53 protein-coding genes, 1 tRNA gene and 2 riboswitches (1 of these 56 running past the window's edge) are annotated in these 56,188 nt (G+C 65.3%); of the genes, 26 read left to right on the forward strand and 28 right to left on the reverse strand.

Annotated elements, in window-relative coordinates; genetic code table 11:
• Nucleotides 1-49 precede the first annotated feature (49 nt).
• Nucleotides 50-607: a phasin family protein gene (locus FHW64_RS16555; RefSeq protein WP_184528139.1), complete on the forward strand. Its 558-nt coding sequence runs from the start codon at nt 50-52 to the stop codon at nt 605-607.
• A 165-nt stretch (nt 608-772) separates the two neighbouring features.
• Complete coding sequence (locus FHW64_RS16560) at nt 773-1,531, forward strand: 3-hydroxyacyl-CoA dehydrogenase (RefSeq protein WP_184528141.1); 759 nt, start codon at nt 773-775, stop codon at nt 1,529-1,531.
• Here the strand turns inward: FHW64_RS16560 and FHW64_RS16565 are convergent.
• Complete coding sequence (locus FHW64_RS16565) at nt 1,479-2,441, reverse strand: YihY/virulence factor BrkB family protein (protein ID WP_184528143.1); 963 nt, start codon at nt 2,439-2,441, stop codon at nt 1,479-1,481. The genes FHW64_RS16560 and FHW64_RS16565 overlap by 53 nt on opposite strands.
• An 81-nt stretch (nt 2,442-2,522) precedes the next feature.
• Between FHW64_RS16565 and dnaG the strand changes: the two genes are divergently transcribed.
• The 4 genes from dnaG to FHW64_RS16585 all read left to right on the forward strand — a co-directional run bounded on the left by dnaG (nt 2,523) and on the right by FHW64_RS16585 (nt 9,528).
• Entirely contained in the window at nt 2,523-4,457 is a 1,935-nt protein-coding gene (gene dnaG, locus FHW64_RS16570; protein ID WP_184528145.1) for a DNA primase, read from the forward strand.
• 297 nt (nt 4,458-4,754) lie between these two features.
• Nucleotides 4,755-7,073: an RNA polymerase sigma factor RpoD gene (rpoD, locus tag FHW64_RS16575; RefSeq protein WP_184528147.1), complete on the forward strand. Its 2,319-nt coding sequence runs from the start codon at nt 4,755-4,757 to the stop codon at nt 7,071-7,073.
• A 75-nt stretch (nt 7,074-7,148) separates the two neighbouring features.
• Complete coding sequence (locus FHW64_RS16580) at nt 7,149-8,387, forward strand: multidrug effflux MFS transporter (RefSeq protein ID WP_184528149.1); 1,239 nt, start codon at nt 7,149-7,151, stop codon at nt 8,385-8,387.
• A gap of 10 nt (nt 8,388-8,397) precedes the next feature.
• Nucleotides 8,398-9,528: an HPP family protein gene (locus FHW64_RS16585; RefSeq protein WP_184528151.1), complete on the forward strand. Its 1,131-nt coding sequence runs from the start codon at nt 8,398-8,400 to the stop codon at nt 9,526-9,528.
• Here FHW64_RS16585 and FHW64_RS16590 read toward each other — a convergent pair.
• Nucleotides 9,473-10,423, reverse strand: a complete 951-nt coding sequence (locus FHW64_RS16590; protein ID WP_184528153.1) for a LysR family transcriptional regulator — start codon at nt 10,421-10,423, stop codon at nt 9,473-9,475. The two genes, FHW64_RS16585 and FHW64_RS16590, sit on opposite strands and share 56 nt — an antisense overlap.
• A 78-nt stretch (nt 10,424-10,501) precedes the next feature.
• Between FHW64_RS16590 and FHW64_RS16595 the strand changes: the two genes are divergently transcribed.
• Together FHW64_RS16595 and FHW64_RS16600 are read left to right on the forward strand one after the other, a co-directional pair.
• Complete coding sequence (locus FHW64_RS16595) at nt 10,502-11,173, forward strand: DsbA family protein (protein WP_184528156.1); 672 nt, start codon at nt 10,502-10,504, stop codon at nt 11,171-11,173.
• A 51-nt stretch (nt 11,174-11,224) separates the two neighbouring features.
• On the forward strand, nt 11,225-11,839 hold the full coding sequence (locus FHW64_RS16600; protein ID WP_184528158.1) for an NAD(P)-dependent oxidoreductase: 615 nt from the start codon (nt 11,225-11,227) through the stop codon (nt 11,837-11,839).
• Between the two features lie 106 nt (nt 11,840-11,945).
• Here FHW64_RS16600 and FHW64_RS16605 read toward each other — a convergent pair whose 3' ends face one another.
• The 7 genes from FHW64_RS16605 to FHW64_RS16635 all read right to left on the reverse strand — a co-directional run bounded on the left by FHW64_RS16605 (nt 11,946) and on the right by FHW64_RS16635 (nt 17,876).
• Complete coding sequence (locus FHW64_RS16605; protein WP_184528160.1) at nt 11,946-12,344, reverse strand: SRPBCC family protein; 399 nt, start codon at nt 12,342-12,344, stop codon at nt 11,946-11,948.
• Nucleotides 12,345-12,406: 62 nt separating this feature from the next.
• Entirely contained in the window at nt 12,407-13,111 is a 705-nt protein-coding gene (locus FHW64_RS16610; RefSeq protein WP_184528162.1) for an ABC transporter ATP-binding protein, read from the reverse strand.
• Nucleotides 13,104-13,862, reverse strand: coding sequence for an ABC transporter ATP-binding protein (locus FHW64_RS16615; RefSeq protein WP_311733335.1), 759 nt, complete (start codon nt 13,860-13,862; stop codon nt 13,104-13,106). Before FHW64_RS16615 ends, FHW64_RS16610 begins: the two co-directional genes overlap by 8 nt.
• A 20-nt stretch (nt 13,863-13,882) precedes the next feature.
• The gene (locus FHW64_RS16620; RefSeq protein WP_184528164.1) at nt 13,883-14,863 is read right to left on the reverse strand and encodes a branched-chain amino acid ABC transporter permease; all 981 of its coding nucleotides are present in this window, start codon (nt 14,861-14,863) and stop codon (nt 13,883-13,885) included.
• Entirely contained in the window at nt 14,863-15,735 is an 873-nt protein-coding gene (locus FHW64_RS16625; protein WP_184528166.1) for a branched-chain amino acid ABC transporter permease, read from the reverse strand. The genes FHW64_RS16620 and FHW64_RS16625 overlap by 1 nt, the downstream gene beginning before the upstream one ends.
• A 25-nt stretch (nt 15,736-15,760) precedes the next feature.
• Nucleotides 15,761-16,930 carry an ABC transporter substrate-binding protein gene (locus FHW64_RS16630; RefSeq protein ID WP_184528167.1) on the reverse strand — a complete coding sequence of 390 codons (1,170 nt, stop codon included), beginning with the start codon at nt 16,928-16,930 and terminating at the stop codon, nt 15,761-15,763.
• 181 nt (nt 16,931-17,111) lie between these two features.
• Nucleotides 17,112-17,876 carry a GntR family transcriptional regulator gene (locus tag FHW64_RS16635; RefSeq protein WP_311733317.1) on the reverse strand — a complete coding sequence of 255 codons (765 nt, stop codon included), beginning with the start codon at nt 17,874-17,876 and terminating at the stop codon, nt 17,112-17,114.
• Between the two features lie 148 nt (nt 17,877-18,024).
• On the opposite strand from FHW64_RS16635, the gene FHW64_RS16640 reads away from it, so the two are divergent.
• The 4 genes from FHW64_RS16640 (at nt 18,025) to FHW64_RS16655 (ending at nt 22,019) form a co-directional block, all read left to right on the forward strand.
• Nucleotides 18,025-19,146 carry a 5-methyltetrahydropteroyltriglutamate--homocysteine S-methyltransferase gene (locus tag FHW64_RS16640; protein ID WP_184528169.1) on the forward strand — a complete coding sequence of 374 codons (1,122 nt, stop codon included), beginning with the start codon at nt 18,025-18,027 and terminating at the stop codon, nt 19,144-19,146.
• A gap of 73 nt (nt 19,147-19,219) precedes the next feature.
• Complete coding sequence (locus FHW64_RS16645; protein WP_184528171.1) at nt 19,220-19,891, forward strand: glutathione S-transferase family protein; 672 nt, start codon at nt 19,220-19,222, stop codon at nt 19,889-19,891.
• Nucleotides 19,888-21,267, forward strand: coding sequence for a phospholipase D-like domain-containing protein (locus tag FHW64_RS16650; protein WP_311733318.1), 1,380 nt, complete (start codon nt 19,888-19,890; stop codon nt 21,265-21,267). Before FHW64_RS16645 ends, FHW64_RS16650 begins: the two co-directional genes overlap by 4 nt.
• A gap of 62 nt (nt 21,268-21,329) precedes the next feature.
• On the forward strand, nt 21,330-22,019 hold the full coding sequence (locus tag FHW64_RS16655; RefSeq protein WP_184528173.1) for a dienelactone hydrolase family protein: 690 nt from the start codon (nt 21,330-21,332) through the stop codon (nt 22,017-22,019).
• A 1-nt stretch (nt 22,020) separates the two neighbouring features.
• Here the strand turns inward: FHW64_RS16655 and FHW64_RS16660 are convergent, their stop codons facing one another.
• Complete coding sequence (locus FHW64_RS16660; RefSeq protein WP_184528175.1) at nt 22,021-23,106, reverse strand: ROK family protein; 1,086 nt, start codon at nt 23,104-23,106, stop codon at nt 22,021-22,023.
• Nucleotides 23,107-23,127: 21 nt separating this feature from the next.
• Nucleotides 23,128-23,916, reverse strand: coding sequence for an alpha/beta fold hydrolase (locus tag FHW64_RS16665; protein WP_184528177.1), 789 nt, complete (start codon nt 23,914-23,916; stop codon nt 23,128-23,130).
• 127 nt (nt 23,917-24,043) lie between these two features.
• Between FHW64_RS16665 and FHW64_RS16670 the strand changes: the two genes are divergently transcribed.
• The 4 genes from FHW64_RS16670 (at nt 24,044) to gcvP (ending at nt 30,512) form a co-directional block, all read left to right on the forward strand.
• On the forward strand, nt 24,044-25,576 hold the full coding sequence (locus tag FHW64_RS16670) for a glycine betaine ABC transporter substrate-binding protein (RefSeq protein ID WP_184528179.1): 1,533 nt from the start codon (nt 24,044-24,046) through the stop codon (nt 25,574-25,576).
• Nucleotides 25,577-25,605: 29 nt separating this feature from the next.
• Nucleotides 25,606-25,692, forward strand: a riboswitch (glycine riboswitch).
• A gap of 17 nt (nt 25,693-25,709) precedes the next feature.
• A riboswitch (glycine riboswitch) is annotated at nt 25,710-25,820 on the forward strand.
• A 51-nt stretch (nt 25,821-25,871) separates the two neighbouring features.
• Nucleotides 25,872-27,035, forward strand: coding sequence for a glycine cleavage system aminomethyltransferase GcvT (gcvT, locus tag FHW64_RS16675; RefSeq protein ID WP_221210385.1), 1,164 nt, complete (start codon nt 25,872-25,874; stop codon nt 27,033-27,035).
• Between the two features lie 48 nt (nt 27,036-27,083).
• On the forward strand, nt 27,084-27,461 hold the full coding sequence (gene gcvH, locus FHW64_RS16680) for a glycine cleavage system protein GcvH (protein WP_184528181.1): 378 nt from the start codon (nt 27,084-27,086) through the stop codon (nt 27,459-27,461).
• 129 nt (nt 27,462-27,590) lie between these two features.
• Nucleotides 27,591-30,512, forward strand: a complete 2,922-nt coding sequence (gcvP, locus tag FHW64_RS16685) for an aminomethyl-transferring glycine dehydrogenase (RefSeq protein WP_184528183.1) — start codon at nt 27,591-27,593, stop codon at nt 30,510-30,512.
• Between the two features lie 20 nt (nt 30,513-30,532).
• Here the strand turns inward: gcvP and FHW64_RS16690 are convergent, their stop codons facing one another.
• Nucleotides 30,533-30,769: a glycine zipper domain-containing protein gene (locus FHW64_RS16690; RefSeq protein WP_184528185.1), complete on the reverse strand. Its 237-nt coding sequence runs from the start codon at nt 30,767-30,769 to the stop codon at nt 30,533-30,535.
• Between the two features lie 14 nt (nt 30,770-30,783).
• Entirely contained in the window at nt 30,784-31,164 is a 381-nt protein-coding gene (locus FHW64_RS16695; protein ID WP_184528186.1) for a hypothetical protein, read from the reverse strand.
• A 116-nt stretch (nt 31,165-31,280) separates the two neighbouring features.
• Between FHW64_RS16695 and FHW64_RS16700 the strand changes: the two genes are divergently transcribed.
• From FHW64_RS16700 to FHW64_RS16710, 3 genes are all read left to right on the forward strand, one after another.
• A complete protein-coding gene (locus FHW64_RS16700; RefSeq protein WP_221210384.1) occupies nt 31,281-31,853 on the forward strand; it encodes a DUF4124 domain-containing protein in 573 nt (190 codons plus the stop codon).
• Nucleotides 31,854-32,006: 153 nt separating this feature from the next.
• Nucleotides 32,007-32,432, forward strand: coding sequence for a YciI family protein (locus FHW64_RS16705; protein WP_184528188.1), 426 nt, complete (start codon nt 32,007-32,009; stop codon nt 32,430-32,432).
• Between the two features lie 21 nt (nt 32,433-32,453).
• The gene (locus FHW64_RS16710; RefSeq protein ID WP_184528190.1) at nt 32,454-33,743 is read left to right on the forward strand and encodes an RNA polymerase sigma factor; all 1,290 of its coding nucleotides are present in this window, start codon (nt 32,454-32,456) and stop codon (nt 33,741-33,743) included.
• A 10-nt stretch (nt 33,744-33,753) separates the two neighbouring features.
• Here the strand turns inward: FHW64_RS16710 and FHW64_RS16715 are convergent, their stop codons facing one another.
• The 6 genes from FHW64_RS16715 to FHW64_RS16740 form a co-directional block, all read right to left on the reverse strand.
• Nucleotides 33,754-34,935: an ABC transporter substrate-binding protein gene (locus FHW64_RS16715; protein WP_409350633.1), complete on the reverse strand. Its 1,182-nt coding sequence runs from the start codon at nt 34,933-34,935 to the stop codon at nt 33,754-33,756.
• 36 nt (nt 34,936-34,971) lie between these two features.
• Nucleotides 34,972-35,679 (reverse strand): ABC transporter ATP-binding protein, encoded by a 708-nt coding sequence (locus tag FHW64_RS16720; protein WP_184528193.1) that lies wholly within the window; start codon nt 35,677-35,679, stop codon nt 34,972-34,974.
• Nucleotides 35,666-36,430: an ABC transporter ATP-binding protein gene (locus FHW64_RS16725; RefSeq protein WP_184528195.1), complete on the reverse strand. Its 765-nt coding sequence runs from the start codon at nt 36,428-36,430 to the stop codon at nt 35,666-35,668. The genes FHW64_RS16720 and FHW64_RS16725 overlap by 14 nt, the downstream gene beginning before the upstream one ends.
• Nucleotides 36,423-37,424: a branched-chain amino acid ABC transporter permease gene (locus FHW64_RS16730; protein WP_184528197.1), complete on the reverse strand. Its 1,002-nt coding sequence runs from the start codon at nt 37,422-37,424 to the stop codon at nt 36,423-36,425. The genes FHW64_RS16725 and FHW64_RS16730 overlap by 8 nt, the downstream gene beginning before the upstream one ends.
• Entirely contained in the window at nt 37,424-38,290 is an 867-nt protein-coding gene (locus FHW64_RS16735; RefSeq protein ID WP_184528199.1) for a branched-chain amino acid ABC transporter permease, read from the reverse strand. The genes FHW64_RS16730 and FHW64_RS16735 overlap by 1 nt, the downstream gene beginning before the upstream one ends.
• Nucleotides 38,291-38,437: 147 nt before the next feature.
• The gene (locus tag FHW64_RS16740) at nt 38,438-39,328 is read right to left on the reverse strand and encodes a DUF3014 domain-containing protein (protein ID WP_184528201.1); all 891 of its coding nucleotides are present in this window, start codon (nt 39,326-39,328) and stop codon (nt 38,438-38,440) included.
• 36 nt (nt 39,329-39,364) lie between these two features.
• Here FHW64_RS16740 and FHW64_RS16745 point away from each other — a divergent pair, with 36 nt between their 5' ends.
• The 3 genes from FHW64_RS16745 to FHW64_RS16755 all read left to right on the forward strand — a co-directional run bounded on the left by FHW64_RS16745 (nt 39,365) and on the right by FHW64_RS16755 (nt 41,878).
• A complete protein-coding gene (locus FHW64_RS16745) occupies nt 39,365-39,994 on the forward strand; it encodes a flavin reductase family protein (protein ID WP_184528203.1) in 630 nt (209 codons plus the stop codon).
• A 145-nt stretch (nt 39,995-40,139) separates the two neighbouring features.
• The gene (locus tag FHW64_RS16750; protein ID WP_184528205.1) at nt 40,140-40,421 is read left to right on the forward strand and encodes a hypothetical protein; all 282 of its coding nucleotides are present in this window, start codon (nt 40,140-40,142) and stop codon (nt 40,419-40,421) included.
• A gap of 8 nt (nt 40,422-40,429) precedes the next feature.
• The gene (locus FHW64_RS16755; protein WP_184528207.1) at nt 40,430-41,878 is read left to right on the forward strand and encodes an NAD(P)/FAD-dependent oxidoreductase; all 1,449 of its coding nucleotides are present in this window, start codon (nt 40,430-40,432) and stop codon (nt 41,876-41,878) included.
• A gap of 45 nt (nt 41,879-41,923) precedes the next feature.
• On the opposite strand, the gene FHW64_RS16760 is transcribed toward FHW64_RS16755, so the two are convergent.
• A tRNA-Gly gene (locus FHW64_RS16760) sits at nt 41,924-41,999 on the reverse strand.
• A 73-nt stretch (nt 42,000-42,072) separates the two neighbouring features.
• Nucleotides 42,073-42,705, reverse strand: a complete 633-nt coding sequence (locus tag FHW64_RS16765) for an ABC transporter ATP-binding protein (protein WP_260305059.1) — start codon at nt 42,703-42,705, stop codon at nt 42,073-42,075.
• A gap of 90 nt (nt 42,706-42,795) precedes the next feature.
• On the opposite strand from FHW64_RS16765, the gene mnmH reads away from it, so the two are divergent.
• Entirely contained in the window at nt 42,796-43,863 is a 1,068-nt protein-coding gene (gene mnmH / locus FHW64_RS16770; RefSeq protein WP_184528209.1) for a tRNA 2-selenouridine(34) synthase MnmH, read from the forward strand.
• Here mnmH and FHW64_RS16775 read toward each other — a convergent pair.
• From FHW64_RS16775 to FHW64_RS16790, 4 genes are all read right to left on the reverse strand, one after another.
• Entirely contained in the window at nt 43,835-45,163 is a 1,329-nt protein-coding gene (locus FHW64_RS16775) for a nitrate/sulfonate/bicarbonate ABC transporter ATP-binding protein (RefSeq protein WP_184528211.1), read from the reverse strand. The genes mnmH and FHW64_RS16775 overlap by 29 nt on opposite strands.
• A gap of 14 nt (nt 45,164-45,177) precedes the next feature.
• Nucleotides 45,178-46,899 carry an ABC transporter permease subunit gene (locus FHW64_RS16780; protein WP_184528213.1) on the reverse strand — a complete coding sequence of 574 codons (1,722 nt, stop codon included), beginning with the start codon at nt 46,897-46,899 and terminating at the stop codon, nt 45,178-45,180.
• 96 nt (nt 46,900-46,995) lie between these two features.
• Complete coding sequence (locus FHW64_RS16785) at nt 46,996-47,589, reverse strand: carboxymuconolactone decarboxylase family protein (RefSeq protein WP_311733319.1); 594 nt, start codon at nt 47,587-47,589, stop codon at nt 46,996-46,998.
• Nucleotides 47,590-47,606: 17 nt separating this feature from the next.
• The gene (locus tag FHW64_RS16790) at nt 47,607-48,791 is read right to left on the reverse strand and encodes a YbfB/YjiJ family MFS transporter (RefSeq protein WP_184528217.1); all 1,185 of its coding nucleotides are present in this window, start codon (nt 48,789-48,791) and stop codon (nt 47,607-47,609) included.
• A gap of 66 nt (nt 48,792-48,857) precedes the next feature.
• On the opposite strand from FHW64_RS16790, the gene FHW64_RS16795 reads away from it, so the two are divergent.
• Nucleotides 48,858-49,748, forward strand: a complete 891-nt coding sequence (locus FHW64_RS16795) for a LysR family transcriptional regulator (RefSeq protein ID WP_184528218.1) — start codon at nt 48,858-48,860, stop codon at nt 49,746-49,748.
• Nucleotides 49,749-49,818: 70 nt separating this feature from the next.
• Here FHW64_RS16795 and FHW64_RS16800 read toward each other — a convergent pair whose 3' ends face one another.
• A complete protein-coding gene (locus tag FHW64_RS16800) occupies nt 49,819-50,220 on the reverse strand; it encodes a YadA-like family protein (protein ID WP_184528220.1) in 402 nt (133 codons plus the stop codon).
• 300 nt (nt 50,221-50,520) lie between these two features.
• Complete coding sequence (locus FHW64_RS16805; protein ID WP_184528222.1) at nt 50,521-52,209, reverse strand: long-chain fatty acid--CoA ligase; 1,689 nt, start codon at nt 52,207-52,209, stop codon at nt 50,521-50,523.
• 194 nt (nt 52,210-52,403) lie between these two features.
• On the opposite strand from FHW64_RS16805, the gene FHW64_RS16810 reads away from it, so the two are divergent.
• Complete coding sequence (locus FHW64_RS16810) at nt 52,404-52,844, forward strand: OsmC family protein (protein WP_184528223.1); 441 nt, start codon at nt 52,404-52,406, stop codon at nt 52,842-52,844.
• 162 nt (nt 52,845-53,006) lie between these two features.
• Entirely contained in the window at nt 53,007-55,085 is a 2,079-nt protein-coding gene (locus FHW64_RS16815; protein ID WP_184528225.1) for an AsmA family protein, read from the forward strand.
• On the opposite strand, the gene FHW64_RS16820 is transcribed toward FHW64_RS16815, so the two are convergent.
• A protein-coding gene (locus tag FHW64_RS16820) for a glycoside hydrolase family 28 protein (protein ID WP_184529174.1) crosses the window boundary here: on the reverse strand, nt 55,069-56,188 show its 3' portion. Its footprint extends 890 nt past the window's final position; only the last 1,120 of its 2,010 coding nucleotides appear in the window; its start codon lies off the right edge, out of view; its stop codon occupies nt 55,069-55,071. The genes FHW64_RS16815 and FHW64_RS16820 overlap by 17 nt on opposite strands.

Genomic DNA, 56,188 nt, shown 5'->3' on the forward strand with positions numbered 1-56,188 from the left:
GGGCAGCTTCAAAGTGCAAGTATTCGTCAACTCAAACTGGAGCTCCTAAATGGCCCTCACCGCTGACCAACTGATCGCCGCTCAAAAAGCCAACCTCGAAACCCTCTTCGGCCTGACCAACAAGGCTTTCGAAGGCGTTGAAAAGCTGGTCGAACTGAACGTGACCGCTTCCAAGGCCGCCCTTACCGAAGCCGCTGACGCCAGCCAAGCCCTCCTGAACGTCAAGGACGCTCAAGAGCTGCTCGCCCTGCAAGCCAGCCTGTTCCAGCCCCTGGCTGAAAAGACCGCTGCTTACAGCCGTCACCTGTACGACATCGCCCAAGGCACCGGCGCCGAATTCACCAAGGCTTTCGAAGTCAAGGCCGCTGAAGCCCAGCAAGCCTTCGTCGGCCTGGTCGACAGCGCTGCCAAGAACGCTCCCGCCGGTTCGGAAACCGCCGTCGCCGTGATGAAGAGCGCCGTTGCTGCTGCCAACAACGCCTTCGAATCGGTGCAAAAGGCTGTCAAGCAAGCTTCCGACGTCGCTGAAGCCAACTTCCAGGCTGTGTCGACCACCGCTGTGAACGCCGCCAAGAGCACCGCTCAAACGGCTTCGCGCAAGCGCTAAGCCAATCATCACCAACAACCGCCTGCCTTGAGCAGGCGCAGATTGTCTCCTTGGGTCCTTCGGGATCCAATTCCAGGGCCTCGTCTTCGGACGAGGCCTTTTTTTGTGCCTGCTTCGGCTCGGATAATCACCCGGTTGCACAAACGAGACACAGGAGAAAAGTTCATGCAAATCGCAGGCAAGGTTTTCATCGTCACCGGCGGCGCTTCGGGGCTCGGGGAGGGCACGGCGCGGATGCTGGCCGCAAATGGCGGCAAGGTGGTCATCGCCGACATGCAGGCCGACAAGGGCGAAGCGGTCGCCAAGGAGATCGGCGGCGTTTTCGTCAAATGTGACGTGAGCCAGGAAGCGGACGGACAGGCTGCGGTGGCCGCCGCCCTCAAGCTCGGCAAGCTCATGGGCCTCGTCAACTGCGCAGGCATCGCGCCCGCTGAAAAAACAGTCGGCAAGAACGGACCGCACGGTCTGGCGGTCTTCAGCAAGACGGTCATGGTCAACCTCGTGGGCAGCTTCAACATGATCCGGCTTGCAGCCGATGCGATGAGCAAGAACGAGCCCGAATCAACCGGCGAGCGCGGTGTGCTGATTTCCACCGCCTCGGTCGCGGCCTACGACGGCCAGATCGGCCAGGCCGCCTACAGCGCATCGAAGGGCGGCGTCGTCGGCATGACGCTTCCGATCGCCCGCGACCTGGCGCGCAGCGGCATCCGCAACATGACGATCGCTCCGGGCATCTTCGGCACCCCGATGCTTTTCGGCATGCCACAGGAAGTGCAGGACGCGCTCGCCGCGAGCGTGCCCTTCCCCTCGCGCCTCGGCACGCCCGAGGACTACGCGAAGCTCGCCCGCCACATCATCGAGAACGACATGCTCAACGGCGAGGTGATCCGACTCGACGGCGCGATCCGTTTGGCGCCGCGCTGACGCTCCCTAGGGCGCCTTCGGAATCGTCGGGCTGCTTCAGGCTGCCCGTACGTTCCAGGCGCTCGTATTGAGCGATCACCTGGGCACCGAACAGCACCAATGTTGCGGCGATCTCCAGGCTCAGAAGCACGACGATCGCCGTCGTCAGCGAGCCGTAGACCACGCTGACCTGCGACAGCGTCGCAAAGTACAGCACCAGCACCCGGCGGGTGACTTCCCAGAGCAGCGCCGCAGTCACGCCGCCCAGCAACGCATGGCGCAGCCTGAGATGCCCGACGGGCATCACCAGGTAGAGCGAGGTCAGCATGAAGATTTCCCCGGCCAGTCCGAGCAGATACAACAGCAACCCCGATACGCCAGAGAGCGACCAGCTGTGGCCGAGCAGCTCGACGCGCTCTTCCCCGATGACCTGCAGCGCGCCGGAAACGAGCGTGACCAGCATCAGCCCAAGGCACAGGCAGAAGATGTAGATGTACGGCATCACCGCCGACATCAGGAAGTGCCGCGAATGGTCTGCCTTGCGGTGGTGGAAGATCACCGCCATCGCGCTTTCCAGCACGGTGAACGCCAGCGAGCTGAAGAAGATCATCGTCACCAGCAACACCGGCCCGAGAACGTCAGCGTGGGTGAGGAAGTTCGACAATTCCGAGACCAGCGCGCGTGACTGCCCCGGCACGAGCCATTCGAGGTAGCGCCCGACCGCGCTCAGCAGCGCGGACTGGTCGATGAAGTGCGACATCGCCATCACGCTGACAATCAGGAGCGGCACGATCGACAGCAGCGCGTAATAGGCCACGGCGCCCGCAAGCAGCAACCCCTGGTTGGCTTTGAAGCTCTTGAGCGCCTCCCACATGAATCTCAGCGGGTGCTTCAGGAGCGGGACGGCGTGATGAATGGATCGGCGGATCATCGGTCGGTGTCGGGAAGACGAGTATGCCGCCGGCCGGCGTCCGTTTGATGGCTTGCGTATCATTTGCCGCTCTCCGCCTACATGACCATCCCCGCCTCTTTCATCCAGGAACTGATCGCACGCGCCGACGTCGTCGAGATCGTCGGCCGCTACGTCCAGCTCAGGAAGGCGGGTGCCAATTTCATGGGCCTCTGCCCATTCCATGGGGAGAAGTCACCCTCGTTCTCGGTCAGCCCGACCAAGCAGTTCTATCACTGCTTCGGCTGCGGCGCGCACGGCAACGCGATCGGCTTCCTGATGGAGCACGCTGGCATGGGCTTCGTCGAGGCGGTGCACGACCTCGCAGGGCAGTACGGCATGCAGGTGCCTGAGGACGACGCATCCCCCGAGGAACGCGCGCGCGCCGCAGGACAACGCCAGAAGCAGGCCACGCTGAACGAAGTGCTCACCAAGGCAGGCGATGCCTACCGCAAGCACCTGCGGCAGTCGAAAGGCGCGATCGCCTACCTCAAGGGCCGCGGCGTCTCGGGCGAGATCGCGCGCCATTTCGGCATCGGCTACGCGCCCGCCGGCTGGCGCACGCTGGCGAGCGTGTTTCCGGACTACGACGACCCGCTGCTGACTGAAAGCGGGCTCGTGATCGCCGCCGAAGCGGACGACAGCGGCGAAGGCAAGCGCTACGACCGGTTCCGCGACCGGGTCATGTTTCCCATCCGCAACGTCAAGGGCGAATGCATCGGATTCGGCGGTCGGGTGCTCGGTGACGAGAAGCCCAAGTACCTGAATTCGCCCGAAACGCCGGTCTTCAGCAAGGGGCGTGAGCTGTACGGGCTTTTCGAGGCCCGGGCGGCGTTCCGCGAGCGCGGCTATGCGTTGGTCACCGAGGGCTACATGGACGTGGTGGCGCTCGCCCAACTCGGTTTTCCGAACGCGGTCGCGACGCTCGGCACCGCCTGCACGCCTGAACACGTGCAGAAGCTGTTCCGCTTCACCGACGCCGTGGTCTTCAGCTTCGACGGCGACGCTGCCGGCCGGCGCGCCGCGCGCAAGGCGCTCGATGGCGCCCTGCCCTACGCCACGGACGTTCGCAGCATCAAGTTCCTCTTCCTGCCGACGGAACACGACCCCGACAGCTTCATCCGCGAATTCGGCGCGGATGCCTTCGCGCGCTTCGTCAACGAGGCCACGCCGCTCAGCCGCTTCATGATCGAAGCCGCGCGCGAGGGCTGTGACCTCGGGACGGCAGAGGGCCGCGCCCACATGGCGAGCAACGCCCGTCCGCTGTGGACGGCGCTGCCCGAAGGCGCACTGAAGCGTCAGTTGCTCGGAGAAATCGCGGCGCTGGTGCAATTGAGCGGCCAGGAGCTCGGCGAGCTGTGGGCGCCGGCAGCCGGCAAGGCGCCGCCGCCCGTATCTGCCGCGGCGAGCGACGGCGACTGGAGCGCCTGGGCCGACCGCGGCGAATGGGTCGAAGAAGCGCCCAGGTCCTTCCAGGACCGGCGGCGCTTCAAATCCGGCCGGCCGCAGTCGCCACCGCGCCCGCCGCCAGGTGGACGGAAGCTCCCGACGAGCCGTTCCGACGTGGCGGTGCGGCTGATCCTCTCGAACATGGCCGAATGGGAAGGCCTGTCGCACGAGCTGCACGCGATGCTTTGCGACCTGCCGGGCGATCACGGGCAGCTCTTCGCCTGGCTCGACAGCCAGCTCCACGAGCACGGCGTCCAGCCCTGGGCGGCGTTGCGCGAAGGACTGCGGGAGCAGTCATTCGAGGCGCTGGCCCTGCGCGTCATGACCGGACCCGAGGGCGGCCCGCTGGTGAGTGCAGAGGGCGAAGGGGCCACCGACGCCGTGGGCGAGCTGCGCAACGTGCTCGACTACATGCTGGACGACCTGCTCAAGGCCCAGCAGAGCGAGGCAATTTCCGCGGTCGGCAGCGATCCGCTGGCCCTGGAACGCTACAAAGCCCTGGAAATCCGACGTCTCGAGTTGCGCAAGCGCCTGAAACCGGCTACGTAAATCGGTTCTTGAAAAAGCTGTAACACGCTATAATCTAAGGCTTCGCCAGACGCTAGCCGTGTCTGGCAAAGGCAAGAGCGACAGCAGCACCTCCGGGCCGACCCCAAGCGCAATGCACTTCCCGACGGGAAACGGGTCAATACACCGCAAGGACTGCACACCAAATGATCGCCCGACATCTTGCCTGTTGAAGGCTTCGGGGACTCCGTCCTCCTGGCCTCAGTGTTTGTGCTCCTGCCTGCGCCGGGTTTGTGGCGCTTGTGATTCCGCTTGGTCCATCTTGTTCTACGAGGTTTTATGCCCAGTTCGAAGAAGCCTGCCGTGTCCGCCGCCAAAAAGCCTGCAGCAGCAGAAAAGCCGTTGAAGAAAGCCGCGCTGCCGGCAACCAAGACCGGCGCCGCCGCGTCCAAGGCGTCTGCAGCTACGAAAGTGAAAACCGTGCCCACCAAATCGACCACCACCGACGACGAAATCATGACGAAGCCTGCCGCCAAGAAGGTTGGCCGTCCTCCCAAGGCAGCCGGCACGACGACGACTGGCGCCAAGCGCGGCCGCAAGCCGAAGGCTGCAGCCAGTGCCGAGCCGTCGAGCGACATCGACCTGTCTGACATCGAAGACGATCTGGCCGGTGAAGAACCGTCGGCTGCGGCGACGGAAGAAAAGGTCAAGCCGCTTCGCATGAAGATCAGCAAGGCGAAGGAACGCGCCTTGATGAAGGAATTCGGCCTGGACGAGACCGTCCTCTCCGAAGAAGACCTGGCCAAGCGCCGTTCGCGCCTCAAGACCCTGATCACCCTGGGCAAGACCCGCGGCTACCTCACGCACGGCGAAATCTCCGACCACCTGCCCGACAAGCTGGTCGACGCCGAGACCATGGAAGTCGTGGTCACCATGCTCAACGACATGGGCGTGGCCGTCTACGAACAGACGCCGGATGCCGAAACCCTGCTGCTGAACAACACCGCGCCCACGGCCACCACGGTCGAAGAAGCGGAAGAAGAAGCCGAAGCGGCCCTGTCGACGGTGGACAGCGAATTCGGTCGCACCACCGACCCGGTCCGCATGTACATGCGCGAAATGGGTACGGTCGAACTGCTGACGCGCGAAGGCGAAATCGAAATCGCGAAGCGCATCGAAGGCGGCCTGATGTCGATGATGGAAGCCATCTCGGCTTCGCCCGCGACGATCGCCGAGATCCTGCGCCTCGCCGAAGACATCCGTGAAGGCAAGGTCGTCATCTCAACCATCGTCGACGGCTTCTCGAACCCGAACGAGGCCGACGACTACGTGGCCGAAGAAGACTTCGACGAGTTCGACGAGGAAGACGACGACGACGGCAAGGGCGGCTCCAAGGCGCTCACCAAGAAGCTCGAAGAGCTCAAGAACGAAGCCCTCACCCGCTTCGACCGCATCGCCGGCCTGTTCGAGAAGATCCACAAGATCTACGACAAGGAAGGCTACGGCACGCCGGGCTACCACAAGGCCCAGCACTCGCTGTCCGAAGAGCTGATGACCATCCGCTTCACGGCCCGCACCATCGAGAAGCTGTGCGACCTCGTGCGCACCCAGGTCGACGACGTCCGCAAGAAGGAACGCGAGCTGCGCCGCATCATCGTGGACAAGTGCGGCTTCCCGCAGGAAGACTTCATCCGCGACTTCAGCGGCTTCGACAAGAACGGCAACCGCGTCGCTTCGAACCTGCTCAACCTGAGCTGGGTCGAGAAGCAGGCCGCCGCCGGCAAGCCGTGGAGCGCCGTGCTCCAGCGCAACATTCCGCCGGTGCAGGAACTGCAGCAGCGCCTGGCCGACATCCAGGCCCGCGTGGTGGTGCCGCTTGCCGAGCTGAAGGACATCAACAAGCGCATGAACGAAGGCGAATCGTCTTCGCGTGACGCCAAGAAGGAAATGATCGAGGCCAACCTGCGTCTCGTGATCTCCATCGCCAAGAAGTACACCAACCGCGGTCTGCAGTTCCTCGACCTGATCCAGGAAGGCAACATCGGCCTGATGAAGGCGGTCGACAAGTTCGAATACCGCCGCGGCTACAAATTCTCGACGTACGCGACGTGGTGGATCCGCCAGGCGATCACCCGCTCGATCGCCGACCAGGCGCGCACCATCCGTATCCCGGTGCACATGATCGAGACCATCAACAAGATGAACCGCATCAGCCGCCAGCACTTGCAGGAGTTCGGCTTCGAGCCCGACGCTGGCATCCTGGCCGCGAAGATGGAGATCCCGGAAGACAAGATCCGCAAGATCATGAAGATCGCGAAGGAGCCGATCTCGATGGAAACCCCCATCGGCGACGACGACGATTCGCACCTGGGCGATTTCATCGAGGACAGCAGCAACACCGCGCCGATCGAGGCCGCGATGCAGGCGGGCCTCCGCGATGTGGTCAAGGACATCCTCGACAGCCTCACGCCGCGCGAAGCCAAGGTGCTGCGCATGCGCTTCGGTATCGAGATGTCGACCGATCACACGCTGGAAGAAGTCGGCAAGCAGTTCGACGTCACGCGTGAGCGCATCCGCCAGATCGAGGCGAAGGCGCTGCGCAAGCTGAAGCACCCGAGCCGTTCCGACAAGCTCCGCAGCTTTATTGATACCCTCTGATCTCCAGCGATCGGAATCTGAAGGCGCCTGAGGGCGCCTTCTTTTTGCTCAAAACAAGATGGAGACCCAAGACGGATGAACCCCGACGCGCACAAACTCTGGCGCGCGCCCCGCTGGGCGCTGGCGATCCTGCTGGCGGTGCTGGGCATGCTCGGTCCGTTCTCGATCGATACCTACATTCCCGCGTTCTCGGGCATTGCACACTCGATCGGCGCCTCGCCGGTGGAGATGCAGCAGACGCTCTCGGCGTACCTCTTCGGCTTCGCCTTCATGAACCTGTTCCACGGCGCGCTGTCGGACAGCTTCGGCCGCCGCCCGGTGGTGCTGTGGGGTCTGGTGGTGTTCACCGTCGCATCGCTCGGGTGCGCGCTGTCGCAGACCATTGGGTGGCTGGTGTTCTTCCGGGCGCTGCAAGGTTTGTCGACCGGCGCAGGCATCGTCGTTTCGCGCGCGGTGATCCGCGACATGTTTCCGCCGGCCGAGGCCCAGCGGGTGATGAGCCAAGTCACGATCTATTTCGGCATTGCGCCTGCGATCGCGCCGATCGTCGGCGGCTTCCTGTTCGTGCACCTGGGGTGGCACAGCATCTTCTGGTTCCTGGTCGCCGTGGGTGTGATCCTGTGGACTGCCAACTACAAGCTACTGCCTGAGACGCTGCACCAGGACCACCGCCAGCCCTTCGAGGTCCGGCACTTGCTTCGGGGCTACTGGAGCCTCTGCTCCGATCCGCGCTTCCTTCTGCTGGCGCTTGCGAGCGGCGTGCCGTTCAACGGCATGTTCCTGTACGTGCTGGCCGCGCCTGCGTTCCTCGGCGAACACCTGAGCCTCGCGCCGACGCAGTTCTTCTGGTTCTTCCTGCTGACCATCGGCGGCATCATGCTCGGCGCGTGGGCCAGCGGCCGCATGGCGGGCAAGGTGGCGCCGAAGCGGCAGATCCGCGATGGTTTCGTGATCATGCTGGCGACCTCGATCGTCAACGTGATTGCCAATGCGCTCTTCACGCCGCACGCGGCCTGGGCCCTGTGGCCGTTGGCGGTGTTCGCTTTCGGCTGGGCGCTGATGGTGCCGGTGGTCACGCTGCTGGTGCTCGACCTGCATCCCGAGCGCCGTGGCATGGCCTCCTCGTTGCAGGCCGTGATCGGCTCGACAGCCAACGGGATCGTCGCGGGCATGATCGCGCCGCTGGTGATGCACTCCACGCTGGCGCTGGCCAGCACCTCCATCCTGATGCTGGGAATCGGGCTCGTCGCCTGGGCCTGGTTGCACCAGCGCTGGCCGGAGATCGGGCGGCTGGCAGCCCGGGAAGCAAGCTGACGCTGAACCCATGCGCTTCGAGTCCCTCTCCACATTCGCGCGCGCCTGGATCCCGGGCCCCACGTCCGCCAACGCTCAGGAACGCCTGCGGGCAACCATAGGTGCCGGCGTCGGCCTCCTCTTCACCGCCCTGATCTGCCACTGGGTCGGCATTTCCTCGAGCGTCCCGTGGCTCATCGCGCCGATAGGCGCGAGCGCGGTGCTGGTCTTCGCGCTGCCGGGGAGCCCACTCGCCCAACCCTGGCCGGTGATCGGGGGCAACACCATTGCGGCGCTGGTCGGCATCGCCTGCGTGAACTGGCTGCCGGACGGCGTCTGGCTCGATGCCTTCGCAACCGCGCTGGCGATCGGCGTGATGTTCTCGCTGCGCTGCCTGCATCCGCCGGGCGGCGCGGCGGCGCTGCTCATCGTGCTGACCCACACCACGCAGTTCTCGTTCGCCTTCTTCCCGACCATGGTGAACTCGGTGCTGCTGGTACTCGCAGGCGTGATCTACAACAGCCTGACCGGCCGGCGCTACCCGCACGTCCAGATCGCGCCGAAGCCCTCTCCCGCCGACAGCCGGCTCAGCTCGATCGATATCGATGCGGTGCTTGCGCGCTACAACCAGGTACTCGACATCAGCCGAGACGATCTCGAATCGCTGATCCGCCAGACCGAGGTCGAGTCGTGGCACCGGCGGCTCGGAACGGTCCATTGCGCCGACCTCATGTCGCGCGACCTCGCCTCCGTTGAGTTCGGCACGCCGCTGCAGGAAGCCTGGGCGCTGATGCACGAGCGGCGCATCAAGGCGTTGCCGGTGGTCGACCGCAGCCGGCGTGTGGTCGGGATCATCACGCAGGCGGATTTCTTCCGGCACATCGACCTGCAGCACCATGAAGGCATCGGCGGGCGCTTGCGCGACTTCATCCGCGCCACCCGCACCGTGATGTCCAGCAAGCCCGAAGTGGTCGGCCAGATCATGACGCGACAGGTGCGCGTGGCGAGCGCCGACCGGCCGCTCGCCGAACTGGTGCCGCTCTTCTCGGAAGGCGGCCATCACCACATTCCGATCATCGACGCCGACAAGCGGCTGGTCGGGATGATCACGCAGTCCGATTTCGTGCGCGCGCTGTATCGGGCCGTGGGCCCGGAGGCCTGACCGGCCAGTAATCCGGGTCGGCAAAGCGCTCGGCCAGCAGGTCGAGCAGCAGGCGCAACGCGACCGGCATCTGGCGCCGCGATCCGTACAGGCCATAGACGCCAAGCGGCTGCGGCACCGCTTCCGGCAGCAGCGCCACGAGCCGCCCTTCCGCGACCAACTTCCTCGCCGAGTAGACGGGTTGCATGGTGATGCCCGCACCCTCGACTGCCGCCGCGAGCAGCACGTTCGACTCGTTGGCACTGAGGGTGCCGCTGACCGGCACTGCGAGCCGCTCTCCGGCCACGTCGAACTCCCACAGGCTTTTTCCGAAGTACGAATAGGTCAGGCAGTTGTGGGTCGCCAGATCCTGCACCCGACGCGGCCGCCCTTGCGCCGCCAGATAGGCCGGTGACGCGCAGATCAGCGAATCGCAGCGTCCCAAAGGCCGCGCAATCAGGTTCGGATCGAGATCATTGGTGATACGAACGGCAAGGTCGATCCGCTCCTCGACGAGGTTCACCGACCGCGGCCCAATCTGCAGGTCGATCGCGGCCAGCGGATAGCGGCGCAGAAATTCGGCCACCGTGGCAGCCAGCACGTCCTGCGCAAGCGACTGCGAGCAGGCCACGCGCAGCAACCCGCGCGGCACGTCGTCTTCATTGGTGGACGCGACGGCCATCTCCGCGGCCAGCTCCAGCATGCGGCGGCAGCGTGCGAGGGTCTCGCGGCCGGGCTCCGTCAAGCTCAAGCGGCGCGTGGTTCGGTGCAGCAGGCGGGCGCCGGCCCACTCCTCCATCTGCGCCAGATAGCGCGTGACCATCGCGCGCGACATGTCCAGCGCCTCGGCAGCGGCGGTCATGCTGCCTTTTTCGGCGATGCAGACGAAGACTTCAGCGGCGGTGACCCGGTCCATATTCGATCGAATGAAGCAACAAACCTGCCCATCCTAAGGTGTTTTTTGATCGAACCAAGAAACCTACGATCGCGCTCCATGACATCCAGCAAGCCGCCGCGACAGGCCACCCTTCACTACATCTTCGATCCGCTCTGTGGCTGGTGCTATGCCGCCGCGCCGCTGGTCGACGCGGCTCGCGCCGTCCCAGGCCTCCGGATCGAGCTTCACGGCGGCGGAATGATGACCGGCCCCAACCGGCGCCCCATCACCTCGGCGTGGCGCAGCTATGTGATGCCCCATGACCACCGTATCGCCGAGCTCAGCGGTCAGCCCTTCGGTGCAGCCTACTTTGACGGCCTGCTCAACGACGTGGGAGCGATGCTCGATTCGGCCCCGCCGCTCACTGCGGTGCTCGCAGCGCAAGCGGTCGCAGATCGTGGCCTCGACATGCTCAACCGCGTGCAGCGCGCCCACTATGTCGACGGCCGCCGAATCGCCGAACGGCCCGTTCTTGAAGACCTCGCGGCCGACATCGACCTCGCACCGACCACCTTTGCGACGGCCTACGACGAGCTGAGCGGCGAATCCACCCATCGCCACATCGCCCACAGCCGCCAATGGCTCGCGAGAGCGGGCGGGCAAGGCTTTCCCACCTTTGCGCTCGAAACGCCCACCGCGCAGGTCGTGCCTGTCGAAGCCGGGCGCTTTCTCGGCCAGCCCGACGCCTGGACCACGCAGCTTCAACAGCTGATCGCCCAAGTCGCCTGACCCTCACCCCATCCTGCTGTCACTTCTCCAATCTCTGAAAGAGTTCACACCATGAAGATCGTCATCCTCGGCATTTCGGGCCGCGTCGGCTCGCGGATCGCCAATGAATTGCTTCAACGCGGCCACACCATCACCGGCATCGCCCGCAAGATCGAAGGCGTGGCCGAGCGCCCCCAACTCACCCTGAAGGCGGCCGACGCCACCTCGGTCGATGCGCTCGTACCGCTGCTGCGCGGTCACGACGTTTTGATCAGCGCAACCCGCTTCGAAGGCGGCATCGATGCCAAGACGCTCATCGCCGCGGCAAAAAATGCGGGCGTGCCGCGCGTGCTGGTCGTAGGTGGCGCAGGCAGCCTCGAAGTGGCACCGGGCAAGGCGCTCGTCGACACGCCCGACTTCCCGGAGGCCTACAAGCCCGAAGCCATCGCGGGTCGCGTGCTCCTCGACGCGCTGCGCGCCGAGAAAGACCTCGACTGGACCTTCCTTTCGCCTTCGGCGCTCTTCGTGCCGGGCGAGCGCACCTACAAGTTCCGCCTCGGCGGCGATGGCCTCTTGACCGACGAAACGGGCAAGAGCTGGATCTCGATGGAGGACTACGCGATCGCGATGGCCGATGAAGTCGAGATTCCCAAGCACTCTCGGCAGCGATTCACCGTGGGGTACTGACTACACCCCCAGGCTCGCGCACTTCGTGTCGCTCTCCACCCCCTTGCAGGGGGCGATACCAGCGGACCGGCGGAGCCGGATCCGCGGTATCCCTGGTTTTGCGAGGTCAGGTGTGAGTTTCCAGGGTGCGCTTCATCGCTTGCATGCCGGCGTCGATCATGGCTGCGATCGGCTCGGCCATGGCGTTGGGCAAGAGGTCGGCGACCCAGACCAGACGGCTGTGCGTGGCGTCTTCGGGGTACACCTGCAGCGATGCGTTGTGATGCGTGAGCCGGCCGCCAGAGGCCGACCATGCGATGCGGCGCGTCGCGTCATCGACGTCGACGATCACCTCGCGCGCGACGATGCCGTTGGCGAAAGTGACGATGCGCGCATCTCCTTCAAGCTTGCAGTCGGTCACGAAGCCGGGCACCAGCCGGCGATGGATCTCACCGACGTCGCGCACCGCGTCCCAGATGTGGGCGGCGCTCGCCGTGACCTGCATTTCCCGCCGAATGGATGCCATGCGCGTCTCCTTTCGAAGCTCGAATCAGTGTAGGGGCGCGGCACCCGCCGCGCCCGTGCCGCTCAGCGGGAAACGCCGAGCAGCCGATCCAGCACCTCGGGCTGCGTACGCAGCGTCGCGGCGTGATCGGCATGCACCACGGTGCCGTGGTCGAGCACCACCGCCTCGTCCGAGATGGCGAGGATCGCCTGCGGATGCTGCTCGACGACGATCGCCGCCAGCCCTTCATCCCGCGTGATGCGGCGGATGGCGCGCAGAAGCTCTTCCACGATGATCGGCGCGAGCCCTTCGAGCGGCTCGTCGAGCAGCAGCAGCGTCGGGTTCACCACCAACGCGCGACCGACTGCGAGCATCTGCTGCTCGCCGCCCGACAACTGCGTGCCCAGGTTGCTCTTGCGCTCGGCCAGGCGCGGGAACATCTCGTAGACGCGCTGTGCATTCCACCTTCCCGGCCGTTCGACCGCGGTGAGGTTCTCGTGCACCGTGAGCGACTTGAAGATATTGCGCTCCTGCGGCACCCAGCCGATACCGACCGCGGCTCGCTGGTGCGAAGGCAGCTTGTGCAATGCGTTGCCGCCGAGCGTGATCGTGCCGGCATGCTGGCGCGTTGCGCCTGCGAGCGTGTTGATCAGCGTGGTCTTTCCGGTGCCGTTGCGGCCCAGCAGCGCCAAGGTCTGCCCTTCGCCGAGCGAAAAGGAAATATCGTGCAGCACGACCGCTTCGCCGTAACCCGCGCTCAGGTTCTCGATACGCAGCAGCTCAGACATGTGCCTCTCCATGGCCCAGGTAGACCTCCTTGACCTTCGGGTCGTTCGCGATCGTGTCCGGGTCGCCTTCAGTGAGCAGCGTGCCATTGACGAGCACCGTCATCCGGTCGGCAAAGCTGAACACCAGATCCATGTCGTGCTCGATGAGCAGCACCGACACGTCGGCCGGCAGTGCGGCCACCGTCTCGAGCAGTTCCTCGCGCTCGCCCGCCGGCACGCCAGCCACGGGCTCGTCGAGCAGCAGCACGCGCGGCTCGCAGGCCAGCGCGATCGCGATTTCGAGCAGGCGGCGCTTGCCGTAGGCCAGATGCTTGGTCTGCTGGTTGGCAACGTCGGCGAGCCGGAACTGCTCGAGCAACTGACCCGCACGTTCGGCAACCTGCTTCGAGCTGCCCAGCGGCCGCCACCAGTCGGTGCCGGCGCCGGTGTGCTGCGAGACGACGAGCGCGAGCGTCTCCAGCGGCGACATCGAATCGAACAGCTGGTTGATCTGGAAGGTGCGCACCATGCCGCGCGCCACCCGCTTGTGTGGTGCGAGGCGCGTGATGTCCTCGCCTTCGAGCACGATGCGGCCTTCGGTCGGCGTGAGCACGCCGGTCAACAGGTTGATCAGCGTGGTCTTGCCCGCGCCGTTCGGCCCGATCAGCGCATGACGCGCGCCGCGCCGCAGGTTCAGCGACACGTTGTTGGTTGCCGTGATGCCGCCGAAGCGCATCACCAGGCCGGTGGCCGAGAGGACGATGTCGTTCACGTTGTTGTTGTTTGCAGAGCTCACGGCTTGGCACTCCCTGCACTTTTCCGGGCGCCGAACCAGGTCCAGGGCTTGAGCAGCCGGTCACGGCCGACGAGCACCAGCAGCACGAGAATCAGGCCGATCCAGAACATCCAGTACTGCGGCGTGACCGCAGAGAGCGTGTCCTGCAGCACCTTGAACACGATCGCGCCGGCAATGCCGCCGTAGAGCCAGCCCACGCCGCCGATGACCAGCATCAGCATCACGTCGGCCGAGCGGTCGAAGGCCAGCACGTCGAGCGATGCGAAGCCCGTGGTCTGCGCGAGCAAGGCGCCCGCGCCGCCCGCCACTGCGGCGGCGATGGTGTAGATCACGGACAGGCGCGGAACCACCGGGATGCCGATCGCCATGGCCCGCAGGCGGTTGTCGCGGATCGCCTTGAGCGTCGCGCCGAACGGCGAATGCACCAGCCGGCGCATCAGCAGGAAGAGCAGCAGCGTCACCGAGAGCGAATACCAGGCGGCCGTGCGACCGAAGAGATCGAAGTCGAACTTGCCGAGCACAGGGCCCATGACCACGCCCTGCAAACCGTCGGTACCGCCGGTGAGCCAATCGAGCTTGTTCGCGAGTTCGAGCAGGAGCAGTGCCGTGCCGAGCGTGACCATCAGCCGCGTGAGGTCGGTGCCGCGCAGGATGGTGACGCTTGCGATGGTGCCCAGCAGGCCCGCGACGACGATCGCCACGACCAGCCCGACCGTCGGATCGGGCATCACGTGCTTCGCGAACAACGCGGCCGTGTAGGCGCCCAGCCCGAAGAAGCCTGCATGGCCCAGCGACACGATGCCGGTGTAGCCGAGGATCAGGTCCAGAGACATCGCAAAGAGCGCGACGATCGCGATCTCGTTGATCATGAGCGCGTGCGACGGAAGCAGCAGCGGCAGCACGAAGGCCACGGCCCACACCACGAACTCCACCGGGCGCCAGCGCGCCTTTGCCAGCAAGGGGGATTGGAAGTCCATCACCGGCCTCCCTTGCGCGTGAAGAGACCTTGCGGCCGCCACATCAGGATGAGGATCATCAGCAGGTAGACGGTGAAAGCGCCCATCTTCGGAATGAAGTATTTGCCCGCCACGTCGGCGATGCCGAGCAGCAGGGCCGCCAGCAGCGGCCCGGTAATCGACGTGGTGCCACCGACCGACACCACGATGAGGAAATAGATCATGTACTTGAGCGGAAAGGTCGGATCGAGCCCGAGGATCTCGGCCCCCAGCGCACCACCCAGACCCGCCAGCCCCGAGCCAACCGCGAAGGTCAGCAGGAACACCACGTTGACATTGATGCCCATGCCCGCGGCGACGCGCGGATCGTCGACCGAGGCGCGCAGCCTGCTGCCGAAGCGGGTCTTCGTGAGGATCAGTTGCAGCACCACGGTGAGCAACGCGCAGACCGCGATGATGAAGATGCGGTAGTGGCCCATGCCCAGCATGAACGGGCCGTCGCCGATCTCGGTGCGGCCGCGCAGCCAGTCGGGCAGATGCACGTTCTGCTGCGACGAGCCGACGAAATAGTCCACCGCCGCCACGGCCATGAAGGCAAGCCCGATCGAGAACATCACCTGGTCCAGGTGCGTCTTGCCGTACATCGGACGGTAGAGCGTGCGCTCGAGCAGCGCGCCCACCGCGCCGACCACGATGAACGCGAGCGGCAGGCAGAGCAGAAATGGCACGCCGAGCTTCTGCATGGCGAAGACCGTGAGATAGCCGCCCGCCATGGCGAAGGCGCCATGCGCGAGGTTGATGAAGTTCATCAACCCGAGCGTCACGGCCAATCCAACCGCGAGCACGAACAGCAGCATGCCGTAGGCAATGCCGTCAAAAAGGATGGTCAACATGCTGCTGTCCGGAACCCTGTCGTGATTACTTCGTCTTGCCTGGGTCCTTGACGGCCTTGATCACGTCGAATTCGACGTTGTAGAGCTGACCGTCCTTCTTCTCGACCTTGCGCAGGTAGATGTCCTGCGTGATGTCGCGCGTCTGGGCGTCGATTTCGACCGGGCCGCGCGGGCTTTCGAACTTCAGGCCCTTCATCGCGGCCAGAAGCGCGTCGCCGCTGCCTTCGCCCTTGGTGGCCTTGAGCGCTTCGTAGACCATGTGCATGCCGTCATAGCCGCCCATCGCCATGAAGTTCGGGCGCAGGCCCTTGTTGGCCTTGTCGAAGGCCTCGACGAACTTCTTGTTCAGTTCCGAAGGATGTGCAGCCGAGTAGTGGTGCGAGGTGACGATGCCGAGCATGCCTTCGCCCATGTTGTTGAGCTGTTCGTCATCCGTCAGGTCGCCGGTTCCGATGGCCTTGATGCCGGCCTTGTCCAGACCACGCTCGAAGAACTGCTTCATGACCGCAGCGCCGTTGCCCGAAGGAACGAAGATGAACAGCGCGTCGGGCTTGGCATCGCGAACCTTCTGCAGGAAGGGTGCGAAATCAGGGCTGCGCAGCGGCACGCGCAGCTTCTCGATCACCTTGCCGCCGTTCTTCTCGAAGCGCTCGCTGAAGAACTTCTCGGCGTCGTTGCCGGGACCGTAGTCCGACACCAGCGTCACGACCGACTTGATGCCGTTCTTCGGTGCCCAGTCAGCCAGGCCGACGGACGCCTGCGGCAGCGTGAAGCTCGAACGCAGCATGTACGGCGAAGCCTCGGTGATGGCCGACGTGGCGGCCGCCATCGTGATGGCCGGGGTCTTCGACTGCGTGGCGATCGGCGCCACCGCGAGTGCGATCGGCGTCAGGCCGAAGCCGGCAAGCACGTTGACCTTGTCATTGACCACCAGCTCCTGCGCGATGCGCTTGGCAACGTCCGGCAGACCGGTGTCGTCCTTGACGATCAGTTCCACCTTCTTGCCCGCAACGGTGTCGCCGTGCTGCGCCATGTACAGGCGCGCCCCTGCTTCGACTTCGCGGCCGGTGGAGGCCTGCTGCCCGGTCATGGGCAGGATCAGGCCGATCTTGAAAGTGTCGGCGGCATAGGCCAGCGGCATGGCCAGCGCGACGGCGGTCAGGCTGGCGGCCTGGACGAATTGACGACGAAGCATGAAAACTCTCCTTCTGCGGTAATGCTGGAACGGGAAAAATCGGGGGCTATTGTGACTAAATGCAATGTCGCGGGAACGCCGACAAACACCTAGCTTTCGATGCGGACAAAAGTTCTTTGCGCGATAAAGGGATACGGCGCGCGATCATCGCGCAAAGCTTGCGTTCATTCTTATGCAGCTCTTAATCGCGGCGGCGGATCAGCTTGACGGCCGGCAGTGCGTCGCTTTGCGCGCCATGCAGGGCCTCGCGCAGGTTGCGTTGCGCGATTCGGCTGTGCTCGCGCATCAGCGCCTCGGCGCGCGAACCTTCGCGGTTCTCGATGGCGTCGAGCACTTGCCAGTGCTGGTCCTGCGCGACGAGCAGCCTGTCGCGCGCGCCCGGCGAATTCGCCTCGACGACGACGAAGCCCGAGGGCGACGCAAAAGGCAGGTTGGTCACGCGTTCGGTCTGCATCGCGATCAGCGGGCTGCCAGACATCTCGGCGAGAAGGCGGTGGAATTCCTCGTTGTAGGCGACGTAGCGCGAAAACGCGGCGTCATCGAGCGCCGGCTCGCGCATCAGTTCGTCGATGCGCTTGAGGCATGCGCGCGCATCGCGCATCACCATCTGCGGCGCGCCGCGCTCGGCGGCGAGGCGGGCTGAGAGGCCTTCAAGCGTGCCGCGCAGCTCGATCGCGTCGCCGACATCGCGTTCGGAAAAGGTCCGCACCGCGTACCCGCCGCTCGGCAGCGCTTCGAGCAGGCCTTCCTGTTCGAGGCGCATGAGCGCACTGCGCACCGGCGTCCGGGACACGCCCAGCATCTCCGAGATCGCCACTTCGGCGATACGCGCGCCGCCCGCCAATTCGCCCGCGAGCACCATCTCCCGCAGCCGCAACTGGGCCTTGACGACCTGCGAGCCGCCGGCTTCGGCATGGGACAGAACGGACGGGCTGGGTGGATTCACGGGATACGGAATGTATCCAAAGATCACCGAGAATCGCCTCCTTTTGCACCCAGACGAGGGTAAACACTGAGTCGGATGTATCCGTAAGCGCATGCCGCTGTGCGGATACGATCGACCGTTCTTTTCCAGATATCGACCGGAGCCAACCATGTCCGAACATGCCCACCTGCCCGCGCGCTACGACCACGTCGGCAGCTTTTTGCGTCCCAAATTCCTGCTCGAAGCCCGCGAGCAAAAGGCCAAGGGAGAAATCACCCCCGAGCAACTTCGCAAGGTCGAAGACAAGGCGATCACCGAGATCGTCAAGTTCCAGGAAGACATCGGCCTCAAGAGCATCACCGACGGCGAATTCCGCCGCACCTACTTCCACATCGACTTCCTCGAACAGCTCGGCGGCGTGAAGACCGACATCCCGGTCACCATCCGCAAGCCCGATGGCACCGAAGAACTGGCACCACCGGTCATGCGCGTGATCGACAAGGTCCGCCACGCCAAGAACATCCAGCTCGCCGATTTCGAATACCTCAAGAGCCAGGTTTCGGCCGGCAACACGCCGAAGGTGACGATCCCCTCGCCCACGATGCTGCACTTCCGTGGCGGCCGCGCCGGCATCAGCAAGGACGCCTACCCCGAGCTCGATCCCACCTTCTACGACGACGTCGCCAAGGCCTACGGCGATGAGCTCCGTTCGCTCGCCGCTGCCGGCTGCACCTACGTCCAGATGGACGACACCAACCTCGCCTACCTCTGCGACGAGAAGATGCGCGAAGCCGCCCGCCAACGCGGTGACGACCCCAACGAACTGCCGCACCGCTACGCCAAGTTCATCAATAAGGTGGTCGCGCAGAAGCCCGCCGGCATGACGCTCGCGATGCACCTGTGCCGCGGCAACTTCAAGAGCACCCACGCCGCGGCCGGCAACTACGAGCCCGTCGCCGAAGCGCTGCTCAAGGAGATGGACCTCGACGCCTACTTCCTCGAATACGACGACGCGCGCTCGGGCGATTTCCGCCCGCTGCGCTTCCTGCCGAAGGGCAAGACGGTCGTGCTCGGCCTCGTGACCACCAAGTTCGGCCAGATGGAAGACAAGGACGAGCTCAAGGCCCGCATCGAAGCCGCCGCCAAGTACGTTTCGCTCGACCAGCTCGCGCTGTCGCCCCAGTGCGGTTTCTCCAGCACGGTGCATGGCAACAACATCGCGGTCGAGGCGCAACGCGCCAAACTGCGCCTCGTGGTCGAAACCGCCCAAGAGGTCTGGGGAACGTCCTAAGCCTGCCCCCGGGGCTGCGCCCAGCGGCCCGGGCTGTTTGATTTGCAACTGCTGTGAAGTAGGCTTCGGGCCTATGAAGCTCTACACGGGTCCGCTCAGCATGTTTGGCGCCAAGGCGCAGATCGCGATGCTCGAAAAGGGGCTCGCTTTCGACTGCGTCATGGTGCCGTTCGACCGCGACGACAACTACGAGCCCAAGCACCCCGAGGTCCTGCGCGTCAACCCGAAGCGGCAGGTTCCGGTGCTGATCGACGACGGCATCGAGCTGTTCGACTCGACCCAGATCTTCGAGTACCTCGAAGACCGCTTCCCGACCCCTCCCCTCTGGCCCGCCGACGTCGCCGACCGCGCCAAGGCCCGTCAGCTCGAACTCAAGTCCGACGAGGTCTTCTTTCCTCAGGTGGTGAAGCTCTTCGGCCTCCAGCACGACATGCAAAGCGCGCCGGCTGTCGCGGCGTGTGCGGCCTGCGCCCGCTTCTACGACGAGATGGAAGCCCTGCTGGTCGACCGCGACTACCTCGCGGGCCCCTACTCCTTCGCCGACATTGCCTTCTACATGGCCCATGTGTTCGCCGACCGCAAAGGCGCAGGCATGACAGAAGCGACGCAGCGTCTGGTCGCCTGGCGCGACCGCGTAGGCGCGCGTGCGCCAGTCCGGCAGGTCGTGGGCACCATGATGAAGTTCCTCGCGAACAACGGCCGTCCGGTGCCGGTCTTCCTGCAACCGCTGCTGCTCCGCACGTGAACCAGATCGACGACTGGCTCGATTGGCTGCCCTCACCGTCGCAGCACCTGCTGGTCGTCACCTTCGCACTGCTGGTCTATGTGTTGACCAGCCGCGCCAAGCGCGAGCAGCGCGCGCCCTCGACCGCCATCGCCTGGGTGATGGGCCTCGCGCTGCTGCCCTACGTCATCCTCCCGATGTACCTGCTGTTCGGCCAGCGCAAGCTGCGTCCGGCAGGTGCGCCGCGCCCGCCGCGCGCCAATCCGGCCGGCCATTGGGCGGCCGACCTGATCGAGAGCTTCGGCCTCGCGCCGCCGGGGCCGTGCGCAGTGCGCCTTCATTCCGACGGCGCAGCGGCGCGCGATGCGCTCTTCGAGGTGATCGAGGGCGCGCGGGTGCGGCTCGACATCTGCACGTTCATCATTGGCGACGATGCGCTCGGCCACGACATCATCAACCGGCTGGCGCGTCGCGCCCGCGAGGGTGTGAAGGTGCGCGTGCTGCTCGATGGCTTCGGCGCGCTGTCACTGCCGCGATCGCATTTCGACACGCTACGCGACGCGAACGCCGAGATCGCGGTGTTCCGCCCGATCTTCAGCCTGCAACGAACGGGACCGCGCAATCTGCGCAACCACCGCAAGTTCACCATCGCGGACGATCAATGGCTGTGGTCGGGCGGGCGCAATCTAGCGGGCGAATACTTCACCGGCAACGACGACCACCCGGTTCCGTGGCGGGATCTTTCATTCGACCTGCAGGGGAGCGTCGCGGCCGCGGCGGCGCGGCAGTTCGACCACGACTGGTCGTCGGTCCGCGGGCACAAGCCGCGCGAGGTGGCGGCAGGCGACGTGCATGTGGAAGGCGAATTCGCGCAACTGCTGCCAAGCGGCCCGGACCAGACCGAAGACACCGCGCAGGCGCTGCTCATCGATGCCTGTTTCCGCGCCGAGCACCGGGTGCTCGCCATCACGCCTTACTTTGTGCCCGGGGATGGCCTGCGCGATGCACTGCGACTCGCTGCGCGACGCGGCGTGCAGGTCACGATCGCCATCCCGGCGCAATCGAATCACCGGCTCGCCGACTTCGTTCGCGCGCGGGCCATGCGTGACCTCACGCGGGCCGGCGTGATCTTCCGCATGCTGCCTTTCATGGCCCATGCCAAGGCGGTGGTGGTGGACGACAACCTCGCGCTGTGCGGTTCGATCAACCTCGACATGCGCAGCCTGCTGATCAACCACGAGGCGGCCGTGGTGTTCTACGGTCACGAGCAAATCGACTGGCTCGCCCAATGGATCGAAACCACGGCATCGGCCGGCGACACCTACCGGGCGCGCCAACCCGGGCTGATTCGTGACGTGGCCGAAGGGTTGTTGCTGACCATTGCGTTCCAGCTTTGAGCCTTCCTGGCCGATACTCGTCGGCCGAAACGCAACCCGCAACCCAACCTCAGGAGATCTCCATGGGAAAAGTCGTGCAGTACAAGCGCCCGGACGGCGGCAGCGTCAATGGCTATCTGGCCGAAGCCGACAAGACGTTCGGGTCGGTGGTGGTGATCCAGGAATGGTGGGGCATCAATGACCAGATCCGCGGCGTCGCGGACCGCTTTGCCAAGGCGGGCTTCACCGCGCTGGTGCCGGATCTCTACCGAGGCAAGTCCACGGTCGAGGCCGAGGAAGCGCATCACCTGATGAGCGGCCTGAACTTCGGTGACGCTGCATCGCAGGACGTGCACGGCGCCGTCCAGTTCCTGAAGGCGCGCGGCGGCAAGGTGGGCGTCACGGGCTACTGCATGGGCGGCGCGCTGACCGTGCTGAGCCTGACCATGTCGCCCGAAGTCGACGCCGGCGTGGTCTGGTATGGCTACCCGCCGCTTGAATACGTCGATGCCTCGAAGATCAAGGCCCCGGTGCAGGCGCATTGGGCGACACAGGACCAGGCCTTCGCAATTGCCGGCGTCGATGCACTCGAAGAAAAGCTGTCGGGTGCGGGTGTTCGCTACGAAGGCCACCGCTATCTGGCCCACCATGCCTTCGCCAACGAAACCGCGCAGGGGCCGGGCCGCATCCCGATCACGCAATACGACGCGACCTGGGCGCAACTCGCGTGGGACCGCACCCTGCGTTTCTTCGGCAAGGAACTGGCCGCCTGATTCAGGGCGCCTCGGGCGCCTTGTTGCAGTAGCTTGCGTTGCCCAGGCCCGTGCCGATGGTCAGCACGGCCCAGCGCTTCACATCGCGCATAAAGGGCAGTTCGCTCAGGCCCTGCACCACCGCGTCGTTGTGCATGAGCGCCACGGTCGGTTCACCGCCGATCGTCGGGATCCGCTTGCAGAGACTGCTCGGCAGATGGAAGTTCTCGCTCTCCCAGTCGCCCGGCAGGTTCTGCGCGCCGCGCGCGATCGATCCGTCCTTGCGGATCAACCCCGGGCAACCGATGCCGATGAACGGTGCAAGGTCGATGCCCTTCTTGCGGCAATAGCGCATCTGCTTTTCGAGCATCTCCACCAATCGATCGACCAGCACCTTGCGGCTGGGCCCGTCGTCGGCATGGCGCCACTTTTCGCGATGAATCACCCTGGCCTTCGAGAGGTCGCGCGCACGCCTTCTGCGCGTCTTCACGATGCCGCAGCGCACATTGGTGCCGCCGATGTCCAGCGCAAGGATCGCGTCATGCCCCTTCAGCAGCGGCGGCGGTATCAGGTGCACCCAGCCCAGCAGGCCGCCGTCGTCGGTCTCGTGGCTGATGCGGCCCAACTGCACCGAAATCCGCATCTCTTCCAGCAAGGCTGCCGTCTGCAGGATCGCACGTTCGCCGACATCGCTTTCGGGAAAGCCGCCGCCGATCACGATGCGCTCCACGCCCTTCCATGACGGATGGCGCATGAATCGGTCGATCACCCACGCCAACTCTTCCGCGAACTCCTCGATGACGCCGTGCACCACGTCCGCCGCCTCGGAGGCCTTCTTGCCCAGCACTTGATCGAGCGCCTTCTTCGTCAACTCCTTGGAGTGCAGGCCGCCCAGCGGATCGTTGCCCTTGCTGCGGCGACGACGACGCCAGCGTTCGAGCAGTTCGCGGAATGCGGTCTGACTCGCCTGGTCGCCGACGAAACCATCCTTGTCGCGCAGCTGGAGGCTGTAGCCCTCGACCACCACCGTCGGCAGCTCTCGTGCGCCATGCACGTCGGGCAGCAGGTGGTTGTCGTCGGCGGGCTTGCGGTGCTTGTGCTTGGCCATGCGCTTGCGCTCCTTTGCCGCTCAATCGGCGGTGGTCTTCAATATGAGGCTCGCGGTTTCGTCCGGCGCGTCCCAGTGCGGATAGTGGCCGCAGCGCTCGAACCAGTGCAGTTGCGCGTCCGGAAAGGACTTCAGTGCACGCCCGGCCTGCCTGGGAAAGCAGATCCGGTCGGAACGTCCCCAGCCGATCACGAGTCGCTTGCCGGGACTGCCGGCGGCGATGCCTTCCATCGGCGCGGCCCGCACCAGCCCGTCGAGCGTCGCGCCGAACGACACCGAAGTGGCGCAACTTCGCATCTCCTCCAGCACGTTCGAACCGGAAAGCAGTGAAGGCTGCGCCGAAAGCTGTTTCAGGAGCAGCCCGCGCGACCATTCGTGCGTGGCGATCGCCGGCATCGGCCGCTTCATGAGACGCGCGATCCGCCACCAGAAGCACACGGAAGCCCGATAGGCATGCCGCTCCCATCCGGCCCAGAAGCCCACGGGGGCCAGCGACACGACAGCACCGACCACCCCGCCCCGCCGCGCCAGTTCGAGCACGAGTTGGGCGCCGACCGAACTGCCGACGGCATCCGTGCCGAGAAGGTCGTGCTCCCGGAGAAACTGCGAGACGGCATCAGACATCGTCCGGATCGACACTTCGCCCGCCAGGGGCGGACTCTTGCCGAACCCCGGCAGGTCGATCGCCGTCACGCTGCGCTTGGCGGCCAGGGGCCCCAGCACTGTCCGCCATGAACGCCAATTGCCGCCGAGCCCGTGAACGAGCAGCAACGGCTTGCCTTCGCCGCGGCGGACGTAGTTGATGAGCACTCTTTCAGTTTGCGTTCAGGTTGACCCCCCAAGGCATCGGCCCGGCGCACGACCCGCTGTAGGAGAACACCTCGGGCCCGTGGAGCGCCGCTGGCCCGCATGCCGGTCCGGCCGATACACTGGATCGATGACGCCGCTGCGCCGCATCTGGTTCGCCGCCCTTGCCAGCCTTGGCCTCCTGTGGGGCGCGGCCCCATCGCACGCCCAGGAGGACACTCTCCGCGTCGGGTCCAAGCGGTTCACCGAGTCGTACATCCTCGCGGAGGTGCTTGCGCAGACGGCCGCGCCGCATCTGCCGAAGCCGCCGGTCGTGCGGCAAGGGCTCGGCAACACCGCCATCGTCTACGAGGCACTGAACTCCGGCGGCATCGACCTCTACGCGGAATACACAGGGACGATCGCGCTGGAGATCCTCAAGAGCAATGGACCGATGACGCCCGACCAGATGAATGCCGCGCTGCGCCCGCTGGGCCTGGGCGTCGCGATTCCGCTGGGCTTCAACGACGGCTACGCGCTCGCGATGCGCGCAGCGGACGCCGACCGGCTCGGCATCCACAACCTGAGCGACCTCGCGAACCATCCCGAACTGAAGCTGGGCCTGTCGAACGAATTCATCGGCCGCGCCGACGGCTGGCAGGGACTGGCCGAACGGTACGGCTTCAAGCAGACACCGACCGGCCTCGACCACGGCTTGGCCTACGACGCGATCGCCGCCAAGCAGATCGACGTGATGGACATCTACACCACCGACGCCAAGATCGATCACCTCGGCCTGCGCGTGCTGGAGGACGACCGAAAGTACTTTCCGCGCTACGACGCCGTGGTGCTCTACCGCCTCGACCTGCCCACGCGTTGGCCGGCCGCATGGGCTGCCTTGCAGAAGCTCGAAGGCCGCATCGACGAACGCGCGATGATCGCCATGAATGCGCGCGCCGAGCTCAACGGCGTGGGCTTCGACACCATCGCGCGCGATTTCCTCGGGCAAGGCAAGGCACAGGCGCCGACCGCTGCAGCGGCATCCGGCGAAACTGCCGCGCGCGGCTTCACCGCGAAGCTGTTCGGTCCGGACCTCGGCCGACTCGCACGCCAGCATGTGCTGCTGGTCGCGATCTCGGTCGGGCTCGCAATCCTGATCGCGGTGCCGCTCGGCATCCTGGTGTTTCCGCACCTGCGCGCCCGCGCGACGGTCCTCGGACTCACCGGACTGCTGCAGACCATTCCGTCGCTCGCCCTGCTGGCGATCCTGATTTCGCTCGTGGGTGTGATCGGCACCGTTCCCGCGCTGATCGCCCTCACCCTCTACTCGCTGCTGCCGATCATGCGCAACACGGTCACCGGGCTGGCCGAAGTGCCGGCCGGGCTCCGGATGGCCGGTACCGCACTGGGCATGACTTCCGGGCAGAGTCTTCGCATAGTTCAACTGCCGCTGGCACTGCCCACCATACTTGCCGGCGTTCGGACCGCCACGACCATCGCGATCGGCACCGCGACCATCGCCGCCTTCATCGGCGCCGGTGGCTTCGGCGAGCGGATCGTGACGGGGCTCGCGCTCAACGACCGGCAACTGCTTGCCGCAGGTGCGATTCCCGCCGCGGCGCTGGCGCTGCTGAGCGAAGCGATCTTCGAAATGATCGAGTACGTGATGCGCCGCGGGCGCTGAAGCGACCGGCGATCCCTTACACTCGCCGAGTCAGGAGAGAGCCCCGCCAGACGGGGCCGCCGAAGGCGCAGGGCCCCGCATTGCAAGGGCCCGAACGCTCAGGCAAAAGGACTGGCGAAGCGCCCGATTCGGGCGTTTCCTTGCTGGAGAGAGGCGGCCCGTCGCAACGACGGAATCGTCCACCGAAGGAGCAAGCCCCGATCGTGGGGTGAATCTCTCAGGTAAAGCGGACAGCAGGGGTGGCCCATGGCTTCGGTCATGGATTCGGACTGCCCCTTTGCCTTTGGAGAACACCTTGGCCTCCGCATCGACCGACGAACTTCTGAAGACCCCGCTCCACGCGCTGCATGTGGAGCTCGGCGCCCGTATGGTGCCCTTCGCGGGGTATTCGATGCCCGTGCAGTACCCCTCCGGCCTCATGGCCGAGCACAAGCACACACGCGAAGCCGCCGGCCTTTTCGACATCTCGCACATGGGCCAGCTGCGGCTCGTCGGCCCCGATGCGGCGGCCGCATTCGAAACGCTCATGCCGGTCGACGTCGCCGGTCTGGCGGCGGGTAAGCAACGTTACGGCCTGCTGCTGAACGACGACGGCGGCATCCTCGACGACCTGATGTTCTTCAACGAAGGCCACGATTCATGGTTCGTGGTGGTCAACGGTGCATGCAAGCAGGCCGACATGGCGCTCATCAGCGCCAAGATCGGGAATCGCTGTCAGGTCTTGCCGATGCCCGACCATGCACTGCTTGCGTTGCAAGGCCCGCAGGCGGCATCGACGCTCGCTCGGCTTTCACCCGGTATCGAGCGGTTCGTCTTCATGACCGGTGGCGCAGTGCAGATCGGCGGCATCGCGGCCTTCGTCACCCGCAGCGGCTACACCGGCGAGGACGGCTTCGAGATTTCCGTCGCCGCAGCCGACGCCGAAGCGCTTGCGCGACTGCTGCTCGCGCAGCCCGAAGTCAAGCCGATCGGGCTCGGTGCACGCAATTCACTGCGACTCGAAGCCGGTCTTTGCCTCTACGGCAACGACATCGACGAAACCACTACGCCGGTCGAGGCCGCGCTCGGCTGGGCGATGCAGAAAGTCCGCCGCGCGGGCGGTGCGCGCGAAGGCGGTTTTCCGGGCGCAGAGAAGATCCTCGCGCAGCTCACCGCATCGACGGGCGCTGCCGGCCATCTCGACCATCACACGCTCACGCGCAAGCGCGTGGGCCTCGTCGCGCTCGAGCGCATTCCGGTGCGCGACGGCACACCGCTCGAATCCTTCGAAGGCGCAGCCATCGGCCATGTCACCAGCGGCCTGCTCGGCCCGACGGTCGACCGCCCCATCGCGATGGGCTATGTCGCGCTCGCCTACGCCGAGCCGGGTACGCGCATCCAGGCGATCGTTCGCGGCAAGCCGGTGCCGATGGAAGTCAGCACCATGCCTTTCGTTCCCGCGCGTTATTACCGCGGCTGACGTTTCACACTTCCGTTCATCCGTTTTCTTCATCAAGGAGCTTTGTTCATGACCACCAAGTACACCAAGGATCACGAGTGGGTCCGCACCGAATCGGATGCGGCGCTCGTCACCGTCGGCATCACCGTCCACGCGCAGGATGCGCTGGGCGATGTGGTCTTCGTCGACCTGCCGGAGGTGGGAAAGTCCTTCGCCCAGGGTGAGGTGGCTGGTGTGGTCGAGTCGGTGAAGGCGGCAGCGGACGTGTTCATGCCCGTTTCCGGCGAGATCACTGAAGTCAATGAAGCGTTGCGCGCCGATCCGTCGCTGGCGAACAGCGCGCCGATGGAAGGCGGCTGGTTCTTCAAGGTGCGTGTGAGCGAACCCGCACAACTCGAAGCCCTGCTCGACGAAACCGCCTACGAGAAGTTCTCAGCCGAGAGCTGACCACCCCTAGGCTTCGCGCACTGCGTGTCGCTCTCGCCACCCCCTTCGAGGGGGCGATACCAGCAGCCTGGCGAAGCCAGTTCTGCGGTATCCCTGGTCAAAACCGGAACCTTCACCTTCGATCTGAACATGTCGTCCGTCCTGCCCCTCACCCCTTCGCTCGGCGATCTCGAGAACGCCGATGAATTCATTGCACGCCACATCGGGATCGAAGCCCAGGACGAAGCGCGCATGCTGCCGGCCATCGGTTCCGCCACGCGTGCGGAGCTGATCGACGGCATCGTGCCGCCGGCCATCCGCCGCGCCAAGCCGATGCGCCTGCCGCCGGCCATCACCGAAGCGGAGGCGCTGGCCGAACTCAAGGCGATCGCGGCGAAGAACAAGGTCGCGAAGAGCTACATCGGCCAGGGCTACTACGGCACGCACACGCCGGGTGTGATCCTGCGCAACGTGCTCGAGAACCCGGCCTGGTACACCGCCTACACGCCCTATCAAGCCGAGATCTCGCAAGGGCGCATGGAAGCGCTGGTCAACTTCCAGACGATGGTGTGCGACCTCACCGGCATGGCGATCGCCAATGCGTCGATGCTCGATGAAGCAACGGCCGCAGCCGAAGCGATGACGCTCGCGCGCCGCAGCGTGAAGAGCAAGAGCAACGTCTTCCTGGTCTCTGGCGACTGCCATCCGCAGACCATCGAAGTCATCAAGACGCGCGCCGCGCCGCTCGGCATCGAAGTGCGGGTGAGCACGATCTCGGAGACGCTGCCGCACCTGATGGCGAGCTGCGAGTTCTTCGGCGTGCTGGCGCAGTACCCGGCCACGACGGGCCACGTGCACGACCTGCGGCCGCTCGCGGGTCATGCGCATCAGTTCGACGCAGCCTTCTGCGTTGCAGCCGACCTGCTCGCACTCACGATGCTCACGCCGCCCGGCGAATGGGACGCCGACATCGTCTGCGGCAGCACGCAGCGCTTCGGCATGCCGATGGGCAACGGCGGCCCGCATGCGGCGTACCTTGCCTGTCGCGATGACTTCAAGCGTTCGCTGCCCGGCCGCATCGTCGGCGTCAGCGTCGACACGCATGGCGCGCCGGCGTACCGGCTCGCATTGCAAACGCGCGAGCAGCACATCCGTCGCGAGAAGGCGACCTCGAACATCTGCACCGCGCAGGTGCTGCCGGCGGTGATCGCCAGCATGTACGCGGTCTATCACGGCCCCGAAGGCCTCAAGCGCATCGCGCAGCGCGTGGCGGCTCTGACCGCCGTGCTTGCACAAGGCCTCGAACAGATGGGCCGCGAGCTGGTCAACGCGACCGCCTTCGACACGCTCACGGTCAAGACCAGCGAAGACACCGCGAAGATCGTCGAACGCGCCGAAGCGGCCAGCGTCAACCTCGGCCAGCGCGTGCAGAACCACCTCTGCATTTCGCTCGACGAGACCACCACGCGTGCCGACATCGAGATCTTGTGGGCACTCTTCGTGCCCACCGGCACCCCGATGCCGCGCTTCGACGAACTCTCGGCGCGCGTGACCTCGCGCATCCCCGAGGACCTGCGCCGCACCTCGGCGTTCCTCACGCATCCGGTCTTCAACACGCACAAGAGCGAGACCGCGATGCTGCGCTACATCCGCAGCCTGGGCGACAAGGATCTCGCACTCGACCGCAGCATGATCCCGCTCGGAAGCTGCACGATGAAGCTCAACGCGACCAGCGAGATGATCCCCATCACCTGGCCCGAGTTCGCGAACATCCATCCCTTCGCACCGGCCGAGCAGCGCCTTGGCTACGACCAGCTCGACAAGCAGTTGCGCGCGTGGCTTTGCGAAGCCACCGGCTATGCCGGCATCAGCCTGCAACCGAACGCCGGCTCTCAGGGCGAATACGCCGGCCTGCTCGCGATCAAGGCCTTTCACGAGGCGAAGGGCCAAGGGCATCGCAATGTGTGCCTGATTCCGTTCTCGGCGCACGGCACCAATCCGGCGAGCGCGCACATGGTCGGCATGAAGGTGGTGGTCACCGCATGCGATGCCGAGGGCAACGTCGACATCGACGACCTGAAGCGCGCGTGCGAGGCGAACAGCGACAAGCTGGCCGCGGTGATGATCACCTACCCCAGCACGCACGGTGTGTTCGAAACGCGCGTCAAGGAGCTGTGCGAGATCGTTCACGCACATGGCGGCCGCGTGTACGTCGATGGCGCCAACATGAACGCGCTCGTCGGCATCGCGGCGCCGGGCGAATTCGGCGGTGACGTGAGCCACCTGAACCTGCACAAGACCTTCTGCATTCCGCACGGCGGCGGCGGCCCGGGCGTGGGGCCGGTTTGCGTCGTGGAAGACCTCGTGCCCTACCTGCCGGGGCACGCGACCGGTGGTATCGCGTCGAACGGCGTCGGTGCCGTGTCGGCTACGCCGCTAGGCAATGCGGCGGTGCTGCCGATCAGCTGGATGTACTGCCGCATGATGGGTGCGGCGGGCCTCAAGGCCGCGACCGAAACCGCGATCCTCAGCGCCAACTACATCAGCGCGCGCCTGAAGGACCACTACCCGACGCTGTATTCGAGCCCCAACGGCCATGTGGCGCATGAGTGCATCCTCGATCTGCGCCCCTTGAAGGATGCGAGCGGCGTGACTGCCGAAGACGTCGCCAAGCGGCTCATCGATTACGGCTTCCACGCGCCAACGCTGAGCTTCCCGGTGCCGGGCACGCTGATGGTCGAGCCGACCGAGAGCGAGCCGCTCGCCGAGCTGGACCGCTTCATCGACGCGATGATCGCCATCCGCGGCGAGATCCGCCGCATCGAGGAAGGCGTCTGGCCGAAGGAAGACAACCCGCTAAAGAACGCGCCGCACACCGCCGCGAGCCTGCTCGGGACCGACTGGGAGCGTCCTTATTCACGCGAACTGGCCGCCTTCCCTCTCGCGACGCTGAAGACTGCCAAGTACTGGCCGCCGATCGGGCGCGTCGACAACGTGTACGGCGACCGCAACCTGTTCTGCAGCTGCGTGCCTGTTAGCGAACTGGCGACGAGCGCGGCTTCGGCCGAGTAGGCCCGGGCGGGCCTAGGGGCCTACCACCAGCGCTGCTGCTGCCGTCCGCCGTGGATGTTGCCGGCGACACCGCCGGCCACGCCACCGATCGCGGCGCCGGTCCAGGCATCGCCTCCTGCAATGGCGGCGATGCCGGCACCGGCAGCAGCGCCCATCGCCGCGCCGCTCACTGTGCCCTGCTGCTGCGGCGTCATGTCCGTACAGGCCGCGGCCGTTGCGAGCGCTGCGACCGCCAGGAGCCAGTTCATTCGTTTCATGATCTGTTTCCCCTTCACTTCTTCTGCAGGCCGGGCACGGCCATTTCAAACCAGATGATGTCCAGGACGGGCCGCTTCAGGCCGTTCGGGTTGGCCGCATACCAGCCATCCACACCTTGACGCACGCTGTCGAGCGTCTGCCCCTGCATGCCTTTGGAGAGACGCGGCACGAAGCTCTGGGCATCGGTCGGATGGTTCTTGCCGTAGTAGGCCATCTCCACCTGGACCATGTTCGCAAGCCCCACGAGATAGGCCTTCTTCACCGCTTCGCTCGACTTGGTCCACTGCTCGCCGGTGACGACCGGCACCTCGTCCGCCTTGGCCGGGGCCCACGCCAACGTCAGCGCCACGCAGGCCGCAGACAGCACCGTTCGCATTTGCAGTTTGGATGACATTGTGTTCTCCGCTGTTGATGCGCGATCGATCCTGCGCTGTGCCGTCGAGCCATGTCAAGCGCGTCAAAGTTGCAATCAACCACTGCGAGTGCGCGCTCTCTTGATCGAGGAGGAGAATGTCATTCATGCGCGCATCGCTGGTTCTTGCGGCTGTTCTCGCGACCTTCGGGTTCCCTGCCGGAGCCGAGGTGATCCGTTGCACGGACGCAGCGGGCAACGTGAGCTACACCGATGGCTCCTGCCCGCACGGCGCTCGGAAAGTGGCCAGCGTGACGACCACTGACCCCATCGCGGTCGTGGGCGGGGACCGCCAGCCCGCGCCCGTCCGTAGCACCCCGCCCGATCACGATTCCAGCGTCGCCACGGCGCCGCCCCCGACACCGGCCGGGCCAATCATCATCGACGGCCGCCGCACGGGCAACGGCGCTGGTGGCCGTTCAGATGACTCGCGCTGGAGCGATCGCGGCGAAGACCCGATGTGGATCGACGACGGCTACTACAGCCCCGGCGTCAATCGCCCACCCAACCGCCCGCGCGACATGCGGCCGCGCATCACCAAATGCGGAGACCGCACCTGCAAGGACGTGCAGGGCAACCACTGGGATCGCACCACCGGCCAACTCGATCGCTATCGCAGCATCGACGGCAGGACATGCCGGCCGGTCGGCACGACCACTGTCTGCAACTGACCCCTGCCCAAATCGGAACAACCCGTTACAACAACGGGTCGCCGGGGTTGTCGATTTCGCACGGTCTCCTTCGACGTACAAACAGAGGCTCGGAAAACGAGCCGGCCGCACCGGCCGGTGCCGAACTCGCAACCCAGTCACAGGAGCAACGACATGCGATTCATGGTCTTGGTCAAGGCGAACAAGGACACAGAAGCCGGCGTGATGCCCACGGAACAAATGCTCACCGCAATGGGTAAGTACAACGAAGAACTGGTCAAGGCCGGCGTGATGCTCGCCGGCGAAGGGCTGCACCCGACTTCGAAGGGCGCGCGTGTGCGCTTTTCCGGCAAGCAGCGCACCGTCATCGACGGGCCGTTCAGCGAGACCAAGGAGCTGATCTGCGGCTACTGGCTCTGGCAGGTGCGTTCCCGCGAGGAAGCCATTGAATGGCTCAAGCGCGCACCGTTCGATGGCGGCGAGGAAGTGGAACTGCGGCAGGTCTTCGAGCTGGAAGATTTCGGCGCCGAAATGACGCCCGAACTGCGCGAGCAGGAAAAGCGCCTGGTCGCTGAAATGGCGGCGAAGAAGAACGGCTGATCCGTCCAGCGGCGCCGCCCGATGACGACACACGTCGACGAGATCCACCGCACCATCAACGCCGTGTGGCGCATCGAGTCCGCGAGGATCATCGGTGCACTCGCGCGGCTGGTGCATGACGTCGGCGTTGCGGAGGAGCTCGCCCAGGAGGCCCTGCTCGCCGCGCTCGAACAATGGCCGCAGGGCGGGCTTCCGAACAACCCTGCCGCGTGGCTGACCACCGCGGCCAGGCGCCGCGCGATCGACCTGCTGCGCCGGCGCAGCCTGCACGCGAGCAAGCAAGAGGAGATCGGCCGCGAGCTCGATGCGCGACACGCCATTGCAGAGTCCGACTTCGCCGATGCGGTCGATGCCGCGCTCGACGATGACGTCGGCGACGACCTGCTGCGCCTCGTCTTCACCGCCTGCCACCCGGTGCTCTCACCCGAAGCCCGGGTCGCGCTGACGCTGCGTCTGCTCGGCGGGCTGACCACCGACGAGATCGCGCGCTCCTTCCTCGTGCCGGAACCGACGATCGCGCAGCGCATCGTGCGTGCCAAGCGCACGCTGACGGCGGCGCGCGTTCCTTTCGAAGCCCCGCGCGCGCACGAGCTTGCGGCTCGGCTCTCATCGGTGCTTGAAGTCATCTACCTCGTCTTCAACGAAGGCTATTCGGCAACCGCAGGCGACGACTGGATGCGCCCTGCGCTGTGCGAAGAAGCACTGCGGCTCGGGCGCATCCTCGCCGAACTGGTGCCGCACGAAGCAGAGGTGCACGGCCTTGTCGCGCTGATGGAGATCCAGGCGTCGCGCGCCGCAGCGCGTGTCGATGCGAAGGGCGATCCGATCCTGCTGCTCGAGCAGAACCGTTCGCGCTGGGATCAGTTGCTGATCCGGCGTGGCCTCGCGGCACTGGCTCGCGCCGAGAAGCTGGGCGGTGCACTTGGACCGTATGCGTTGCAGGCCGCGATCGCCTCCTGCCATGCACGCGCGCGCACCGCCGAGGAGACCCACTGGCCGCGCATCGCCGCGCTGTACGAAGCGCTCGCACAACTGGCGCCCTCCCCGGTCGTCGAGCTCAATCGCGCGGTCGCGCTGTCGATGGCGTTCGGGCCGGCAGTCGGCCTCGAACTGGTGGACGCACTGCGCTCGGAGCCACTGCTGCAGGACTATCACCTGCTGCCGAGTGTGCGCGGCGATTTGCTCGCGAAACTCGGCCGCAAGGGCGAGGCCTGCGAGGAATTCAAGCGCGCCGCCGAGCTCACTCGCAACGCGCGCGAACGCAAGCTGTTGCTCGCGCGGGCGCTGGCCTGTTCGACCAGCCCCCACTGAGCCCGCTGCGTTACTTCATCAGGTCGCTGAGGTTCACCGGCTTGATCTTGCCGCCCTCGACCGTGGCGACGAGTGGATCAACCACGGTGCCGCCCACTGCATCGACGCCCTTGAACTCGCCGGCGTTCGTCTCCTTCGGCAGCTTGCTGATCGCCTCGCCCATCTTGGCGCGGATCGCGGTGGCATCGCTCGTCGTGCCGGCGAGCTTCATTGCTGCCGCCACCGCGTGCGTCATCGCGTAGTTGTACGAAGACTCGGTGGTCGGGTCCTTGTCGGCGCCATAGGCCTTGCGGTAGGCCGCCGCGAAGGTCTTGGGACCGACGCGCTCGTCATACGACACCGGCAGCACGCCGATCGACCCTTCCAAAGGCCCGAGCCCGTCGGTGACCTTCGCCATCTCATCGAGCTTGGCCTGGTCCATGATCAGGAAGCCACCCTTGAAGCCCAGCTCGCGCGCCTGCTTGACCACCAGCGCGGTCGGCTCCGAGGGGCCACCGACGAAGAGCACATCCGGCTTCTCGGCGAGCACGCGGCTCACGCCGCTGTAGAAGTCCGCCGAGCGGTTGTAGGACATCGGGTTGTTCGATGCGATCGTGCCGCCCGCCTTCTCCCATGCCGGGCCGAAGAGCTGCGTCCAGTTCTTCGCGTATTCATGATCGCCCGGCAGCATGCCGACCTTCTTGCCGAACTTCTTCATCTCGTAGCGTGTGAAGGGCTCGATGTACGAGTTGAAAGTCGGGGGAACGCGGATGGTGAGCTTGTTGCCCGTCTCCGTGATCTTCGGCGTGCTGGAGTACGCCATCACGATGAACTTCTCCTGCTCGTTGAAGGCCTGCATCGCGTAGATGCCACCGGAGTGCGGCACGAACACCACCGGCGCCTGGTACTGCTGCGCGAGGCGACGCGCGTTGATCGCGGCGTCGGCGGGCGAATACTTGTCGTCCAGCGCAACCAGCTCCAGCTTGACCTTCTTGCCACCGACTTCGAGGCCCGCGGCGTTGATCTCCTTGATCGCCATCTCGATGCCGTTGACCACGTTCTTGCCGTAGAGCGCCGCGCCACCGCTCAACGGGCCGGTGAAGCCGATCTTCACGGTGTCCTGCGCAAAGGCCGAACCGGCTCCGAACGCACCCAGCAGTGCCAGCGCAGTGGGCAGCAACGCGAAGCGGCGGCGGGTCGAGGAATGTCTCAGCATCAGATGTCTCCTTGTGGTTGATTGAAAGAACGGCTAGCCGCCGATGTAGGCGGCACGCACTGCTTCGTTGTTCAGCAGCGAATCTCGATCGCCTTCCAGCGTGATGCAGCCTCGCTCGATGACGTAGGCGCGATGCGCGATTGCGAGTGCCGAATACGCGTTCTGCTCCGCCAGTAGCACCGTGGTGCCGGCCTGGTTGATGCGCTGGATCACCTCGAACACCTGCTTGACGATCAGCGGTGCAAGCCCGAGCGAAGGCTCGTCGAGCAACAGCAGCTTGGGCCGCCCGAGCAGCGCACGGCCGATCGCCACCATCTGCTGCTGGCCGCCGGAGAGCGATCCGGCCGGATGGTCCTGCTTCTTCTCCAGGATCGGAAAGAGGCTGAACACCTCGTCGATCGAACGCTGGATGCCTGCCTTGTCGCGGCGATGCACATACGCGCCAAGGGTGAGGTTCTTGCGCACCGACATCATCGGGAACAGCTTGCGCCCCTCGGGGCAATGCACGAGGCCAGAGGCAACGATCTGCGCCGGACGCTGGCCGATGAGTTCGCTGTCGCCGAAGCGGATGCTGCCTGCGCTCGGCTTCTGGATGCCGCTGGCCGCCATGAAGATCGACGTCTTGCCTGCGCCATTGGCACCGAGCAGCACCACCAGCTCGCCGGGCGCCGCATGCAGCGACACCCCGCTCAAGGCCCGGAAACTGCCGTAGTGCAGGTCGACGTTCTCAAACCGCAACATGGTCCGTCCCCAGGTAGGCTTCGATCACATGCGGGTCGCGACGGATCTCCGCCGGCGTGCCTTCGGCGATCTTCGCGCCGTTGTTGAGCACGACGATCTTGTCGGCCAGTCGCATGATCATGTCCATCTTGTGTTCGATCAGGCACACGGTCTTGCCGTGGTCCACCAGCTTGCGGATCAGCGCCGCGAGGCCGACGGTCTCTTCGGGATTGACGCCACCCGCCGGCTCGTCTAGCAGCAGCAATTCGGGATCGGTCGCAAGTGCCAGCGCGAAGGCGACGCGCTTGCGCTCTTCCTGCGTGATGTCGGCCGCGATGCGGTTGGCGATGTGCGAGAGCCCGACGAAATCGAGCGCCTCGCGGGCCTTCTCGCGGCACAGGCGTTCTTCTTCCTGAAGCCGTTTTGAATTGGCGAGCACGTCCCACAACCCCGAGCGCGTGCGCAGGCGGTGGCCAACGATCAGGTTGTCCAGCACGCTCGCGTTGTCGAACAGGTGCGTCGTCTGGAAGGTGCGTGCGATGCCCAGTCGCGCGACATGGTCGGGGCGCATGCCCGTGACATCCTGCCCCTTGAAGGTGATGCGGCCCGAAGTCGGCTTGTGCGTGCCGGCGACGAGATTGAAGAACGTGGTCTTGCCCGCGCCGTTGGGCCCGATGATGGCGCTCACATGGCCGCGCTCGAAGCGAGTGGTCACCGCGTCGACCGCCGTAAGGCCGAAGAATTGTTTAGTCAGTGCGTCGATCTCAAGCATGGGACTCGGCCTCCGTCACCGCGACCTGCGATTGGCCCTGAGCCTGAACGGCATCCGCGCGACGCGCACGGCGCTTGAGCCAGGTGCCGACGATGCCGTCAGGCAGGAAGATGATCAGCGCCACCAGCACCGGGCCGAAGACGACCATTCGGTAGTCCTGCAGGAACTGGAGGCTCTGCGTGAGCCATGTGACGAGGAAGGTACCCACCAGCGGCCCGAGCAGCGTGCCCACGCCACCGACCAGCACGAACATGATGAGATCGAAGGTCACGGCTTCGCTCGCGAGATCGGGCCCGAGAAAGCGCACCTGGCCCGCATAGAGCGCACCTGCGAAGCCTGCATAGATCACCGACAGCACGAAGGACAGCGTCTTGGTGCGCATCAGGTCGATACCCAGCGCCTCCGCCAGATCGTCGCTGTTGCGCACCGCCATGAAGCTGCGACCCACCAGCGAACGCACGATGCGCGCCATCACCCACAACCCGAGCGCGAGAAATGCGAGCACGAGGTAGTACTGCGAAAGCGGCGTGCCGAACTGCACCGGGCCGATGCCCGTCGGCGCGGGGATGCCCATGATGCCGACCGGTCCGTGCGTGAGGCTTTCCCACTTCTCGATGAGCAGGAAGAGGATGTAGCTCACGCACAGCGTGAAGATCGAGAAGTAGTGGCCGCGCAGACGCAGCGACAGCAGGCCGATGAAATAGCCCAGCACGCCGGTCACCACGCCCGCGAGGGCGAAGGCGATCCAGAACGGCACCTGATGATCGACGGTCAGGATGCCGACCGTGTACGCACCGATCGCCATGAAGGCGCCATGCGCGAGGTTGAACTGCCCCGTGTAGCCTGTGATGAGGTTCAACCCCAGCGCGGCGATGGCCATGATGAAAGCCAGCGTCGCGACAGAGAGCAGGTAGTTGTTCGGCGCGACGAGCGGGAACGCCAGGGCCAGAGCGGCGAGCAGTGCCCAGCCGGCCTTTCCTTCCAGGAAGCGCATCAGCGGGCCCCTTTCATCGTGAACAGGCCCTGCGGGCGGAACGACAGGATCACCACCAGCAGCACGAACGCGATGATGTCCTTGTAGTCGGTCGACACGTAGAAGCCACCGAAGCTCTCGGCCATGCCGATGATCAGCCCGCCGACGATCGCACCTGGGAAGCTGCCCATGCCCCCGAGGATGATGATCACGAAGGCCTTGGTGATGACGAGATTGCCCATCGCCGGGTAGACCAGGTTGATCGGCGCATAAAGCACCGCCGCGATGGCAGCCAGCGCACCCGAGATCGCGAACACCAGCAGCGTGACGCGCGATGCGTCGATGCCCACCAGCGCAGCACCGTCGCGGTTCTGCGCCATCGCGATGATGGTCGAGCCGATCACCGTGTGGTTGAGGAACAGATGCAACAGCACCATCAGCCCGAACGCGCCCGCGATGATCAGCAGGCGCTGCAGCGGCGCAGTGAGGCCGAATATCTCGACCACCTGCCCATAGGGCGTCGGCATGCGATGGAAGTCCGCGCCGAACAGCGCCTGCGCGCCAGCTTCGAGGAAGAGCAGGATGCCGATCGCGGCAATCATGTCGTGCAGCTCGGGCGCATTGCGCAGCGGATGGAACACGAGCCGCTGCGCGAGCATCGAGATCACCGCAACCACCACAGCAGCACCAGCCATGGCCAGCCAGTAGTTCAGGCCGAGCTTGACCATCAGGTAGTAGCCGGCGAACGCACCCGCCATGTAGAAGGCACCGTGCGCAAAGTTCGGCACGTGCAGGATGCCGTAGACGAGTGTCAGCCCCAGGGCCACGAGGCTGTAGACGCCGCCGATGGTGAGGCCGTTGAGAAGTTGCTGAAAAAACAGTTCCACTGGGTTCCTCGGCTGTCCCGTGCGCGGCAGGAGTGCGCAGGGGCTGTATCGAAGCGGCCCATTGTGGAAGCGTGCTGAGCGACGCCGACTAAGGTTTCTCCCGAGATTGCGTCGCCTAGGAGACTCGGATTCCTACCGTTCGGTAGGTCACTTCTTGGCCATCGTCCCGGTCGCGACAAGGCGGCGCAGTTCGGAGAGCCGCGCCTTCATGCGCCGCTCGTTCACCGGTCCCATGCGGATGAGCAGCTTCTGCCCCGCCGAGAGTGCCTCGAGCTGCGGGTCCGCGAACTCGTAGCGCGTCCAGGGGTTCTCCAACGGCATCTCGCCCTTCACTTCCGTGAGCTTGGCCTGGATCGGCCCGGTGGGCTCGGGTGTCTTCAGCAGATGGTCGAGGACCGCCACGAGCCTGTCGTTGAAGTAGCGATTCGGATAGCCGAGCTCTTCAAAGGCCTCCTGGAACAGTGGATACAGCCGCGCATAGAGCGCGACAGCGCGCGCCGGGTCGATCGATTCGACGAAGAGCACGAAGGGCGTGTAGCGGGCGCCGTTGTCGGGGCTGATCGTCTTCACATCGCCATTGCCCTGGACCGCAAAGCGCTGCGGCGTCGGCAGCACCGGCCACATGCGCGCCGTGGCGTGCTCGCGCGGCAGGTTGTCGACGGTCGCAACCGCGCGGCGGACGAAACCGTCGAGCTGCAGGAAGGACGTGACATTCTTGCGACCGAGCAGATCGTTGAGCGCGCTGGTCACGCGCGCGTCGGCGTCGTTCAGCGCAGGCAGCGCCTTTTCGGGCTCCGCGAGGTTGTCCATCGGGTTCTGCGGTCCCGTCGCGACCGGCGGCTGCGGCGGCACATCGGCGGGCGCGGGTTGGGGCTGCGGTGCCATCGCGGCGGGTGGGGCCTCGGCCGGCACCTCTCGCTGCTGCGACCAGCGCCACCAACCGAATGCGGCGGCCAGCACCGCGAGGATGACGACGACCGGAAGCCACATCGAGGATTCGCGTGCTGGCCTGAATTCTGCTGGGTCGTTTTGGGGCATGGTCGAATGCTCCTCTCTCACTTTTCAAAAATCATCATGGACGTTGATTTCTCGCAACTCACCGAGTACCAGCGCTACAAATTGATGGCAAGCCTGATCGTGCCGCGCCCGATCGCGCTTGTCACGACGATCGGCGAAGACGGCGTGGTCAACGCGGCGCCCTTCAGCATGTTCAACATGCTCGGCGAAGAACCGCCGATCGTGATGATCAGCGTGAACCGCCTGCAGGACAACGCGCTCAAGGATACGGCGGCCAACATCGTCCGCACCCGCGAATTCGTCGTCCACCTGGCCGACGAGGACATTGCTGAGCAGATGCACCGCTGTGGCGATCGCCATCCGCCGCACGTGAGCGAGCTCGATGTGGTCGGCTTCACCGCGCTTCCAAGCAGTGCCGTGAAGCCTCCGCGCATCGCAGAGGCGCCGGTGGCCTTCGAATGCACGCTATGGGAAACGCTTGAAACCGAAAGCCGGCAGATCTTCATCGGCCAGGTGCGCTGGATGCATGCGCGCGACGAACTCATCGACACCGAGACCTGGCGCGTGCGGCTGCAGCACTACTTCCCGGTCGGACGCTTCGGCGCCAGCTTCTACGTGAAGACGCGTGAACGCTACTCGCTGGCGGCGCAGGGCGGCAGCCGCAGCACGCAGATCGACGAGATGTAGGCAATCTTTCCACTCTACTGCTTTGGCCAACGGCGGGTCACTGGCCGGGCGGCCTACGTCAATCGTGGAGCTTGGCTGACATGCACGAACTTGCCGAATCACGTTAAAACTGACGCCTTGCAGGTATACGTATTCGGAGGATCCGATGTTCAACATCTTCCAGCCCCATCGAAACGGCCATCTTCGCCGCATCATGACCTTGCTCGAAGAGGCCAACCTGGCGCGCATCGAGCACCAGGCCGCCGCGGAGCACCACGGCGCCCTCGCCCGCATGTACGCGGAACGCGCCAAGCGGCTGGAGCGGGAGGTCTACGGGACATCGCACGTACCGCTGGGCGAAGGCTCAGGGGCTCCGAAGCTTCCTGATGAAAAGCCCGTCGTCTATGCGCTGGGTGCCAACCGGCGCGAAGGTCAGTCCAAAGCCTGACGGGAGTCATGGCCGGTGACTTCGTCGACGTACTGATCGTCGGCGCCGGGTTGTCCGGCATCGGTGCGGCCGCCCACCTGCAGCGGCTCTGCCCCGAACGCAGCGTTGCCATCCTCGAGGCGCGCGAGACGCTGGGTGGCACCTGGGATCTCTTCCGCTACCCGGGCGTACGGTCCGACTCGGACATGCATACCCTGGGCTATTCGTTCCGTCCGTGGACGGAAGCCCGCTCGATTGCGGATGGGCGCTCGATCCTCGAATACCTGCAAGCGACGGCGCGCGAGACCGGCGTGGATCGCCTGATCCACTATCGCCACCGCGTGCGATCGGCAAGTTGGTCATCCGACGCCGCACGGTGGACCGTCGAGGCCGAGCGCGAATCCGGCGAGCGCGTCGTCTTCGAATGCGCCTTTCTATTGGTGTGCAGCGGCTACTACGACTACGCGGAAGGCTACACGCCAGGCTTCCCGGGACTCGAACGGTATTGCGGCCGCGTCGTGCATCCCCAACACTGGACGGACGACATCGACCATGCGGGCAAGCGTGTCGTCGTGATCGGCAGCGGAGCAACCGCCGTCACGCTGGTGCCGGAACTCGCCAGGACTGCGGCGCAAGTGACGATGTTGCAGCGCTCACCTTCATACGTATTGAGCCTACCCACGGTGGACCCGATCGCCCGATGGCTGCAGCGCTTCGCCGGGCATCGAGCCGCGCACGCAGTGACGCGCTGGAAGAACGTGCTGATCTCCGTCGGCCTGTTCAAACTGTGCAGGCGCCGGCCCGATTTCGCGAAGGCGACGTTGCTGAAGCTTGTTAGACAGCAGCTCGGCCCCGCGTACGACGTCGAGACACACTTCACCCCCAGCTACAACCCGTGGGAGCAGCGCCTGTGCTTCGTGCCCGATGGCGATCTCTTCAAGGCCATCCGCAGCGGGCGCGCCAGCGTCGTCACGGACACGATCGAATCGTTCACCGAGACCGGCCTACGACTCGCCAGCGGCGCAGTGTTGCCCGCGGACCTCGTCGTGACCGCGACCGGCCTGAAACTAAAGCTGGTCGGCGGACTGGAAATGAGCGTGGACGGACGCAAGCTGGCGCCGGCCGAACTGGTCAACTACAAGGGCGTTTTGTTTGCCGGTGTGCCGAACTTCGCTTCGGTCTTCGGCTACACGAACGCGTCGTGGACGCTGAAGGCAGACCTCGCTGCCACATTCGTCTGCCGGCTGCTCAATCACATGAAGCAGACCGGCGCGCGGCAATGCGTGCCTCGCGTGGACGATGCGGACATGGCCTTGCAGCCGTGGGTCGATTTCTCATCGGGCTACTTCCAGCGCGCGATCGACCAGTTGCCGAAGCAAGGCACGAAGAAGCCGTGGAAGCTGAACCACAACTACCTTGCCGACCTGGTGACACTGAGGTTCGGCGCGGTGGACGATGGGGTGATGCGCTTTTCCTGAAAGGCGCGGACGAAAAAAAAGAGGCCGAAGCCTCTTTTTTTGAATTGGAGCGGGAAACGAGACTCGAACTCGCGACCTCAACCTTGGCAAGGTTGCGCTCTACCAACTGAGCTATTCCCGCATGTTTCGCGTTTTGCGAAGCCTCGTATTCTAGCCCGAAATCTGGGCTCGACCCTGACGGGCCGTAAAAGATTTCAGAAGCGGCGGTTATACGTGAAGATCAGCCCGGCCGTGCCGAGTGTGCCGATCTGCACCGCATCGTTCGGCGTCACGCGATAGCCGATCGCGGGAATGATGCCAAGGCCAAAGCCGTCATGGTTGAAGGGCACCTTGTCTTCGTACTCGCCTTTGTAGCCGTAGATCACGCCACCGCTGATCTTTGCGTACCAATTCGGGTGACCGAACAGGTTGTCCCATCGGAAGCCATAGTAGGCGTAGGCAGAGGACTGGCCAAACGAGTTTCTGAAAGCCGAAAACCCCCAGATGGTCGCATCGGCATACGACCATTCCGGCGCGCCCGGCAAGTTGCGCTCGATGCCCAGCAGGAAAACGTGCTTGTGGTCGCTCTCATTGCTGAAGTGCACCGCGAACGGACCGATCACCAGTTCCCAGAACGGCTTGCCGTCGAATCGATCGGCTGGTGCCTGGGCCTGAGCCTCGGCTGGGGCTTGGGAATCCTGGGCCTGCGCCGCGCCAGCACACAGTGCGAGCGACAGGCCGGCGATCGCCGCACCCGTGCGTGCCAGAATCTCTGAAAGGCGACCCGGTGCAGCGTTGCGGCTGCAACCATCATCGTGGGAAAACTTTGTCAGGGCTGTCCAATCCATCTTGATGTTTCTTCTTCGAGGCCTCCGGATGCCCGGCATTGTGCCAACTCCCCGAGTTTTACGTGCCTCCGATCATCGCCTGAATAAACCATGAACCGCTCTCCCGTCCGCGTGGCAGACCTGCCTGCGTTCGACACCCTCGTCGACGCACGCTCGCCGGCCGAGTTCGCGCTGGACCACATTCCCGGGGCCATCAACTGCCCCGTCCTCGATGACGAGGAGCGCCGCATCGTCGGCACGCTCTACAAGCAACAGGGCGCTTTCGAGGCGCGGCGCGTCGGCGGCGCGATGGTGGCCGCGAATCTGGCAAAGCACCTTCGCGGGCAATTTGCAGACCGGCCGTCGAACTGGAAGCCGCTGGTGTACTGCTGGCGAGGCGGCATGCGCAGCGGGTCGATGGTGACGTGGCTGCGTCTCGTGGGATGGGACGCGCAGCAACTCTCCGGCGGCTACAAGAGCTTTCGCCATCATGTGATCGAGCAGATCGAGGCACTCTCGCCTCGCCTGCCGCTGCTCGTGTTGTGCGGCGCGACGGGCAGCGCAAAGACCCGCGTCCTGCAGGCGCTCGCGGCACGCGGCGCGCAGGTGCTCGACCTCGAAGGCTTCGCCAGGCACAAGGGCTCGCTGCTCGGCGCGCTGCCGGGCACGCCCCAGCCTTCGCAAAAAGCGTTCGAGACGGGCATCGCGCAGGTGCTCGACGGCATCGATCTCGACCGCCCGCTCTACGTGGAAGGCGAAAGCCCGCGCATCGGCCGCATTGCCGTGCCCATTCCTCTGGTGGCGCGCATGCGTGCGAGCCCCTGCATCGAGGTTGCGGCGACACCCGAGGCGCGCCTCGCGTACCTGCTGCGCGACTACGCCTACCTCGGCGACGACGGCGAGGCGCTCGCCACGCAACTCGGGTTGCTCAAGGAGCTGCAAGGCAAGGAAACCGTGCAGCGGTGGCAGGCCTGGGCGCGTGGCCGCGAACTCGCACCACTCTTCGCGGAGCTGATGGCGCTGCACTACGACCCGCACTACGCACGCTCGCAAGCGCAGCACTTCGCATCGTGGACCGATCGGCAGCGCATCGAATCCGACGATCTCTCCGAGCAGGGCATCGAGCGACTGGCCGATGCCGTCCTTGCGCTCAGCCCGGTCCCGTCGATGGTTCGGTAGCCTCTTCCTCGCCTACCGGCAGGTGAATGAGGCCGGTGCGCAGGTCGTACTCGAACACCTCGCCGTAACGGCCCCATTCGATCGCAGTGCGCAGCACCCGCTCGGCAGTGGGTTCGTCGAGGCTCTCCTTCAGCAGTTCGAGGAACGGTTCCTGCGGCAATTCGCCCGATGGCGCCTGCTCCAGGCTGTGGCGGATGTGGGCCGCCAGCGGCACATGCGCGAGCAATTGCTGGCCCAGCAACTGCTGCCGCAACGTGTGCGTGCCCCCGACATAGCGCCTGCCCAATTCGGTCAGATGCAGGTCCGCATCCGCCAGTTTCGCGAAGCCAAGCAGCGCTAGCGCCTGTGAAAGCGGCAGCAGGTCGTGGTCGGTGAGTTCGGTCTCCTCGGCGAGCTGCGGCAGGTCGGCGCGTCCATCCCGATCGTCCTCGACAAGCATCTCCAGAAGCGCCTCCATCCGCCCAATGTCGGCTTCGGGGAGTCGATCACCCAGATGCATGCGCACCGGTTCCTCGGCGGCGCGACCTGCGGCGGGCGCACGTTCGGTCATGAGTGCATAGGCCTCATCGATCAATGCACGCACCTCGAGGCTGTCGGCATCGCGTGGCCGCGGCAAATGGATCGGCAACTCGGCGCGCACCCGCCCCGGATCGGCCGCGAAGATCAGGATGCGGTCGGCCATCAGCACCGCTTCCTCGATGTTGTGCGAGACGATCAGCATCGCCTTGGTGGGCATCGCGCCGCTGCCCCAGAGCTGCAGGATGTCGTCGCGCAGGCGCTCACCAGTCAGCACATCGAGCGCGGAGAAGGCCTCGTCCATCAGCAGCACTTCGGGCTCGATCACGAGCGCACGTGCGATGCCCACCCGCTGCCGCATGCCGCCCGAGAGTTCGCGCGGCAGCGCGCCCTCGAAGCCGGCAAGGCCGATCAGCTCGATCGCCGCGCTGGCACGTCGTGCACGCTCCGCAGCCTCGATGCCGCGCGCCTCCAGGCCGAGCTCGACGTTCTGCTGCACCGTGAGCCACGGAAAGAGCGCAAACGACTGGAACACCATCGCGATACCGCGCGCCGGTGCATAGAGCGGCTGGCCGCGATAGCTCACGGTGCCCCCGTCCGCGCCGATGAGGCCCGCCAGGATGCGAAGCAGTGTCGACTTGCCCGAGCCGGACTGGCCGAGCAGCGCCACGATCTCGCCTTCGGCGAGCCGGAAATCCACGCCTTCGAGCACCGCGCGCGCGGCGCCGTCGGCCGAGCGGAAGGACTTGCCCACCCCCTTGAGTTCGATGATGGCTTCGGCCATGCGTGCTCCTCTATTCAGACCCTGGTCTCGGCGCGCTCATAGAGCCGGCGCCAGACGAAATGGTTCATGCCCATGACGAACACGCACATCACGCCAATGCCAAGCGCGATGCGCGGAAAGTCGCCGATCGCGGTCATCTGTGCGATGTAGCTGCCCAACCCCGCCGCCTGCAGCGTGGTGTCGCCCCAGGTCACGTATTCGGCGACGATGCTCGCGTTCCATGATCCGCCACTTGCGGTGATCGCGCCGGTGACAAAGCTCGGAAACACCGCCGGCAGCAGATAGCGCCGCCACTTGAGCCAGCCGGTGAGCCCGAGGTTCTCCGCCGCATAGCGCAGCTCCGTCGGGATCGTCGATGCCCCCGCGATCACGTTGAAGAGCAGATACCACTGCGTGCCCAGCACCATCAGCGGCGCGAGCCAGATGTTCGGGTTGAGGTGCCAGCGCACGATGAACAGCACCGCGACCGGGAACATCAGGTTGGCCGGAAAGGCCGCCAGGAATTGCGCGACACCTTGCAGCCGCCCCGCCCAGCGCGGATTCATGCCGATCCACACGCCGATCGGAACCCACACCAGCGCTGCAAGGGCGATCAGCACGATGACGCGCAGCAGCGTGTAGAAGCCCAGCACGAAGACATGGCCAACCTCGACCCAGCCGACCTCGGTGTGAATGAAGCGCACGAGCCACACCAGTGCCAGCAGTACCGCGGCCGCAATGGTGGCGTCCCACACGCGCGTAACTGCCGGATCGGGCGGACGCGGGCGGGCCTTGATCGAGGTCCCGTCGAAATCCCGGCGGAACAGCACCAGCGCCCGCTCGAACGGCCTCATCGCGCCGATGATGATCCGCTTGATGCGGTCCGTGCGACGCAGCCAGGTGAGCAACCACGAGCGCGGCGCATCCTCGGTGCTGCCCTCCTCGAAGCGGAACTTGTCGGCCCACGCGATCAGCGGGCGGAAGAAGAGCTGGTCGTACAGCGCGATGCCGATCAGCATCCCGCCGATGGCCCAGCCGATCGCGCCGAGGTCGCGCGCCTCGATTGCCATTGCGATATACGAGCCGACGCCCGGCAGCTTGATGTTCTGGTTCGACACCGAAATCGCTTCCGAAGCGACGACGAAGAACCAGCCGCCGGACATCGACATCATCATGTTCCACAGCAGGCCCGGTGCCGCAAAGGGCAGTTCGAGGCGCCAGAACCGATGCCAGGGCGAAAGCTGGAACACCGACGCCGCCTCGCGCAGTTCAGGCGGCACCGTGCGCAGCGACTGGTACAGGCTGAACGCCATGTTCCATGCCTGCGAGGTGAAGATCGCGAAGATCGCCGCGCATTCCACGCCGAGCAGGTTGCCCGGGAACAGCGCGATGAAGCCGGTGACGGTGATCGACAGGAAGCCGAGGATGGGGATGGACTGGAGGATGTCCAGCATCGGCACCAGGATCTTTTCCGCGACGCGATAGCGGGTCGCGAGCACCGCGAACACACAGGCGAAGACCAACGACGCACCCAGGGCGAGGAACATCCGCAGCGTCGTGCGCAGCAGGTAATACGGCAGCATCCAGGGTTCGAGACTGATCGGAAGCGGCTGGCCCAGCTCGTACGGGCGCGCCATCTGCGCTCCGCCGTAGGCCAGCGCGAAGAGCGTCGCGAGCACCAGGGGCAGCAGCGCCCAGTCCCAGCGGTTGCCGCCAGACGCGACGGCCTGACGCGGGAAGAAGCGTTTATCGAGCATGTGCGGATCGAAGGGTCGGATTCACGGACCCTGTCCGCGCAGCGCGGATTCTCTCGCCGAAGCAGGCGAAAAGCTGACCTGTAACTGATCTTTAATTTAGAGCGGGAAGGCGTCGAGCCCCGGCTGTCCCTCTGCCGGCTTGACCGGCGTGTGGGCCACGTTCATGACCCAGCAGACCATCGCGAAGTAGCCGACGAGTGCGCTGAGATCAACCACTGCTGGCTTTCCGAAGCGCAGTTCGGCTGCGGCATAAGTGGGTTCGCTCACGCCGTTGTTGCGCAGAAGCTCCTGCGCGAAGTCCAGCGCGAGCTGTTCGTCTTCCGTCAGCGTCGTCGGGCGGCGACCGAGTCGCAGCGCCTCGACTGCATCGGCGCTGACGCCGGCCTTGACTGCCGCCGTGGCATGGACGACCCATTCGAACTGGTTGCCCACGTGCCTCGCGACCGCGCAAGTCACCAACTCGCGCACGCGGGGATCCAGCGTGCTGTCGAAGCGCAGGTATTCCCCGAGGCTGCCGATGCGCTCCATGAGCACCGGACTTTGCAAGAGGGGGATGAAGGGGCCGAATACCGCCTTGCGAGGTCCATCGATCAGCGCCTGCGCGGCCGCACGCTGCGCATCGGTCATCGATTCGGCCGACGGCATCGGCAGGCGGTCGGTCCAGGGGAAGGTGTGGCCTTGTTGAAGCACGTTGCAGTTCCTTTCGTTCAAGCGATCGATCTCGGTTCGCGCAGCAACCATGCGGCGCTTGCCAGCAGCGCCACCGCGCCGATGGCCAGCGCGACAAAGAGGCCGCCGAAGCCCTGTGCCGATCCGCTGAGGGCGGACGACAGGATCGGGCCCGCCATCTGGCCGATTGCGAATGCGGCGGTCATTCTGCCGAGCGCGCTTGTCGGATCGCCGATGGTGCTGGCCTTCGCCTCTTGCATGCCGGCCATGGTCGCGACCATGAAAGTCCCGCCGACCAGCAGCGCCGCGGCCAGCACGGTGAGCACGGAAAGGTGAATCACCGGCAGAAGGCATCCGAGCGCCATCAGCGCATGACTGCCCGCAAGCACCCGGCGCCGCGAAACGTGACCCAGCACCGCCGCCGCAAGCAATGTCGAGATCGCCGCCGCCGTGCCGAACACCGGCCATGCGGCACCGAAGACCGACGGATCGTCGACCACCGCTCGCGCCAGCACCGGCAGGAAGGTGGCCGGCAGGATGTACCCGAAGCCGAGGATGCCGTAGCTGAGCACCAGGCCCCAGGGCACTTGCCCCGTGAGAGCAGCGCCCTCACCGGCGCGCGACGCCGCAGTCGTAGTCGTTGCATCGCGTGGCATCAGCGTTGCCACGATCAGCAGCCCCGCCAGCGCAAGCATCCCCAGCTGTATCCAGAGGCTCTCCGGCGGCGCCCCCGCCGCACCGGCGCGCCAGCAATAGAGGCCAGCAAGCGCGATCCCCGCGCCAACGCCCGCATAAAGGATTCCTGCGCCGGAGGGCCGGTCCAGCCGCGCCAGCCACGCGAGGCACCAGACGCTGGTGCTCACCAGTGCCCACGCACTTGCGGCACCTGCAAGGAAACGAAGCGCCAGCCAGAACGCGACCGAGCCCGACCAACCCATCGCAGCGGTCGAGAGCACGATGATCGCGAGCGACAGGAGCCCCACACGCTGCGGCGTGAGCGGCAGGCGCGCGGTGGTCAACGCACCGAGCAGGTAGCCCGCGTAGTTCGCTGCCGCAAGCCAGCCTCCGGCCGCGACGTCGAGGGTGCCAGTGCGGATCATCAGCGGCAGCATCGGGGTGAAGGCGAATCGGCCGATGCCCATCGCGATTGCCAGCGCCAACAGGCCGGCGACACAGACGGACACATAGGAAGGCCGCGACATGGTGAGGGTGGGATTCGACATGGCATCTCATTAGACGCAGAATGCGAGTCGGCCACAAATGAATTATTCAGAACGATCATTCTGATTATGAGAACCATCGATTTGGACTCCCTCGAGATCTTTCGCACTGTCGTGGCCGAGGGTGGCGTGATCCGCGCGGCCGACAAGCTCAACCGCGTGCAGTCGAACGTGACCACGCGCATCCAGCAGCTCGAGGATCGCCTTGGGCACAAGCTCTTCCATCGACAGGGTCGCACGCTGGCGCTGGCACCGGCAGGACTCAAGCTGCTGCCCTATGCGGACCGCCTGCTTCGACTCGCGGACGAGGCAGAGTCCGAGTTGCGCAGCGATCTACCGCTCGGCACTTTCAGACTGGGCTCGCTCGAGAGCACCGCCGGCAGCCGGCTCGCGCCGGTGCTCTCGCGCTTTCACAAGTTCTACCCCGGGGTGGTCGTGGAACTGGTCAGCGGCACCACGGGTGCACTGCTGAAACGGGTGAATGCCTTCGAGATCGAGGCCGCGTTCGTGTCTGAGCCGTTCTCGTCGGTCGGTCTGGAGTCGCTTCCGGTGTTCGAGGAAGAACTGGTTCTCGTCACGGCCCTGAGCGTGACCTCCGTGACGCGACCGGGCGACCTTGCCAATTCGACGCTGATCGCCTTTGCACAAGGCTGCTCGTATCGCCGCTTGCTCGAGCAGTGGCTCGGCAAGGGCGGCGTGTCGCCCTCCCGCTCGCTGGAGTTTTCTTCTTATCAGGCAATGATCGCCTGCGTGGCCGCCGGTACCGGCTTCGCGATCGTGCCCGTGTCGGTGCTCAAGGCGCTGCGCGCGACGGCGGATGTCCGCCAGCATCAGCTGCCGGAGCGAATGCGACACAACCGGACCCATCTCGTGTGGAAGGGGACGCCCTCGGTAGCACTCGCACGGCTGATCGACATGCTGAAAAAGCCTTTGCGCGAAGACATCCAGAAGACGAAGTAGCTGCCCGCCCGCACAAGCGAAAGGGGCGGCGCTGTGCGCGCCGCCCCTTTCATTCACAGAACCGGTCTGCTTACCAGTGGAAGCCGATACCGGCGCTCACGCCGAGCTTGCCGCGAGTGTTGGCCGTGCCAGCAAGCTTCGTGACCCAGCGGCTGTTTTCGGACACCTTCGAGACACCCACTGCGATGGCCGACTCGCCATCCATGTTGCTCACCGAGGCGGAGACCATGCCCCGACCCGGGATGACCGCCTGGGGCAGCGTTGCCACCGCCATGGCTGCTGCAGCCGCGCCGTTGGAGTCGCGCCGGGCGCTGGCGATGTCCGACTGCACCTGGTCGATGCGTTGGTCCGTGTAGGCCTGGTTGCTCGCCGAAACGGCGTCGAGTTGGCGCTTGTTCACGGCGTCGGTGTCCACCACACCATCGGCCACGTTGGCGATTGCGCGTTCATTGCCCGCGGATCCGACCGACACGACGTTCTCGCGATTCCCGGTGCTGGAGCCCGCGCCCACCTGGGCAGGAACTCGGGGCCGATCGCCTCTCATACGGCCGCGAGTCGGCCACCAGAAGCTACGCCGCAATTCCAGCAATGAAAAAACTAGAGCACAACTTATCCAACGGCCGATCAAATTGAGGCGTGAAAGAATCCTCAACTTGCGATGCTGTGCACCGTTAAAAAAGATTGGGTCGAGGTTGAAGAATTCACCAAATAAAAAAGCGGACCGCATTCCTGCGATCCGCTTTTTTTGGCGGCCAACTGAGAGGTGTCAGACCTACTTGTTCTCTGCCTCCTGCAGCAGTCTCCACATCACCTTGCCGCTGCCGCTCTTGGGCAGCGCATCGACGAACTGCACCGCGCGCGGAATCTTGTAGACCGCCATGTTCTCGCGGCACCAGTCGATGATCTGCTGCTCCGTGGTGTCCTTGTGCGTCGGCCTGAGCACGACCACAGCCTTGACCGATTCACCGCGATACGCGTCCTTCATCGCGATCACGCAGGCTTCCTGAATGGCTGGGTTCTTGAACATCAGCAACTCAACTTCGGCCGGCCACACTTTGAAGCCGCTCGCATTGATCATCCGCTTGAGGCGGTCGGTCATGAAGAAATAGCCGTCCTCGTCCATCCGGCCCATGTCGCCCGTGCGGAAGAAGCGCTTGCCCTCGAACTCCACGAATGCGGCGGCCGTCGCGTCAGGCCGCTTCCAGTAACCCTGGAACACCTCCGGGCCATGGGTGATGATCTCGCCCGATTCGCCGATGGGCATCTCCTGCAGCGTGTCCGGATCGACCACGCGCGAATCGGTGCCCATGTAGGGGATGCCGAGGCACTGCTGCTTCGGGTTCTCGAACGGATTCGCGTGTGACGGCGCCGCGGTTTCGGTGAGCCCGTAGCCTTCCTGGTACTTGAGGTCGAACTGCTCCAGCAGGCGCTGCGCGACCGCCTGCGGCATCGCGGCGCCGCCGCCGCCGATGTAGGCGAGGCTGCTCAGGTCGTAGTTCGCGAAGTTCGGGCTGGCCATCAGGTCGATAACCATCGTCGGAATGTTGGTCCAGCTCGTCACCTTGCGACGCGAGATCAACCGGCCGGCCATGTCGCGATCCCAGCGGGGCATGATGATCAGCGTGCCACCGATCAGTACGGTGGTGTGCATCATGCTCACCACGCCGGTGATGTGGAACATCGGCACCACCGCAAGCACCACGGCCTCCGACGAACCCAGTCCCCAGATCTGCCCCGCAAAGGCGTTGTGGTTGAGGCTCGAATGGTTATGGATGCAACCCTTGGGCAAGCCGGTGGTTCCGCTGGTGTACGGCAGCAGCGCCATGTCGTTCGCGCCGACCACATGCTCGGGCGCCGGATGCCCGGCGTTCATCGCGTCGGTCCAGCTCATCGTCTTGCCGTCCTGCAGCTCGGGCAGCGGATGGCGCGTGAGCAGCCAGTCGCGCCATGCAGGCGGCGGGGCCTCGTCGCCGGTCACTTCCGGATCGAAGGCGTCGGTGAACTGCGTGACGATCATGTGCGCGAGCCGGTCCTTCGGTTCCAGCGCGTTGCTCGCCTTGGCAAGCTCGGGGGCGAGGTCGCCGGTCGTGATCGCCACCTTGGCGTCCGGGTCGGTGATGTAGTGCTTGAGCTCTTCCGCACGGTTCATCGGATTGACCGGCACCACCACCGCATTGGCGCGCAGGATCGCGAAGTGCGCGATCACGAGCTGCGGGCAGTTCTGCATGTCGAGGACCACGCGATCGCCGCGCTTCACGCCCAGCGCGTGCAGCGTGCCGGCGAGTCGCTCGGTCTGCGCGGCGAATTCACGGTAGGTGATCTCGCTGCCGAAGAACACCAGCGCGAGCTTGTCGGGAAAGCGCTCGGCGTTGGTCTTGAGGTTGTGCCACAGCGATGTGGCGGGGACGGTGATCGAGCGAGGCAGGCGCTGCGGCCAGAACTTGTAGTGCGGTCGTTCCATACGGTCTCCAAACAGCCCGGAAGCCTACGACGCCTCGCGGCGGTGCAGCATGGGGGAAGCCCCGAAAACCGTCACATGGGCGACTCCGAAAAGTGCAATCTTTTGTCAAACGCCCGCCGACGGCTGACAGACGCCACGATCGATCTGCCGTACAACGGCAGGCTTCGTTCAACCACCACCTCGAAGGAGTTCTCATGCCAGCAGACAAGCGCGCGAGCGTTCACTGGGAAGGCGCCGGCAAGACCGGCAAGGGGCAGATCAGCACCGAGACCGGAGCGCTCAAGGACTACCCCTACGGGTTCGCCAGCCGCTTCGAGGACGACAAGCGCGGCACCAATCCCGAGGAGATCCTCGGTGCGGCACATGCAGGCTGCCTCACGATGGCGTTCGCCTTTGCGCTCGAAGGCGCGGGCTTTACCGCCAAGTCGATCGACACGAAAGCCGCTGTGCGGCTCGCCGCCGACGGCCCGGGCTTCAAGATCGATCGCATCCAGCTCGAGTTGGAGGCAGTGATTCCAGGCATCGACGAAGCGAAGTTCCAGCAAATCGCGGCCGGCGCGAAGGCCGGTTGCCCGCTGTCGAAGGCGCTTGCGAGCGTGCCGGAGATCACGCTGAAGGCGACGCTCAAAGGTTGAGTCCTTCCCGTCCGGGCAAGACCCTCGGGCGGACGGATAGCGATCCTGGTCGCGCGGATGCGGCCGCTCTGCACATGCCGGTCAGTGGCGCGCTGATAGACAGCCGCGCGCCGCACCGGCATCCTGAGCGTTGCGCCATATCCACCGATCCGCGACCACGCCATGGACAGGCCCGCCTCGCCGCCCTTCGCTGCACTGCTGCGACGTCATCCGATTCGCTCGGTCCTGGGCGGCCTGCTGATCCTGTTTGCGCTGGTGCTGGTGCTGTTCGACTGGAACTGGGTACGGCCGCCCATCGAGCGCTACATCTCGCAGAAGACCCATCGCGACTTCCGGATGGACGACCTGCACGTGCGGCTCGGCCTCACGCCCACCATCCGCATGCGCGGCGTTCGATTCGGCAATGCGGACTGGTCCAGGGAAGACCAGCCGATGGCCCGGGTCGAGCAGCTGGAGTTCTCCGTCTCGCTGCGCGATTTGCCCGAGAAGATCCTGGTGCCGCGCGTGGCGCTGACGCGGCCCGAACTGCTCTTCGAGCGCCAGCCTGACAACCGCAAGAACTGGATCCTCTCGGACCCCTCTGACACTTCGCCGAGCAAGCTGCGCATCAGCACGCTGTCGGTGGACCATGGCCGCCTGCGCTACATCGACCACGGCGAGCCCTTCGACGTGAACGTGGACGCCAGTACCTTCGACCCTGCCAAACAGGAAAAGGTCAAGAGCGCCAAGGCCGCACCCGCCAACGACCGCTACTCGACCCAGTACAAGTTCACCGGCAACTACCACGGCGCCAGGTTCGAAGGCACGGCCCTGACCGGCGAGGTGTTGAGCTTCCAGGAATCTGGCGTGCCCTTCCCGATCCAGGGCGAGCTGCATGCCGGCACCACCAACTTGTGGGTAGAAGGCAGCATCGCGGACGCCGCCAACATCAGCGGCATCGATACGAAGCTGCGCATCGAAGGCAAGACGCTGGCGAACCTCTACCCCTTCCTGCTCCTGCCGCTGCCGGCCTCGCCGCCCTACCACCTCGAAGGGCACCTGATCCTCAAGGGCAACCGCTACACCATGGACGACCTGCGCGGGCGCATTGGCTCCACCGACGTCTTCGGAAAAGGCGCCTACATCGACCAGAAGCCGCGTCCCCTGCTCCAGGCCGACCTGCACAGCAATTACCTCGACCTGGCGGACCTGGGCCCGCTCATCGGCATCGAGACGCAGGAGACCGGCGGTAAGCCCAATTTCTCGCAGGCGCAGACACGTGATCGCCCCACCGCCAAGGCCAAGCAGAAGACGGTCGATCCGGACCACGTGCTGCCCTCCGGCTCCTTCGAAGCCAGTCGCCTGCAGAAGATCGATGCCGAGGTGGACCTCCACGCCACCCGGCTGAAGGCGCCCAAGGGCCTGCCGCTGGAGAGCCTGACGGCATCGCTGCGCCTGAACGATGCGGTGATGAAGCTCGCACCGGTGGATTTCGGATTGGCCGGTGGCACGCTTGCAGGCAAGGCCACGCTGGATGCGCGCGAGCCGCTCATCAAGTCGGACGTCGCGATCGACCTGCAGGGCATCCGTCTGGGCCAGTTCGTGTCGCAAGACAGCGTGATCGCCCGGGGCGCCGGCCGGGTCGGCGCCACACTGCGGCTCTCGGGGGTGGGCAACTCCATTGCCGATGCAGCTGCCAAGTCCAACGGACGCATTGCCACGACTGTGGTCAACGGCCGCGTCTCCAACCTGCTCGACGCGGCGAGCGGCCTGAACATGGGCAAGGTGATCACGCTGCTGGTCGGCGGCGACAAGGACATCGGCATCAACTGCGGCGGCGCCGTGTTCGACGTGAAGAACGGACGCGGCCAGTCGAGCCTGTTCGTGATCGACACCGAGCAGACGCAGGTGCTTGGCGCCGGGTGGCTCGACTTCGGCGACGAGCGCTTCGACCTCCTCGTGACACCCAAGCCCAAGCACGTCGGACTGCTCTCTCTGCGCACGCCGGTGCGCCTGTACGGCAGCTTCTCGCGCCCCGACTACGAACTCAGGAAGGGCCCGCTCATCGCGCGGGGCGCCGCGGTGGCCGCACTGAGCGCGGTCGGGCCGCTGGCGGCCCTCCTGCCTCTCATCGAGACCGGCCCGGGCCAGGAGACCAATTGCGGGAACGTGCAGCAGCAGACCCAGGGTGAGGCGAAGCAGGCCAATACGTCGCGCAAGCGCCGCGGCGTACCGGCCTCTCCGGTCAACGCGGGTCGGTGACGACGGTGTTGTAGGTCTGCCCTGCGATCAACGTGTTCGTGAGCGTGATGTCGTGCACGTTGTAGGCATAGATCGGACCCGGTACCGTGGCGCTTGCGGGACCGGTCGCCATGGGGCTGCCGAAATCGCAGTTCACGATGCTCACCCCCTCGATGGCCGGCGCAGCGGGCGCCGGTGCGGGACCGTTGTAGTCGAAGGCCACAGGGCCTTGCGCCACGATGGCCTGGAAGCATGAGCCGGTCGAACCACCGAGCGTCACGTTCTTTGCGACGACGTTGGAGATGTTGATGTTCTGCAGCAATGCCGGACGCGTGCGGATCGCATCCTTGGACGGCTGGTAGTCGCAGTCGAAGGTGATGATCCCGCCTTGCGAGGCCGAGGGATTGCTGTTCGCCGCCGTGCTCACCCCGATCGGCACATTGCTGTTGATGGGGCTTCCGGGCAGCATGCTGCTGCCATAGCCCGCGCCAGTGAGGCTGACGCCGTTGGGGAGCGTCACGCCGTCCACGTAGAAGTCCTTCACGAAGCCGCCCCGGTTCATGTTGGTCTTGATGCGGATCGCGATGTTCAGCGAGTTCGTCGCCCAGAACTGGTTGAGCATCGCGAGGTTGCGGCAGTAGATCTTCTCGACGCCACCGCCCATCTCGCTGCCCAGCGTGATGCCGCCGTGGCCGCTGTTCATCGTGCAGTTCTGGATGACATGGTCCTTCGCTGGGCCGTATTCGTTGTCGAGGTTCTTGCCCGACTTGATCGCGATGCAGTCGTCGCCGGTGTTGAACACCACGTCTTCGCAGAGCACGTTGTCGCAGGCGTCAGGGTCGAAGCCGTCGTTGTTGGGGCCGATGCTGTTCACGGTGACCTTGCGGATCACCACGTTCGTGCAGTCGGTCGGATGGTGCTGCCAGAAGGGCGTGTTCTGGGTCTGGTAGCCCTCCATCAGCACATTCGTGCAGCCGAGGAATTCGACCATGCAGGGGCGCAGGTAGTGGCCCTTGCCGAAGATCCTCTGCTCGATCGGCACGCCGGCTTCGGACAGCGCCGGCAGGTAGTTCTGGTCTTGCTGCCAGGGCGTGACCGGATTGGTCAGCAAGGTGTACAGCGCA

Source organism: Variovorax sp. Sphag1AA (assembly GCF_014192575.1).
GTDB lineage: Bacteria > Pseudomonadota > Gammaproteobacteria > Burkholderiales > Burkholderiaceae_C > Variovorax.

Coding starts and splice junctions, on each gene's coding strand:
- FHW64_RS16640 (WP_184528169.1), top strand. CDS start 18,025: ATGTCCGAACATGCCCACCTGCCCGCGCGCTACGACCACGTCGGCAGC.
- FHW64_RS16670 (WP_184528179.1), top strand. CDS start 24,044: ATGACGCCGCTGCGCCGCATCTGGTTCGCCGCCCTTGCCAGCCTTGGC.
- FHW64_RS16740 (WP_184528201.1), bottom strand. CDS start 39,328: ATGCCCCAAAACGACCCAGCAGAATTCAGGCCAGCACGCGAATCCTCG.
- mnmH (WP_184528209.1), top strand. CDS start 42,796: ATGAACCGCTCTCCCGTCCGCGTGGCAGACCTGCCTGCGTTCGACACC.
- FHW64_RS16720 (WP_184528193.1), bottom strand. CDS start 35,679: ATGTTGCGGTTTGAGAACGTCGACCTGCACTACGGCAGTTTCCGGGCC.
- FHW64_RS16700 (WP_221210384.1), top strand. CDS start 31,281: ATGTCATTCATGCGCGCATCGCTGGTTCTTGCGGCTGTTCTCGCGACC.
- rpoD (WP_184528147.1), top strand. CDS start 4,755: ATGCCCAGTTCGAAGAAGCCTGCCGTGTCCGCCGCCAAAAAGCCTGCA.
- dnaG (WP_184528145.1), top strand. CDS start 2,523: ATGACCATCCCCGCCTCTTTCATCCAGGAACTGATCGCACGCGCCGAC.
- FHW64_RS16775 (WP_184528211.1), bottom strand. CDS start 45,163: ATGGCCGAAGCCATCATCGAACTCAAGGGGGTGGGCAAGTCCTTCCGC.
- FHW64_RS16745 (WP_184528203.1), top strand. CDS start 39,365: ATGGACGTTGATTTCTCGCAACTCACCGAGTACCAGCGCTACAAATTG.
- FHW64_RS16690 (WP_184528185.1), bottom strand. CDS start 30,769: ATGAAACGAATGAACTGGCTCCTGGCGGTCGCAGCGCTCGCAACGGCC.
- FHW64_RS16755 (WP_184528207.1), top strand. CDS start 40,430: ATGGCCGGTGACTTCGTCGACGTACTGATCGTCGGCGCCGGGTTGTCC.
- FHW64_RS16705 (WP_184528188.1), top strand. CDS start 32,007: ATGCGATTCATGGTCTTGGTCAAGGCGAACAAGGACACAGAAGCCGGC.
- FHW64_RS16655 (WP_184528173.1), top strand. CDS start 21,330: ATGGGAAAAGTCGTGCAGTACAAGCGCCCGGACGGCGGCAGCGTCAAT.
- FHW64_RS16625 (WP_184528166.1), bottom strand. CDS start 15,735: ATGTTGACCATCCTTTTTGACGGCATTGCCTACGGCATGCTGCTGTTC.
- gcvP (WP_184528183.1), top strand. CDS start 27,591: ATGTCGTCCGTCCTGCCCCTCACCCCTTCGCTCGGCGATCTCGAGAAC.
- FHW64_RS16765 (WP_260305059.1), bottom strand. CDS start 42,705: ATGGATTGGACAGCCCTGACAAAGTTTTCCCACGATGATGGTTGCAGC.
- FHW64_RS16645 (WP_184528171.1), top strand. CDS start 19,220: ATGAAGCTCTACACGGGTCCGCTCAGCATGTTTGGCGCCAAGGCGCAG.
- FHW64_RS16595 (WP_184528156.1), top strand. CDS start 10,502: ATGACATCCAGCAAGCCGCCGCGACAGGCCACCCTTCACTACATCTTC.
- FHW64_RS16610 (WP_184528162.1), bottom strand. CDS start 13,111: ATGTCTGAGCTGCTGCGTATCGAGAACCTGAGCGCGGGTTACGGCGAA.
- FHW64_RS16560 (WP_184528141.1), top strand. CDS start 773: ATGCAAATCGCAGGCAAGGTTTTCATCGTCACCGGCGGCGCTTCGGGG.
- FHW64_RS16810 (WP_184528223.1), top strand. CDS start 52,404: ATGCCAGCAGACAAGCGCGCGAGCGTTCACTGGGAAGGCGCCGGCAAG.
- FHW64_RS16795 (WP_184528218.1), top strand. CDS start 48,858: ATGAGAACCATCGATTTGGACTCCCTCGAGATCTTTCGCACTGTCGTG.
- FHW64_RS16790 (WP_184528217.1), bottom strand. CDS start 48,791: ATGTCGAATCCCACCCTCACCATGTCGCGGCCTTCCTATGTGTCCGTC.
- FHW64_RS16725 (WP_184528195.1), bottom strand. CDS start 36,430: ATGCTTGAGATCGACGCACTGACTAAACAATTCTTCGGCCTTACGGCG.
- FHW64_RS16585 (WP_184528151.1), top strand. CDS start 8,398: ATGCGCTTCGAGTCCCTCTCCACATTCGCGCGCGCCTGGATCCCGGGC.
- gcvH (WP_184528181.1), top strand. CDS start 27,084: ATGACCACCAAGTACACCAAGGATCACGAGTGGGTCCGCACCGAATCG.
- FHW64_RS16565 (WP_184528143.1), bottom strand. CDS start 2,441: ATGATCCGCCGATCCATTCATCACGCCGTCCCGCTCCTGAAGCACCCG.
- FHW64_RS16815 (WP_184528225.1), top strand. CDS start 53,007: ATGGACAGGCCCGCCTCGCCGCCCTTCGCTGCACTGCTGCGACGTCAT.
- FHW64_RS16805 (WP_184528222.1), bottom strand. CDS start 52,209: ATGGAACGACCGCACTACAAGTTCTGGCCGCAGCGCCTGCCTCGCTCG.
- FHW64_RS16600 (WP_184528158.1), top strand. CDS start 11,225: ATGAAGATCGTCATCCTCGGCATTTCGGGCCGCGTCGGCTCGCGGATC.
- FHW64_RS16630 (WP_184528167.1), bottom strand. CDS start 16,930: ATGCTTCGTCGTCAATTCGTCCAGGCCGCCAGCCTGACCGCCGTCGCG.
- FHW64_RS16730 (WP_184528197.1), bottom strand. CDS start 37,424: ATGCGCTTCCTGGAAGGAAAGGCCGGCTGGGCACTGCTCGCCGCTCTG.
- FHW64_RS16590 (WP_184528153.1), bottom strand. CDS start 10,423: ATGGACCGGGTCACCGCCGCTGAAGTCTTCGTCTGCATCGCCGAAAAA.
- FHW64_RS16580 (WP_184528149.1), top strand. CDS start 7,149: ATGAACCCCGACGCGCACAAACTCTGGCGCGCGCCCCGCTGGGCGCTG.
- FHW64_RS16695 (WP_184528186.1), bottom strand. CDS start 31,164: ATGTCATCCAAACTGCAAATGCGAACGGTGCTGTCTGCGGCCTGCGTG.
- FHW64_RS16660 (WP_184528175.1), bottom strand. CDS start 23,106: ATGGCCAAGCACAAGCACCGCAAGCCCGCCGACGACAACCACCTGCTG.
- FHW64_RS16750 (WP_184528205.1), top strand. CDS start 40,140: ATGTTCAACATCTTCCAGCCCCATCGAAACGGCCATCTTCGCCGCATC.
- FHW64_RS16620 (WP_184528164.1), bottom strand. CDS start 14,863: ATGGACTTCCAATCCCCCTTGCTGGCAAAGGCGCGCTGGCGCCCGGTG.
- FHW64_RS16605 (WP_184528160.1), bottom strand. CDS start 12,344: ATGGCATCCATTCGGCGGGAAATGCAGGTCACGGCGAGCGCCGCCCAC.
- FHW64_RS16555 (WP_184528139.1), top strand. CDS start 50: ATGGCCCTCACCGCTGACCAACTGATCGCCGCTCAAAAAGCCAACCTC.
- FHW64_RS16780 (WP_184528213.1), bottom strand. CDS start 46,899: ATGCTCGATAAACGCTTCTTCCCGCGTCAGGCCGTCGCGTCTGGCGGC.
- FHW64_RS16710 (WP_184528190.1), top strand. CDS start 32,454: ATGACGACACACGTCGACGAGATCCACCGCACCATCAACGCCGTGTGG.